Below are 57,294 nucleotides of genomic sequence, written 5' to 3' on the forward strand. Positions count from 1 at the left end.
GTCGCAGGCAAAATGGTCGGTTCGGTTGGAAGCGCTGGAGGCCGGCGCCACGGATTTTTTGGCCAAGCCCTTCGACCCGCTGGACGGAAACCGGCTATCCCAAAGGCCTGTCCAGCGACGCAATCCACATCGACGCACGATCGTCGCGGTTGCCGACGTCTTCGAAGCGCTCTGCTCCGATCGGCCATGTAACAGGCCTGGCCGGTCGAGCAGGCTTACGCAAAAATAATTGCCTGCAGCGGATCGCACTTCGATCCGCCTGCATTGCCACTTTCCGGCGCACGGCAGTCTCGAGCGCCTGAGCGCGCCATTCCGCGCGAACGGCGGACAGAAAAGGCGGGGTTTTGCCCCGCCTCATCAACGATCAATTTCGGATGCACCCGGTTAGTGGCTGTCCTTGCCAACCGCGTTTCCGCGACATCCCTTGAGGAAGTCGAGGTCGGCGCCGGTATCGGCCCCTTCGACATGCTGCTGATGCAGGAAGGCATAACCTGATGTCGGCAGGTCGTGGTTCGGCTGCCATTCGGCCAGCCGGCGCGCCAGTTCCTCGTCGGAAATGTCGAGATGCAGACGACGGTTCGGCACATCGAGCTCGATCATGTCGCCATTCTTCACGACCGCAAGCGGCCCGCCGACCGCCGCTTCCGGCGAGGTGTGCAGCACGACGGTGCCGTAGGCGGTTCCGGACATGCGGGCGTCGGAAATGCGCACCATGTCGAGGATGCCCTTCTTCAGCACCTTCGGCGGCAGTCCCATGTTGCCGACTTCGGCCATCCCTGGATAACCCTTCGGCCCACAGTTCTTCATGACCATGATGCAGTTTTCGTCGATGTCGAGATTGTCGTCGTTGATCTTGGCCTTGTAATCGTCGATGTCCTCGAACACGACTGCCCTGCCCTTGTGCACCAGGAGATGCGGCGAGGCCGCCGATGGCTTCAGCACCGCGCCCTTCGGCGCCAGATTGCCGCGCAGCACAACGATGCCGCCCGAAGAGGTCAGCGCCTTTTCAGCGGGCAGGATGACATCCTCGTTCCAGTTGACGACGTCCTTGACCTCGTCCCAGACAGTTTCGCCGGAGACCGTCAGCGCATCCTTGTGCAGCAGGCCCGCTTCGCCGAGGCGCTTCAGCACCACCGGTAGACCGCCGGCATAGAAGAACTCTTCCATCAGGTACTTGCCCGACGGCATCAGGTTGACGATTGTGGGAACGTCGCGGCCGCAGCGGTCCCAGTCGTCGAGCGACAGATCGATGCCGACGCGGCCGGCAATCGCAAGCAGGTGGATGACGGCATTCGTCGATCCGCCGATCGCCGCATTGGTGCGGATGGCGTTTTCGAAAGCCTGTTTCGTCATGATCTCGGAGGGCTTCAGATCGTCCTTGACCATCTGCACGATGCGGCGGCCGGTCAGTTGCGCCATCACCTTACGGCGGGAATCGACGCCAGGGATCGCGGCATTGCCTGAGAGCGCCATGCCGAGCGCTTCGGCCATCGAGGCCATAGTCGAGGCGGTGCCCATCGTGTTGCAGGTGCCCGACGAACGGCTCATCGAGGCTTCCGCCTCGAGGAACTCGGCCTGCGTCATCTCGCCGGCCTTCACCATTTCGGAGAACTTCCACAGATGCGTACCGGAGCCGACGCGTTCGCCGCGGAAATAGCCGTTCAGCATCGGCCCGCCGGTGACGACAATCGACGGCAGGTCGCAGGAGGCGGCCCCCATCAGAAGCGACGGCGTGGTCTTGTCGCAGCCGACCAGCAAGACACAGCCATCCATCGGCTGGCCGCGGATCGCCTCTTCCACCGCCAGTGCGGCAAGGTTGCGGTACATCATCGCGGTGGGGCGGAAGGTGTTTTCGGATGCGGAAAATACCGGCACCTCGAGCGGGAAGCCGCCGGCCTCCCAGACGCCCGCCTTCACCTTCTCGGCGAGCTCTCTCAGATGACCGTTGCACGGGGTCATATCCGACCAGGTGTTGAGGATGCCGATTACCGGCCTTCCATCGAACAGGTCGTGGGGATATCCCTGGTTCTTAAGCCAGCCGCGGTGATAGATCACGTCGCGGCTCGTGCCGCCGTACCATTCCTGCGACCTCAGCCTGCGCGGCCATTCTGCTTTTTTCTTCATAGTCTCTGTCCTTCAGGATACCCCCTGATCGCCTCGTACGATCAGGGTTATCGCACTTCGTCTCAAGCCAGCGTGTAGGCGGTCTTGACGGTTGTGTAGAATTCGGCGGCGTACTTGCCCTGCTCGCGCGGGCCGTAGGACGAGCCCTTGCGGCCGCCGAAGGGGACGTGGAAATCGACGCCGGCGGTCGGCAGGTTGACCATGACCATGCCGGCTTCCGAATTGCGCTTGAAGTGCGTCGCATGTTTCAGGCTGGTCGTCGCGATGCCGGCCGAAAGCCCGAACGGCGTGTCGTTGGCGATGGCGAGCGCCTCGTCATAATCCTTCGCCCGGATCACCGAGACCACAGGTCCGAAGATCTCTTCGCGCGAAATACGCATCTGGTTGGTCGCTTCGGTAAACAGCGTCGGCTGCAGGTAGAAGCCGGGCGTGTCGCGGGAAATCACCTCGCCGCCGAAGGCGAGCTTGGCGCCTTCCGACTTGCCGATCTCGATATAGTCGGTATCGGTCTTCAGCTGCCGCTCGTCGACGACGGGGCCGATATGCGTGCCGGCTTTCAGCGCATTGTCGACGACGAGCGTCTTCAGCTTGTCGGTCAGCGCCGCGACGAACTTGTCGTGAATGCCTTCGGTGACGATCAGGCGCGACGATGCGGTGCAGCGTTGGCCGGTGGAGAAGAAGCCGGAATTGGCGGCGGCCTCGACGGCGACCGACAGATCGGCGTCGTCGAGCACGACCATCGGGTTTTTGCCGCCCATCTCCAGCTGGAACTTGCGGTTATGCTCGATCGAGGCGGCGGCGACGCGCCGGCCGGTGCCGGTGGAGCCGGTAAAGGTGATGCCGTGAACGTCGGGGCTTTCGAGCATCGCCTGTCCGACGACCGAGCCCTTGCCCATGACGAGGTTCAACACGCCCTTCGGCAGGCCGGCGCGGTTGAGGATGTCGACGATCGCCCAGGAACAGGCGGGCACCAGTTCGGCCGGCTTGAAGACGACGGTGTTGCCGTAGCAAAGCGCCGGCGCGATCTTCCAGGCCGGGATGGCGATCGGGAAGTTCCACGGCGTGATGATACCGATGACGCCGAGGCCCTCGCGGGTGATTTCGACGCCGATGTTCGGGCGTACCGACGGGATGACTTCGCCGGCCAGCCGCAGGGCCTCGCCTGCGAAAAATTCGAAGATCTGCGAAGCGCGGATGACCTCGCCGGTGGCCTCAGGCAGGGTCTTGCCTTCTTCGCGGGCAAGCAGCGCGCCGAGCTCGTCCTTGCGCGCCATGATCTCGTCGCCGGCTTTCTTCAGGATGACGTGGCGTTCCCAGATGCCGGAGCGCGACCAGGCCGGGAAAGCGGCCCTGGCGGCGGCGATGGCGTTTTTGGTGTCTTCGGCGCTGCCGTCGGCATAGAGGCCGACGACTTCGTTGGTATCGGACGGATTGATGTTCTTCGTCGCGTTGGTGCCGACCCATTCGCCGGCGATCAGGTTTTGATAAATGGTCATGGGCTGAATGAGCCTCCTTTACCGTTTATGAGAAATTAGAGCTGCCTGACGGCAATCTCTTCTTCGGCGGCCACCTTCAGCGGATTGCGCAGCGGCAGGCCGAATTCGGCGACTTCGATTTCGAAGACATCACCCTCTTCCGCCTTGATGCCGTCGGCGAAGGAGAGCGTCGCCGTGCCGAACATATGGACATGGACATCGCCCGGAACACGGAAGATGCCGTATTTGAAATGGTGATATTCGAGATTGGCGAAGGTGTGCGACATGTTCGCCTCGCCCGACAGGAAGGGCTTTTCGAAGATCACCTTGTCGCCGCGCTTGATGCGCGAGGTGCCGCGGATGTCGTCCGGGGCGGCGCCGATGCGGATTTCCGGACCATAGGCGGCGGGGCGCAGTTTCGAGTGGGCCAGATAGAGGTAGTTGATCCGCTCGGTGACGTGGTCCGAAAACTCGTTCGACAAAGCGAAGCCGATGCGGAATGGCGAGCCGTCCTTGGCGATCACGTAAATGCCAGCCATTTCAGGCTCTTCGCCACCATCGAGCGCGAAAGAGGGCGAGACGAGCGGCGCGCCCGGGGCGGCAGCGCCGTAGCCGTTGCCCTTGTAGAACCATTCGGGCTGCACACCCTTTTCGCCAGCCTTCGGCTTGCCGTTCTCAAGGCCCATCTTGAACATCTTCATCGAGTCGGTCAGCGTTTCCTCGGCCGCCTCGCTGGTCTTCTTGTGCATGGAATCACGGGTGGCGGCGGAGCCGAGATGCGTGAGACCAGTGCCGGTCAGATGCAGGTGGGCAGCGTCCGGATGGGTGATCGGCGGCAGGAAGCGGCCTTCCGCATAGACCTTCTCAAGATCGACGGCATCACCGTAACCATGCGCCTCGATGACTGAAGCAAGCGACTTGCCGCCGTCGGCGGCTTCCATCGCCAGCGCATAGACGCTGCCGGCATTCTTCACCGATCTTGCAGCGCCGCCCTGCTCGCGCACGGCGACGACGATCTCTCCGTTGGCACCCTTGATCTGGGAAATAAGCACGACTTCGATCCTTCTCGTTCCGGCGAAGACCAGGAAAAGCTCCGCCTGTCCGGCTCCATCAAGAGCCGGAATTGATCACTCATATGACTGCGAATGCGGGGCTGCGCTTGAGCGCTCAGCCCTTGTTCTTGTTGTAGACGTCGAAGAACACGGCGGCGAGAAGCACCGCGCCCTTGACCATCTGCTGCGAGTCGGTGCCGAGGCCGTGGATCGACATGCCGTTGTTCATGATGCCCATGATCAAGGCGCCGATGACCGCACCGGTCACCTTGCCGACGCCGCCCTGGGCCGACGCGCCGCCGATGAAGCAGGCGGCAATGACGTCGAGTTCGAGGCCGAAGCCGCCCTTGGCCGTCGCCGAATTGAGGCGCAGCGCCACGATCAGGCCGGCGAGACCAGCCAGCAGGCCCATATTGGCGAAGGTCAGGAAGGTCAGCCGCTCGGTGTTGATACCGGAAAGCTTGGTCGCCTTCTCATTGCCGCCCATGGCGTAGATGCGGCGGCCGATCGTGGTGCGACGGGTAATAAAGGCGTAGGCCGCGACCAGGGCCAGCATGACGACCAGCACGTTCGGGAAGCCGCGATAGATCGACAGCTGGTAGCCGAGCGCCAGAATGGCGATGGTGACGAGGGCGTTCTGGGCGAGGAAGAAGCCCAAGGGCTCGACGTCATTGCCATGCTTCTCGTTCGACAGCCGCTTGCGCCATGCGAGATAGAAGAGCGCGACGGCGCCGATCACGGTCAGAATGATCGAGGTCGAGTTGATGCCGCCCATATCGAACAGGTTCGGCAGGAAGCCGATGCTGATCAGCTGGAACTCCGGCGGGAACGGACCGATGCTGGTGCCGGTCCCCGATGCGGTCATCACGAACAGCGTCAGCCCGCGGAAGACCAGCATGCCGGCGAGCGTGACGATGAAGGACGGGATCTTGTGATAGGCGACGAAATAACCCTGGACGCCGCCGACGAGCGCACCCATGGCAAGGCATACGACACCCGCCAGGACATAGTTGGTGTGCCATTGCACGGTCATCACCCCGGCGATGGCGCCGATGAAACCGACGACGGAACCGACCGAAAGATCGATATGGCCGGCGACGATGACCAGCAGCATGCCGAGCGCCATGATGACGATGAACGAGTTCTGCAGGATGATGTTGGTCAGGTTGAGCGGCCTGAAGAGAACGCCGCCGGTCGAAATCTGAAAGAACACCATGATCGCGATCAGCGCGATGAACATGCCGTATTCCCGGATGTTGCCGCGAACGTAGTCTCCGATCGAGACGACGCGCCCTTGCTCAGCGATGGGTTGGTTGATCGGCGTCATTGTTTCTTCTCTCCTGAGCGCATGATGGCGCGCATGATGGTTTCCTGGCTCGCTTCTCCCTTCGGCAGTTCCGCAACGATACGCCCTTCATTCATGACGTAGATGCGGTCGCAGGTGCCCAGAAGTTCCGGCATTTCCGACGAGATCATCAGAACGGCTTTGCCGTCAGCCGCGAGCTGATTGATGATAGTATAGATTTCGTATTTTGCACCCACATCGATACCGCGCGTCGGCTCGTCGAGGATCAAAACATCGGGATTGGAGAACAGCCACTTCGACAGCACCACCTTCTGCTGGTTGCCGCCGGAAAGATTGACCGTTTCCTGGAAGATGCTGGAAGAGCGGATGCGCAGCTTCGAGCGATAGTCGGTAGCGACCCGGGATTCCTTGACGCTGTCGATGACCGATGCATTCGACACCGCCTTCAGATTGACCAGCGTCGTATTGTGCAGGATCGTGTCGTTGAGCACCAGGCCGAGCTGCTTGCGGTCTTCGGTGACATAGGCGAGACCGGAATCGATCGCCCGGCGCACGGTGCTGACATCGACCGGCTTGCCGTGCATCAGCACTTCGCCGGATACTTTGTGCCCGTAGGATTTGCCGAACAGGCTCATGGCGAATTCGGTGCGCCCCGCCCCCATCAGACCGGCGATGCCGACGACTTCGCCCTTGCGGACGGTGACGTTGATATTGTGCAGGACCTGGCGGTCGCGGTGATGCTGGTGATAGGCGTTCCAGTTCTTCACTTCGAGAATGGTTTCGCCGATCGGCACCGAACGCGGGGGGTAGCGGTCTTCGAGATCGCGGCCGACCATGTTGCGGATGATGATGTCTTCGCTGATCTCGTCCGCATGACAGTCAAGCGTCTTGACCGTCATGCCGTCGCGCAGAACGGTGATCTGGTCGGCGACCTTGCGGATTTCGTTCAGCTTGTGGGAAATGATGATCGAGGTGATGCCCTGCTTGCGGAATTCCATCAGCAGCGTCAGCAGCGCGTCGGAATCGCTTTCGTTGAGCGAGGCGGTGGGCTCGTCGAGAATGAGCAGCTTGACACTCTTCGACAGCGCCTTGGCGATCTCGACGAGCTGCTGCTTGCCGACGCCGATGTCGGTCACCAGCGTGTTCGGAGATTCCGACAGGCCGACCTTCTTGAGCAGCTGCTTGGTGCGATTGAACGTCTCGTCCCAGCTGATGACGCCGCTCTTGGCATTCTCGTTGCCGAGGAAGATGTTCTCGCCGATCGACAGCAACGGCACCAGCGCCAGTTCCTGGTGAATGATGACGATGCCGATTTCTTCGGAATCCTTCAGGACCTTGAAGTTGCGCGTCTCGCCTTCATAGACGATGTCGCCGTCATAACTTCCGGTGGGGTAGACGCCCGATAGGACTTTCATCAGGGTCGATTTGCCGGCCCCGTTTTCGCCGACCAATGCGTGAATTTCACCCTTGCGAACCTTGAGGTTCACGTTCTCCAGCGCCTTGACGCCCGGGAACGTCTTGGTGATGCTCCGCATTTCGAGGATGGTATTGTCCATAGTCAAAGTTCCAGCGCCGTGAGCCGCCAAGCGGCTTGGCGATCATAAAATCGAAGACCGGAACCCGCAAGCGCGGGTTCCGGCCTCCTGCTTAACGTCTTACTTCAGCTTGTCTTCAGAGTAGTAACCGCTGTCGACGAGGATCTGCTTGTAGTTGGTCTTGTCGACGGCAACCGGCTTCAGCAGGTAGGACGGAACGACCTTGACGCCGTTGTCGTAGGTCTTGGTGTCGTTGACCTCAGGCTCCTTGCCGGACATGACGGCATCGACCATGGCAACAGTGACCTTGGCGAGTTCGCGGGTGTCCTTGAAGATCGTCGAGTGCTGTTCGCCAGCGATGATCGACTTGACCGACGGGATTTCAGCGTCCTGGCCGGTGACGATCGGCAGCGGCTGAGCAGCCGTACCGTAACCAACGCCCTTCAGCGAGGAGATGATACCGATCGACAGACCGTCGTAAGGCGACAGAACGGCGTCGACCTTGGCGTCGGTGTAGTTAGCCGAGAGCAGGTTGTCCATGCGGGCCTGGGCCGTTGCCGGATCCCAACGCAGGGTGCCGACCTTGTCCATGCCGGTCTGGCCGGACTTCACGACGAGCTTGCCGGAGTCGATGTAGGGCTGCAGGACGGACATGGCGCCATCATAGAAGAAGAAGGCGTTGTTGTCGTCCGGCGAACCGCCGAAGAGTTCGATGTTGAACGGGCCCTTGCCATCCTTGAGGCCGAGGCCGTCAACGATGGAGTTTGCCTGCAGAACGCCGACCTGGAAGTTGTCGAAGGTCGCGTAGTAATCGACATTGCCCGAATCGCGGATCAGACGGTCATAAGCGATGACCTTGATGCCGGCGTCATGAGCCTTCTGAAGAACGTCGGAAAGCGTCGTACCGTCGATCGAAGCGATAACCAGAACCTTGGCGCCCTTGGTGACCATGTTTTCGATCTGCGAAAGCTGGTTCGGAATATCGTCGTCGCCATACTGCAGGTCCGTGGCATAACCGGCAGCTTCGAGCTGCTTGACGATGTTGTTGCCGTCGTCGATCCAGCGGGCCGAAGCCTTGGTCGGCATGGCAATGCCGACGGTGCCCTTGTCGGCGGCCATTGCCGGTGCAACGAACGAAGCGACGCCGAAGGCAGCCGCAGCCATCAATGAGATAATGGACTTCATTTCTCTCTCCCTTGTTAATAGAGCAGCGGACGAAAAATCGCCCGCCCCGAAACTGTGGCAGGTTCCGTATTGGATAGTTACTTCAGATGGTGAGAAACGAAGTAGGTCTCCTCCACGATCTCACACGTGTTGAGTGCCAACCAGCACACGGCGGCAAACTGGTATGGATTCCTATAACTGTCAAATAGAATAACTGGTAAAGTGCATAACAATTTTGGTATATCGTTAAAAAGTATTACTTTTGATGGAGCGCAGCGAGGAGGCTGCAACCATGACGATTGTTTCAGAGCCCATTTCGATGGACCATGTCGATATCCACAGCGATAGTTTCGGCAATGACAGCCTTTTACGTGCAGGACTTAAGCTGAATCACCTGCGGATGATCGTCGCAATCGAAGATAGCGGACAGATTTCCGCAGCTGCGGAAGTCCTGAACATTTCACAGCCCGCGGCATCGCGCATGCTGTCCGAAATGGAATCAATTACCAAGACCCAGCTCTATGAACGCGTCGCTCGCGGCGTGGTACTGACGACCTTCGGCGCAGCACTTGCCAGACGGGCGCGGAAGATCCTCCTGGAGCTGCGCGAGGCGAGCCGCGAAATCGGCGAACTGAAGAGCGGCAAGGGCGGCTCGGTCTTCATCGGCGCGGTGACGGCGCCGGCCATGAGCCTCGTCGTGCCGGCGATCAACAGGGTGCGCAAGGCCTATCCCGGCATCGAGATCAACATCCAGGTGGAGACCAGCAACGTGCTCGCCCGCGAACTGCTCGCCGCCCACCACGACTTCATCATCAGCCGCATTCCCGACGATCTCAACCCGCGCCTGTTCGAGGTGACGGAGATCGGCATCGAGCGCGCCTGCCTGATCGTGCGCAGCCGCCATCCGCTGCTGAAAAAGAAAAAGACCAGCAGCCTTTCCGACATCAGGGATTACGACTGGGTGTTCCAGTCGCCGGGCACGCTGCTGCGCCGGACGATCGAGGATATTTTCCTGTCGCGCGGCGTGGCGCTGCCGGAAAATATCGTTAACACCTCGTCGCTGCTTTTAACCTGCGCCATCGTCTGCGAAACCGATGCGATCGCTCCTGTCGCCACCGACGTCGCCCAGTTCCTCTCCAGCCAAAGCGCCAGGGCTTCCGACGTGCGCACGCTGCCGATCGATTTCGACATCAACGTCAAGCCTTACAGCCTGATCACCGCCAGGGAACGGGCGCTGCCGCCGAGCGCCAGGCTACTCTATGACATCATTCTGGAGGAAAGCCTGAAGCAGGCAGGCTGACGCGGCCCGCAAGCCCGGCGCCATCTTGCCCATCTTAAATGCGCGCCGGAGCAATTCCAGCAAAAGGCGCCAGCGGTTTTTGCGTCCGGAAATTGCGTGAAAAAATTAGAGCACGTCGGGTGTTTCCAGCGGGATGCTCTTGAGGATGCGGGATGCTGTTCGGACAGTCGGTATTTCAATCAGTGCTCGAACGGCTGAAGGCCGAGGACGAGACGGCTGAAGAGGCCGAAGCGCCCGCCGCCCACCGTGTGGCAGGCCTCGGCACCGGCTTTGCTTTCGATGTCATGGAGGGCGTCTCGGTCGCCTCGCGGCGGATCGGCGAAGCCTATTTCGACAATCTGGATCTCGACGCCGCCGCCGGGTTTACCGAGAAACCGACGGCTTTGCCGGAACCAGAGCCCGCAATGCCCGACCATCTCACCCGCACGGCGCCGCAAGAGGTTGCCGCCGAACTGGCGATCTCGGCCGCCGACACGCCGCTGACGCTCAGCGAGAAGCGCCGCGCCTTCGCCCGCGCCAATCATCCCGACGGCGTCGCGCTGCCCTTCCGCGAGAATGCGACGAAACGGATGATGCTGGCCAATCTGCTGATCGACGAGGCGCTGCGGCGATTGGGCCGCTGACTGGTTTCAGTCTGCCTGCCCGTCCCTGGTGGGCTTTTCCGCGGATATCTCCGCAAGCTCTTCCTCTCCCTCGTCATTGACGTCAGGCTCGGCCATCGCCTGGGTGACTTCAGGCTGCGGATTGAAGGTCCAGAACAGCATATAGAAGGAATAGGCGCCCGCCGCGGCCGAAAGCACCGCCCAGAAGGGATCGCCGCCGACAATCTCGAACGCCGCCCAGCCGAAGCAGACGGCAACGATGGCGACACGCACCCAAAGGCGCCGGTATGCCGGATGGTTCGGATCAATCAGTTGCATCTGTGCCCCGCGGTCGCATATGTCACCGTGCCCATGGCATGTGTCACACCGGCCATGGCATTTGTCGCGCTTGTCTTTAGTTTGAATCTTGCAAATGTGAAAGAGCGGCGGGCTTGACGCGACGCAGAGAAGATGGAATGAAAATTCCAGATTTTTGGCAATTCGGTTTATTTGTTCCGAATTCAAGGGAGGTTGCTATGACAGTGAGATTTGGTCTTCTCGGCGCCGGCCGCATCGGCAAGGTTCATGCGAAAGCCGTCAGCGGCGACGCCAATGCGACGCTGGTCGCGGTGGCCGACGCCTTTCCGCAGGCGGCCGACGCCATCGCCTCCGCCTATGGCTGCGAAGTGCGCACCATCGAGGCGATCGAGGCGTCCAAGGATATCGACGCCGTCGTCATCTGCACGCCGACCGATACCCATGCCGACCTGATCGAGCGCTTCGCCCGCGCCGGTAAGGCGATCTTCTGCGAAAAGCCTGTTGATCTCGACGTCGCCCGCGTCAAGGCCTGCATCAAGGTGGTGGAAGAGACCGGCGCCAAGCTGATGGTCGGCTTCAACCGTCGCTTCGACCCGCATTTCATGGCGGTGCGCAAGGTGATCGACGACGGCAAGATCGGCGATGTCGAAATGGTGACGATCACCTCGCGCGATCCCGGCGCCCCGCCGGTTGATTACATCAAGCGCTCGGGCGGCATCTTCCGCGACATGACGATCCACGATTTCGACATGGCCCGCTTCCTGCTCGGCGAAGAGCCGGTCTCGGTGCTGGCAACCGCCGCCGTCCTCGTCGACAAGGCGATCGGCGAAGCCGGCGATTATGACAGCGTCTCGGTGATCCTGCAGACCAAATCCGGCAAGCAGGCCGTCATTTCCAACTCCCGCCGCGCCACCTATGGCTACGACCAGCGCATCGAAGTGCACGGCGCCAAGGGCATGGCCGCGGCCGAAAACCAGCGCCCGGTCTCGATCGAAGTGGCAAACGGCGATGGCTACACCCGCCCGCCGCTGCATGATTTCTTCATGACCCGCTACACCGAAGCCTACGCCAACGAAATCGCCGCCTTCATCGCCGCCATCGAAAAGGGCACGAAGATTTCGCCTTCCGGCGCCGATGGCCTGGCGGCTCTGGTGCTTGCCGATGCGGCGGTGCAGTCGGTCAAGGAAGGCAAACTCGTCAAGATTGGCTGACAGCTGGCTTTTGAACGGATAGGTTTGAGATGGCCGGGTGTTTTGCCCGGCCGTTTTGCGTTTGTGCATAGCGCTATTCCCCACTGTTTTGCTCCGGAAGTTCCTCATCCTCCGTCATGCGCAGCCGAGCACCCACGCCACATCCGCCGGCAGTCGTAGGTGCGTTTGCGCCAAACGCGCACTCAGCGAAGCGGATGAGGCGTCACCGGGCGGGCGCTATAACAGGCATGGGAAAGGAACCCGCGCCATCCGAAATGTCGAGGGCCTGTTTGGCGGCAGCGTATCTCCAGCCTCTGTCATTCCAGGCCTTGAGCCTGGAATCCATGGCCGCAGCCGATCGAGCCGGCCAAAGGTTCAGAGCGTTTGAAGGACCCCTCCTCACAAGGGGGAGGGACTAAGATGCCGCACCGCTTGCGATGACCTTCACCGAAACAATTTGTAGTGCCGCGACAGCAAGCAAGACTTCGAATTCGGGCGCCGTCGGGCGCGACGGGTTAAGCCCCTCCCCCTTGTGAGGAGGGATTGGGCGGGGTCTTGGGCAGCCACATAGCACCGCGGACGCGACCTCTCCCGCCGTCATTCCTGTGCTCGTCACAGGAATCCAGCCACCGCGCGTCGGCGCGGTGAATGACTCTCATTCGACGAGAAAGTGTCTCCCGCGCCCAAAGACTTGGCGCACTGGATTCCTGTGACGGGCACAGGAATGAGGATGCATGAGGAGATGCGACCTGCTCATTGTCAGTGGTGGATCCGGCTTAACTGACGGTGGGTGGCGCTATAACGGTGCCGAACCAGCTTGTGGCATGGGTGTTTGGGCGCTTTATCTTCCTGGAAATATCTTCGTGAAGCTGCGCACTTACCACTTTAATTGGGATTTTTTCGACAGGAGGGAATCGCGATATGGGAACGACGATTGAGGTCGGGACGATAAAAGATGTCGAGCCATGGGCGCAGCTTCGCGTCGCGCTATGGCCGCATCACTCGCTTGAAGATCATCGAGGTGAGTTGAGCCGGGCGTTTCTTTCAGAAAATGCAGAAGCAGTGGCGTTCATCGCTCGAAATGCTGCGAATGAAGCTGTCGGGTTTGCCGAGGCCACGTTGCGGCATGATTGTGTGAATGGATGCAGCAGCTCGCCCGTTCTGTTCCTCGAGGGGATTTATGTCCGGCCCGTTGACAGGCGAAAGGGTATCGCAGGACTGCTTTGCAATGCCGTTGCCGATTGGGGGAAGTCGCTTGGGTGTGTTGAGTTTGGCTCTGACGCACCGCTTGAGAATTCGGCCAGCCATGCGCTCCATGCCGCTTTGGGATTTGAGGAGACACAACGCGTCGTGTTCTTCCGAAAGCTGCTGTAGGCCGGGGCTGGGGGCTTCAATCCCCGCCCTGCCCTCCCGAGATCACGATATCCTGGTCGATCACCGATAGTGCCCGGTTAAGATGGCCTTCGAAGACGAGGATCGGTTCGTCTGGCACCACGCGGATTTCCGGCATGCCTTCCATGCGGACGATATGGGACTGGCCGAGGCCTTCTTCGATGCCTTGGCGGAGCAGGTCGTAATAACGGGTGCCCGGGCCAGTGATGGCGATGGGCATGCGTTCGGTGAGGCTGAGCATGCGGGAAAGGCCGTTGCCAAGCGCCAGGCCCGCCTGGCGGAAGGCGATGGTGGAGGTGCGGTGGCCCTGGCGGGCTTTGGCGGCGATTTTGTCGAGTTCCGTGACGGGGACGAATTTGGCCGGGATGGTATCGAGCGGCACTTCGAAGGCGCTGCGCAGGATGGCGTAGAAGCCGGCATAGGCTTCGATGCAGCCGCGGGTGCCGCAGCGGCAGAGACCGCCACCCGCCATGTGCAGCATGTGACCGAAATTCGGGGCCGAGATCTCCTGGCTGGTCTGGCCGCCGCGCCTGACAATGCCGAGGCCGATGCTGTGGCCGAGCGACAGGGCGGCGAGCGAGCGGAAATCGGCGCCCTTGACGACCTCCTCGCGGGCGCCGAGCGCGGCTGCGACCAGCAGCGTCTCGTTGTCGAGGATGACCTTGGCCTGCCAGTCCGGCCGCAGAACCGATTCGAAATCGATCTGATCGCTGCCGAAGATCGGCGACCATAGAAGCACCGGCTCTGTTGAGTTGACCAGGCCCTTGCTGCTGATCGAGATCAGCAGCACTTTCTCCTGGGAAATCCGGGAGCGCTCGAGAATGCGGGAGAGCCCGGCGCGTACTCCTTCAACGAAGCGGGCAGCCCCTGCGGGATCATGCGAGCGCTCCTCGCTGAAGCGGTCGATCAGCTTGCCGGCATAATCCACGAGCGAATATTGCACGGCATCGGACGAGATGATGACGACAATGAGATAGCCGCAATCGCGGCGCTGGCGCAGCAGCACGCGCGGCCGGCCGCGGCCGCTGGCGGCCTGCTGCTCCGATTTTTCGATGATATGGGCGCGTTCCAGATCGGCGGTGATCGCCGAGATGGTGGCCGAGGAAAGGCCGGTGAAATCGGATATTTCGGTATGGGCGAGCGCGCCGTGACGGCGCAGCACGGACAGCACGAGCACGCTGTTTCTCTGCCGGACCAGCTCCGTGCTCGACTTGGTCAGCATGAATGCCGCCCTCTCCCCTATGCCAAAATTCAATAGTTAGAGCATGATGCCGCCCGAAAACCGCTCACACTTTTCGGCATCATGCTTCTCTCCGCCCTCGCTTCCACTGCATCGCCAACCGCCGTTCCGCAGGGGAAAATAAGCTGACGGCCCAGTGTTGACAGCCGAAAAAATCTCTGACATCAAATTTCTCGACTGTCGAGAAAATAATCCGAATTTTCCTCGACAGCTTTTCGCGGTGGCCGGAGGAAGCATGGGCTGGGCCGGTCGCAACTCACTCGGGAGGATAGTATGAAGTCTATTTTGAAATTGATGGCAGGCGCGGCCATTCTCGTTTCCGTGCATACGGCTGCCATGGCTGCCGATCTCGTCGTCGGCGTTTCCTGGTCGAATTTCCAGGAAGAGCGCTGGAAGACCGATGAAGCCGCGATCAAGAAAGCTCTCGAAGCCAAGGGCGCCAAGTATATTTCCGCTGACGCGCAGTCTTCGGCCGCCAAGCAGCTGACCGACGTCGAATCGCTGATCTCGCAGGGCGCCAACGCGCTGATCATTCTCGCCCAGGATTCCGACGCCATCGGCCCGGCAATCGAAAAGGCCGCCGCCGAAGGCATCCCGGTCGTCGGCTACGACCGCCTGATCGAAAATCCGGCTGCCTTCTACATCACCTTCGACAACAAGGAAGTCGGCCGCCTGCAGGCCGAGGGCGTCTTCAAGGCCAAGCCGGAAGGCAATTACGTCTTCATCAAGGGCTCGTCCTCCGACCCGAATGCCGACTTCCTGTTCTCGGGCCAGCAGGAAGTGCTGAAGGCCGCGATCGACGCCGGCAAGATCAAGAATGTCGGCGAGGCCTATACGGACGGCTGGCTGCCGGAGAACGCCCAGCGCAACATGGAGCAGTTCCTGACCGCCAACAACAACAAGGTTGACGCCGTTGTTGCATCCAACGACGGCACGGCCGGCGGCGCGATCGCAGCGCTCGACGCCCAGGGCCTCGCCGGCTCCGTTCCGGTTTCCGGCCAGGACGGCGACAAGGCGGCGCTGAACCGCATCGCGCTCGGCACCCAGACGGTTTCCGTCTGGAAGGACAGCCGCGAACTCGGCAAGCGCGCTGCCGAAATCGCTCTCGACCTTGCCGGCGGCAAGGACATGGGCAAGGTCGACGGCGCCCAGGCTTTCAAGGGCGGCCCGAAGGGCGTGGAAATGCAGTCGGTTTTCCTGAAGCCGCTGGCAATCACCAAGGAAAACCTGAACGTCGTCATCGACGCCGGCTGGATCTCCAAGGCTGAAGCCTGCCAAGGCGTCAAGGCCGGCACGGTCGCCGCCTGCAAGTAAGCAAGCTTCGAACGTAATTGCCGGCGCCGCAGCGGAAAGACCGTTGCGGCGCCGGATGCGGATGAGACCTCCAAGGATGAGTTTCTCCGCCTCGCCGCACCATCGCGGACCTGCATTCCCTGCCGGAAGGGTGTCGCGACGCCACGCCACGGTTTCCGGAAGCATCGTGATGGTCAGTTGAAGAACAGACGAATGACGCCGCCCACAGTTTCGGGCACGCCGGCGCAGCCGTCCAAACATGATGGGGGAACGGCAAACCCATGGCCGAAATGGTAAAATCAACAGCATCAAGCGGGCCGCGAACGGCGGAAGCCAATCCGGTGACCCGCTTCTTCCGCGCGACCGAGATCGACACACGCCTGCTCGGCATGATCGGCGCGCTCATCATCATCTGGATCGGTTTCCACATCATCACCGGCGGCCTGTTTCTGACCCCGCGCAATCTCTGGAACCTCTCGGTTCAGACGACCGATATCGCGATCATGACGACGGGCATGGTGCTGATCATCGTCACCCGCAACATCGACCTTTCCGTCGGATCCGTGCTCGGCCTCTGCGGCATGATCATGGGCGTGACCCAGGCGAAAATCCTGCCTGAGTATATCGGCTTCGACAGCCCCTTCACCTGGGCGATCACGCTGCTGGTCGGCATTGCGGCGGGCTTCCTGATCGGCGCCTTCCAGGGCATGATCATTGCCTTCCTGAACGTTCCCTCCTTCATCGTCACCCTCGGCGGCCTGCTGGTCTGGCGCGGCGCGACCTGGCTCGTCACCAGCGGCCAGACGGTCGCCCCCATGGACCAGACCTTCCGCATCATGGGCGGCGGCGCTGAGGGCTCGATCGGCGCCACCTGGAGCTGGATCGTCGGCATCGCCGCCTGCCTCTTCGTCATCGCCAGCATTATCGGCTCGCGCCGGCAGCGCCGCCGCTTCGGCTTTCCGCGCCGGCCGATCTGGGCGGAATATTTCCTCGCCGTCCTCAGCTGCGTGCTGATCCTCGGCGCCGTCTCGATCGCCAACAGCTATTACTGGCCGATCAACATCGCCAAGAAATATGCCGAGACCAACAACATCCCCTGGCCCGAAACCGGCCTGGACATTCCCTACGGCATCGCCGTGCCGGTGCTGATCGCGATCGTCGTCGGCATCATCATGACCTTCATCGCCACCCGCCTGCGCTTCGGCCGCTACGTCTTCGCAATCGGCGGCAACCCCGAGGCAGCCGAACTCGCCGGCATCAAGACCCGCTGGGTGACGGTGCGCATCTTCGCGCTGATGGGCGTTCTTGCGGCCATTGCGGCGGCGATTTCCACCGCCCGCCTCAACGCCGCCACCAACTCGCAGGGCACGCTCGACGAGCTCTACACCATCGCCGCCGCCGTGATCGGCGGGACGTCGCTGGCGGGCGGCACCGGCACGATTGCCGGCGCCATGCTCGGCGCGCTCGTCATGCAATCGCTGCAATCGGGCATGGTTCTCGCCCATGTCGACACCCCGCTGCAGAGCGTCGTCGTCGGCACTGTCCTCGTCGTGGCGGTCTGGCTCGACACCGTCTATCGCGCCCGTGCCAAGTGAGAGGAGCCCTAGACATGGCTGATCAACGCACTCCCCTTGTGGAACTGAAAAACATCTCGATCTCCTTCGGCGGCATCCACGCCGTGGACAATGCCTCGGTCGATCTCTATCCCGGCGAGGTGGTCGCTCTTCTCGGCCACAACGGCGCCGGCAAATCGACGCTGATCAAGATCCTCTCCGGCGCCTATAAGCGCGACAGCGGCGACATCCTGATCAACGGCGAGCCGGCCGACATCCGCAACCCGCGCGATGCCAAGAAATACGGCATCGAGACGATCTACCAGACGCTTGCCGTTGCCGACAATGTCGACGCCGCCGCCAACCTCTATCTCGGCCGCGAGCTGAAAACCCGCTGGGGCACGCTCGACGACGTGGCGATGGAGGCTTCGGCGCGCGAGGTGATGGGGCGGCTCAACCCCAACTTCAAGCGCTTCAAGGAGCCGGTGAAGGCGCTTTCCGGCGGCCAGCGGCAATCGGTAGCAATCGCCCGCGCCATCCTCTTCAACGCCCGCATCCTGATCATGGACGAGCCGACGGCCGCCCTCGGCCCCCAGGAGACGGCGCAGGTGGGCGAGCTGATCAAGCAGCTGAAGAAGGAAGGCATCGGCATCTTCCTCATCAGCCACGACATCCACGACGTCTTCGACCTCGCCGACCGCGTCTCGGTGATGAAGAACGGCCAGCTCGTGGGCCACGCCCGCACCGAAGATGTGACCAAGGACGAAGTGCTGGGGATGATCATCCTCGGCAAGGTGCCGCCCAAGGCCATCCCCGGCCCCGGCGCCATGCAGATCTGAGCGCCGCTAAAGCGCCCTGCCCCAGACAACCCGCTCCGCCGCCCGCAAGGCCGGCGGAGTTTTTCGTTCGACCCCAAGGCTGACGAACAAAAACACCCCGTAAACCGCAAGCATCGGTATTTCTGAGAAATTCGCGATTGAAGCCGGCCGCAAGCTAGGCTAAGAACCACCCATCGGACAGGCGATTCAAACCGCCTCAGGCATGCACCCGTAGCTCAGCTGGATAGAGTGTTGGATTCCGATTCCAAAGGTCACAGGTTCGAATCCTGTCGGGTGCGCCAACTTTCTCGTTCTCGATCGCCACATAAGTGCGGACTAGATACCACTAAGCGCGGACTGTGAACACATAAACGCGGATTGACGCTCGAGTTCCGAGTCACTCGAGATTTGATGGTTCCAATTGGACTGAGCGTTGTTGGGAGGCCTGAGCGTCCAAGAAGGCTGGCCTGTCGGTCACCACCGACGTAGTTTATTGTCTACCTGCGCGCTGCTTGTTCCCTAACCTGGCGTATGGCGTCGTTGAATCCTTTCGGCGTCCCGCTCGAACCCGCCAGCTTTCCGACCCTGACTTGATCGATACGTCTACCTACAACGGCCTTCGGCACGGCGTCCGCGAATGCACGTTGGAGTTCTAGGGAGCGACGCACGTAGGCGTGCGGTGTTACAGCGACTGCCGTGATGACTCCGTCATTCAGCGTCACTCGGACGGTGATGTGAGAGGGCTGCCCGCCGTATTCGCCCGTCGCCGTATACTCGCCGTCGGCGTACTGCGGGGGACGCACGCCCTGAGCCTCGGCTTGTCCTGAAAGAACCACGGAGAGTGCCGCAGCCATAAGAATATTGCTTTTCTGGTTTCGCATGGTCGATCCCTTCTCATATGAACAGTTCGCCTTCGAAGTCTTCAGACACTTCTACACGCCCGTCCGCAAACATGCGGACGTACGAGAAGTCGAACGTGGTCTTCAGACGCGAGGCGGAACCGAAGAAAAGCGCTGTTGCAAGGCCGTCCGCAGTCGCCGTGTCGGCGGCGATGGCCCAGGTTGCGATGACATCCATGGTGGGACCCCCCGTTCGGCCGTCGAGGACATGATGGAGGTTGTCGCCCCATCGTCTCCGGTTGGCTGCCGAAGCGCAGAGAGATCTGTTCAGCAGGCTCGCGACGCCGATCACCATTGTCAGATCGAGAGGATGTTCCAGACCGACTTCAAGGGCGGTTCCACCAGCGTGGCGCATGTCTCCGCTGCCGTCGACAATGAAGTCTCGGAACCCTGCCTTCTCCAAGACATCAGCTACTAGATCAACGAGATATCCTTTTCCGACAGCGCCGAGGTCGATCGTGAGCGGCTTCCGCGTCGATAGCTCGCTTCCATTCCGGAGCACGTCGCGCCGCCAGCTTGCGCGCTGCAGTCCGCAGTCGATTGGGAGTGGCGACAGCGAATACTCGCGGTCATAGCCCAGCAGTTCGAGATCCCGGCCGATCAAAGGATCCACGGCCCCATCCGTAGCTACGTGAAGCCGGTCGTAGAGATCGAACATCCCCGCCGCTTCGGATGGGAAGACGAACGAGCCACCGTCGACGGCTTCAGAGACCCTCGCGATCATCGAGTCCTTGCGGAACCGGGAATAGGTGCGATCGAAGCTAACGACCAGCCCCAGAATTTCTTCCCGGATTCCGGCATCGAGTGGTGCAGGCGTGTCGACCTCCCAGGCCGTGCCTATGGCATCGAAACCGAAACGGGAGGTCGACATGCCGATACTCCGACCTCGGCTCAAAGCTTGCGGGTGCCGAGCCACTTAACTTTCTCCGGATCGCGATGATCGAAGAAGCTGCTGGTCTTCTGGTCGAGCGCGCTGATCGAGGCGACATCGTCCTGGTCGAGTTCGAAGTCGAAGACCGAGAAGTTCTCGGCCATGCGCTCCTTTCGGACGGACTTCGGGATCGCGACGATATTACGCTGGATCAACCACCGCAGCACGACCTGAGCGACACTCTTGCCATGTTTCTTACCGATCGACTGCAAGAGCTCGTTCGTGAACAGCCCGTTCTTCCCTTCCGCGAATGGACCCCAGGCTTCAGGCTGAACTCCGTATTCCTGTAGAAGTTGCTGAGCGTCATCCTGGTGATGGAACGGATGGATTTCGATCTGATTGACCGCGGGGACGACCTTGTTGTGGAGTGCGAAGTCCACCAGACGGTCGGGATAGAAGTTGCTGACGCCTATCGCGCGGATGCGGCCCGCCTCGTACAACTCCTCCATCGCGCGCCAAGCGCCGTAGACGTCGCCGTAGGGCTGGTGAATGAGCCAGAGGTCGAGATAGTCGAGTTGCAGCTTGTTCAGCGAACGCTCGAAAGCGGCCTTAGCCCCCTCGTACGTCGCATCCTCGATCCAGAGCTTGGTCGTAACGAACAGGTCCTTTCGATCGATGCCGTAATTACGGATCGCGCTGCCAACAGCTTCTTCATTGCCGTACGAGGTCGCCGTATCGAGCAGACGGTAGCCGACGTCGATCGCGTCGCGGACGCTGCGCTCGCATTCGGCGGGATCGGGAACCTGGAAGACGCCGAAGCCTAGGATCGGCATCTGGATCCCGTTGTTCAGCGTGACGGTGGGTACGGTGGTGGTCATTTTCGTATCCTTTGTATGGATGGGAGATCTGTGTGCGCTTGCCTTATTTCCCAACCCGCGCCTGAAGGTGCGCGGGGTATCTGTCTCCGACGATGTCGATCTTCGCGAGGGCGTCGGCGATTTCAGAAGCGTCGCTGGCGGTGAGTTCGACCGAGGCGGCGCCGAGGTTTTCCTCCAGGCGGTGCAGCTTGGTGGTGCCGGGGATTGGCACGATCCAATCCTTCTGCGCCAACAGCCAAGCGAGCGCGATCTGAGCGGGCGTGACACCCTTGGCTTCGGCGATCTGGGTCAGAGCTGCCACGAGCGCCTTATTCGCCTTGAGGTTCTCCGCCTGGAAGCGCGGAACCACGCTGCGGAAGTCGCCGGGGCCGAAGGTAGCCGTTTCGTCGATCTTGCCCGTAAGGAAGCCCTTGCCGAGCGGGCTGAACGGCACGAAGCCAATGCCGAGTTCCTCAAGCGTCGGGATGATCTCCTTCTCGGGCTCGCGCCAGAACAGCGAGTACTCGCTCTGGAGGGCGGTCACCGGCTGCACGGCATGGGCTTTGCGGATCGTCTGCGCACCAGCTTCAGATAGACCGAAGTGCCTGACCTTGCCTTCCGCAATGAGATCCTTGACCGTTCCGGCGACGTCCTCGATCGGCACGTTCGGATCGACGCGGTGTTGGTAGAGAAGATCGATCACATCCGTTCGAAGCCGCTTCAGAGATGCCTCGACTGACTGACGGATGTAGGCGGGCTGGCTGTTCATGTGCTGGCCACCGTCGGGGCTTGGAAGTTCGAAGCCGAACTTGGTGGCAATCACCACCTTGCCCCGAACCGGCTGGAGAGCTTCCCCGACGACGTCCTCGTTGGTAAACGGGCCGTAGACCTGTGCCGTGTCGAAGAAGGTCACGCCGCGGTCGTGGGCCGCCCGGATGAGCGAAACAGCATCCTTCGTGTTGGTCGCCACTCCGTAGCCGTGGCTAAGGCCCATGCATCCGAGGCCGAGCGTCGAAACCTCGAGCGTTCCGATAGTTCGTTTCTTCATGATCATTCTCCTTGATCAGGTCGCGCATTCGGTCGGCGCGACTTCTTCCTGGGATTTAGACTGCCGCCGTGCAGCAGGGATGATGGTCAGAAGCGAGATCACCAATGTCGCGATCAGCATGACGGTTCCTGCGTCGAACGCATGGGAAACTCGATACGCTGTCAGGTCGGCTCCGTTGAGGCCATTTGATCCGATGGCGGCAATGGCTATGAGAACGCCGAGGCCAACCGAGCTGCCGATTTGGTGGGCAACGTTCACCGCGCCGGACGCTGCTCCCGCGTCCGCATGATCAACCCGTGCGACACCTGATGATGTCAGTGGACTAAGCGTCAGGCCCTGGCTGATGCCGATCAAAACCATGGGTAGCGCCACCGCTGTCCAGTAGTTGGAACCTACTCCCGCCCGGCTGAGCCAGGCCATGGCGACGATGCCGATCAGCATTCCCACGATAAGGACGGGGTTCCGGCCGAAGCGCCTGATGAGGCGTGGCACGATGACCGCGACCGGGACATGCAGCATCGTGGCGGGGACGAAGGCAAGGCCCGCCAGTGCTGGGCGCAGACCCGCAACCTGCTGCAGATACAGCGTCGTGAAGAAGAAGAAGCCGACCATGGCGCTGATGTAGAGCACGCGGGCACCATATGCGCCCGAGCGCTCGCTGTCAGAGAACAGGCGAAGTGGCAGGATCGGCTGCTTCGCACCGCGCTCGATCAACACGAATGCGCCGAGCATGATGACGGCGGCGATCAGTGTTGCGAGCGTTACGACGTCCCATCCTGCCTGTGCGGAGCGGATGAATCCGTAGACGAAGGCGGCCATACCCAGCGTCGAGGTTACTGCACCGAACAGGTCAAATGTTCCCGGACGCTTCTTTGTCTCGTGGATGTAGATGCGGGCCGCGGCAACCGTGGCGATGCCGATCGGGAGATTGATCAGGAACCCGACCCGCCAGGAGAGCCAGTCCGCAAGCAATCCGCCAACGACGAGACCGACTGTCGCGGACACGCCTGCTGCGGCGCTGTAAAGCGAGACGGCGCGCACACGTTCCTCGCCTTCGTCAAAGGTGGTCTGCAGCAGAGCGAGGGTCGTCGGTGCGAGGATTGCCGATCCCAGTCCTTGGATCGCACGCCACGACAGCATCCATGCAGACGATTGCGAGGCTCCGATGGCGACGGAGGCGACGGTGAAGATTGTCATGCCTACCACGAACATCCGACGGCGGCCAAGTATGTCCCCGGCGCGCGCGCCAAGGAGGAGGAAGCCACCAAAGGTCAGCGTGTAGGCGCTCTGCACCCAGGCGAGCCCGGCGTCCGTGAAGCCGAGTTCGTTATGGATCTTCGGCAGGCCCGTCAGGACCACCGAGATGTCGAGGACGATCATCACGTAGCTGATAAGAATGATCGCAAGGATCGCTGTCTTGTTCGGTGGAGAGGTGGATGTGTTTACGTCAGACATTGCAGTCCCATTGACTTGCTTGCTCGACGGTCCTCCCCGGCAAGCTACGTTGCGATGACGGAAAGATAGCTCTTGCTGACCATATCGATTAGGGGCAGTAATCGGGATGAAGCTATAAGGAAGCCTAATGAATGCCGCAGGAGAACTTCAACGATCTGCTCGCCTTCGTGACGGTCGCCCGCGAGGAGAGTTTCACGCGGGCTGCGGTGAAGCTCGGGGTGTCGCAGTCGGCGCTTAGCCAGACCGTCCGGGGACTTGAAGAGCGGTTAGGCCTCCGCTTACTGACGCGGACGACGCGCCGCGTGTCGCCGACGGCGGCGGGCGAACGTCTTCTGAAAACCGCCGGGCCGCGCTTCGAGGAGATACAGGCGGAGCTTGCTGCCCTCACCGAGATGCGTGACAAGCCAGCAGGAACGGTCAGGATCACGGCCGGAGAGCATGCGGCGATCTCGGTCCTCGCGCCCTCACTCGACAAGTTCCTGCCCGACAATCCCGATGTGAATGTCGAGATCACCGTCGACTATGGCCTGACCGATATCGTCGCGGAGCGCTACGACGCGGGCGTCCGTCTCGGCGAGCAGCTTGCCAAGGACATGATCGCGATCAAGATCGGGCCAGAGATGCGCATGGCCGTCGTTGGCGCCCCTTCCTACTTCCGCCAGCACCCGTGGCCGGAAGTGCCTCAAGATCTCACCTCCCACAACTGCATCCAGATTCGCATGCCAACGCATGGCAACATCTTGCAATGGGAGTTCGAGAAGGACGGACGCGAACTAAACGTCCGTGTGGATGGGCAGATGGTCTTCAACAACATCGCTATGCGTTTGGACGCCGTCCGGCGCGGTCTCGGCCTCGCCTTTATGCCCGACGATCTGGTGGCCGAGGATCTCGCCAGGGGCACTTTAATCCGGGTCCTTGATGATTGGTGTGCGCCGTTTCCGGGATATCATCTCTACTATCCGAACCGCCGCCACGCGTCCCCGGCATTCCAGCTTGTTGTTAATGCCCTTCGCTACAGAGGGTGACAAGATGTATTGATAAGGAGGGCTAATACCCTCAATCGGAAATGCATCCCTAATCATCTGAATGGTGCTCGGTTACTCTCCTGACAGCTCAACGTTCAAAGGCAGGTACCGACCATGTTCAGACCTCTATCCGCTCTCGCGCTCTCCATGTTGCTCCTATCCTCGGGCGTGGCAGGGGCTCAGGTCGCTTCGAAGCAGGAGCCGCTGACAATTCAGGAGCAAGGAAGCTTCGCCGTCGGCGGCACGGTATCGAGCACGCCTGGAACCTTCGACAACAACGCTCCCACGGCGGCAGGGCAGACCCTGCATGGCGACCATGCCTACGTATTCTATCAGATTCCGCCGAATCCCAAGCCGCTGCCGATCGTGATGCTCCACGGAGCCTTCCAGTCCGCCCGAAGCTGGGAGACGACGCCGGACGGGCGCGAAGGCTTCCAGACCATCTTCCTTCGCCGCGGCTACCCGGTATATCTCGTCGATCAGCCGCGCCGCGGACGTGCGGGCAACAGCACCGTCGCCATGACGATCGAGCCGACGCCATACGACCAGCTTTTCTTCGACCAGTTCCGCATCGGCAAGTGGCCGGAGTATTTCTCGAACGTCCAGTTCTCCCGCGATCCCGCGGCACTCGACCAGTTCTTCCGCTCCGTCACGCCCAACACCGGGCCTTTCGACGCCAACGTGATCTCCGATGCCATGTCCGCGCTGTTCGACAAGACCGGTCCGGGGATCCTGTTCACCCATTCGCAGGCGGGCGGCCCCGGCTGGTTGACGCCGATCAAGAATCCGAAGGTCAAGGCCATCGTCGCGCTTGAGCCAGGAAGCGGCTTCATCTTTCCGGAGGGCGAGGTTCCGGCCGACATGCCGAGCGCCGCCGGAACCCTCAAGGGCGAAGCGGTGCCCGTCGCCGATTTCGAGAAGCTGACCAAGCTCCCAATCGTCATCTACTACGGTGACAATTTCCCGACCGAGCCTACGGCCGAACGCGGCCAGGACAACTGGCGTGTGCGGCTCGCGATGGCGAGGCTTTGGGTCGATTCGGTCAACAAGCACGGCGGCGATGCGACGCTCATTCACTTGCCTGACATCGGCATCAAGGGCGGCACCCACTTCCTGATGTCTGACCTCAACAATGTCTCGATCGCCGACCAGATCTCCAAGTTCCTGGCGGAAAAAAAGCTGGACTGATCGATCGAGAAGTCCCCGTGGCTGTCGCGACGAAAGACGCTCGTCGCGACAGCCCCAGCGTCACATTGGAAGGCGCACAAGATTTCGAACGATCCCCCGGGGAGCACGTTATGAAGGCTGGAAGACCATCGCCGGACCTCCGGTGCCTATCTCGCGGTATCAACATGTCCGGTCAGCACCTCGAATCGATCACCATAAGACCCGCAGCACGAGCGGATGCCACAGTCCTCGGATCCTATGGCGCCGCGCTCATGTCGCTTCACAACAATTGGGATCCAGCCAGGTTCATTCCTGCCGGGCCAACCACACCCGACAAATACGCTTCGTGGCTCGCGAGCCAGGTTGTCCGCGAGGATGTTGTCGTCCTCGTAGCGGAGGATCGGAATTCTATCATCGGGTACGTCTACGGCGCGCTTGAGGGGGCCGACTACATGGCTCTCCGAGGTCCCGCGGGGGTTCTTCACGACATCTTCGTCGATCCTCAGAGGCGGAGGGAAGGTGTCGGCAGACGCTTGCTGGAACAAGCCATCACGAGGCTTGCGGAAAAAGGGGCTCCGCGGATCGTCCTCTCGACCGCCTACAAGAACAAGGGCGCTCAAGCTCTATTCGACCGAATGGGTTTCCGAGCGACAATGGTTGAAATGACGAAGGATTTCCGGTGACCGAACCTTACGCCATTGGCATCCGACCAAGCATGGCCTCCCTCTAGCTAGATCACACGCAGCCGAGCCTGCGGTTACTCGCGGCCGCAGCGTCTCGATGATCCGTCGAGAGGTCGCCCGGTTTTTATTCCATCACAGCTTATCAAGTGATCGTGATTAATAAGGAGCTCTAATAGGCTCTAGCGGAACAAGCCGTCTAATCCCCCGTGCCGTGGCAGGCTATCTTCATCTCCGACAATTTCGAACACCGAACCTCAGGAGCCGGACATGACGGAGGTCATCGACAGCAGACGACGCGAGTTTCTGGGCGCGGCCGCGCTGATCATTTCAGGTGCCATCATAGGAGTTCCAGCAATGACCACCATCCAAGCTGTGGCAGCCGACTTCCGGCAGAACCCGTTCACGCTGGTCTACGACGGGGCGATCACCAAGAACGAGCCTGGCAAGGTGAACATCCACCCTGTGACCTACAAGCTCAACAACCTCGACATCGTGGCGAACGTCTACACGCCTGCGGGGTACGATCCCAGCAGGAAATATCCGACGATCGTGCTCGCCCATCCCAACGGCGGCGTGAAGGAGCAGACGACTGGTCTCTATGCGCAACGACTTGCGGAGCGCGGCTTCATCACGATCACCGCCGACGCAGCCTACCAGGGGGGAAGCGGCGGCGCGCCGCGCAGCATCGACAAGCCCCAGTACCGCATCGAGGACATTCACGGGATGGCGGACTTCATTAGCGGCTTCCCCGGCGTGGACATTGCACGCCTCGGGCTCTTCGGGATCTGTGGCGGGGGCGGCTACTCTCTCGCTGCTGCCAAGACCGACAAGCGCTTCAAGGCAGTTGCGACGCTCAGCATGTTCAACTCCGGGCGCGTTCGTCGGAACGGCTTCCAGGATTCCCAAATGGACACGATCCAGAAACGGCTGCAGCAGGCCTCGGCGGCCCGCGCGCAGGAAGCTGCGGGTGGCGAAGTGCTCTATGCAGGCGACGCCAATCTGACTGAAGCACAGATCGATGCGCTTCCGTTCGACCTCTATAGGGACGGTTACCGTTATTACTGGCACACCAATGCTCATCCCGGCTCCACCTTCAAGTACACGATGAGCAGCCTGATGGACTTGATGCGCTGGGACGCCACCGACGAGATCGGCCTCATCGACGTGCCCCTTCTGATGATCGCGGGCACGGCCGCCGACACCCTCTACATGACCGAAGACGCGTTCCCCAAGGCCACGGGCACGAAGGACAAGGAACTCTTCAAGATCGAGGGTGCCAGGCACATCGAGACCTACTGGGTTCCCGAGTACGTGGATGCGGCGCTGGGCAAGCTCGCACCGTTCTTCAACCGGACGCTGGTCTGAGGAGGAAGCAATGACGCGCCACCTGTTCCTGAACGCGTTTCTGACCATCGGCATAGTACTGGCGGCGCTCCCGGGCGTCGTCTGCGCCCAGCCTGTCAATGAACCCAAGGAAAGTCCAATGACCTCTCGTGCCCAGCAACTGATGGGGGACACGGCCCCGAAATTGGCCGAACTGACCGATGACGTACTCTACAAGGACATCTGGGAGCGACCCGGTCTGTCCAAGCGGGACCGGAGCCTGGTGACAATATCGGCCCTGATCGCGCTCAATCGTCCTGATCAGCTCAAATCACACATTCGCCTCGGCCTGCAGAATGGCCTCACTAAGGATGAGATCGTCGAGACGATCACGCACATGGCCTTCTACTCCGGATGGCCGAGCGCCGTTTCGTCGGTGGCTATTGCCAAGGAGGCCTTCGCCGAATGACCGAGAAGAAGTTGATCGTGGCTTCCGCAATGGCGGCTGTGGCGTTCGTGTCCACGTCTTCTGCGTTTGCAAACGAAGCGATCACAATTACTCACGCTGGATCGCAACCAGCGATCGCCGGAGCTCCGGATAAGTTCACCGGGTCCGTTAGAGTTGAGGACAACTTCAAGGCAACGGCACCCGCGACGGTGGGCGGCGCGACCGTCACTTTCGAACCCGGCGCGCGCACCGCCTGGCACAGCCACCCTCTCGGCCAGACGCTCATCGTGACCAGCGGAGTGGGCGTCGTCCAGATGTGGGAAGGGCGGCAGCAGGAGATTCGGTCCGGCGACACCGTTTGGATCCCGCCTGGCGTTAAGCACTGGCACGGCGCATCTCCGAGCAATGGAATGACGCACATCGCCTTCTCGGAATCCTTGGACGGGAAGTCTGTCGACTGGCTTGAGCTGGTTACCGACGCCCAATATTCCTCTCAAGCAGCGGAGGGTCAGCAATGACGCGTATTCCCTCACGTCTTACCGTCCTCGCAGCCGTGGCATGCGGCATCGTCATGATCGGCTGGCAGGTGGATGCAGAACCAACCAATGCCACGATGCCTGATATCAGCAAGCTCGTTCACTACACCACGGTGACGCGCGGCGAGGTCACCGAGCACATCATGACGACGCGCGAAGCTATCGAAGCCGTGAAGGCGGGCAAGCCCATCCCGAACGGCACCCATTTCGCGCTCGTCGACTACCGTGAAGGTGAAGTCTTTCGCTACTTCATCATGGAAAAGGGCACCGGATGGGGCGCTGACTATGACGAGAGCCGCCGCACAGGCGACTGGCAATTCCAATGGTTCAAACCGGACGGAACCATCAACGCCGCCGAGAACACCGCCCGCTGCCAGAGCTGCCACAGTTCTCGCGCCGACAGCGAGTTCCTCTACACCTTCAACGACATCCGGCGTTTCGAGTTCGAATGACATGACGCTGCGGATTCGCCTCATCCTTGACTTTGCGAGCCTTGCTCTTGTCGTCCTGTGCCTTGCCTACTGGTGGCTCGGCAACCTGTCGCACGAACTGTTCGGCACCGCGCTCTTCGCGCTTGTGATCGTCCATAACGTCATCAACAGGCGATGGTACTCGAATGCCGCGCGGAACCTGGGCGACGGCTCAAGGCTGCTGAACGCAGCCACCATAGCGTGCCTCGCCACGGTAATGACGGTCATGCTGGTCAGTAGCGTGCTGATCTCGCTGGATCTCTTTCCATTTTTGTCATTGGATGGAGCGTTCGCCGTCCGCGAGATCCATATGTTCGCGGCCTACTGGTTGCTTATGATCCTGGCCTTTCACCTCGGCACCCGATGGGCGGTGGTGATGAACGTGTTTCGCGGGGCCTTCGGCATTGAAGGGGCAAACTTCTTTCGGTCGGTTGCGCTTCGCCTCCTGACTTTCGCCGCCGCCGCATGGGGCGTCCACAGCACCATTGAGATGGGCTTCGGATCCAAGCTGATGCTGACCTACACGCTCGACATGTGGGACTTCAACGAGTCTGCCCTCAGGTTCTTCCTCAACTACGGCTCGATCGTCTGCCTGTACGCTGCGGTGACGTACTACGTCCTGTCGATGAGGAGATGGCGCAAGGGTGTCTGTGGCTCAGGGTCTGGCTTCGCATCACGTCCGCCAGCGCAGACGGCGTCTGACAATCAACGAAAGGGAATGAGATGAGAGAGAAATCGGGAATGCAAATCAATCGCCGCAATCTCCTGCTGGCAGCCGGCGGCCTCGCTGCAACGGCACAGTCAGGTGTCGCTCTGGCTCAAACCTCGGCACCACCAGCCTCTCCCGGAACGACCTCGTCAGCTATAGGACGGCGCAAGCTCGGTTCACTCGAGGTTTCGAGTGTTGGACTCGGGGTCCAGAACATGAGCCGCACCTACCAGCAGACGATTCCGACGCGGGCAGAGATGCACAACATCATCCGTTCAGCGTTCGATCATGGCTTGACGTTCTACGACGCGGCTGAAGCCTATGGTCCGCTGGAGGTCGAGCGAATCCTTGGGGAAGGCGTCGAACCATTCCGAAACCAGATCGTCATCGCAACCAAGTTCGGTTGGAACATCGATCCCGAAACCGGCGAGCGCAAACCCGGATTAAACAGTCGACCTGATCACATCAGAATCGTGGTCGATGCAATGTTGAAGCGGCTTCGCACCGACCGCATTGACCTTCTATACCAGCACCGTGTCGATCCGCAGGTGCCGATCGAGGATGTCGCTGGAGCGATCAAGGACTTGATGGATCAAGGCAAGGTGCTGCACTGGGGTCTTTGCGAGATGGGCCTGAAAACGCTGCGGCGGGCGCATGAGGCGCTGCCGGTCACGGCCGTCCAGAGCGAATACTCGATGCTCTGGCGGGGGCCGGAAAAGACCGCGATCCCTGTCTGTGAAGAACTGGGCATCGGCTTCGTGCCATGGAGTCCTCTTGGCGTCGGCTTTCTGAACGGCGCGATTGACGCCAAGACGACCTTCGCGAAGGGTGATATCCGCGGCATCGAGGGACGCTTCGTGCCGGAAAACTTGCCGCACAACCTGGCGCTCGTCGAACTCCTCGAAACGTGGGCAGAACGAAAGCAAGCACGACTTGGGCAGATCGCCTTGGCATGGCTCCTTGCTCAGAAACCTTGGATCGTGCCTATACCGGGAACGACACAGATGGCCCACATGATCGAAAACGTTGGAGCCCCCGGTGTCTCTTTTACTGCAGCAGAACTAGCCGACCTGAACGCATCCCTCGCCGCTGTCGAAATCAAAGGTGCCAGACTTCCCGACGCTGTGCAGGCGTTTTCAGATGTTGAGGCCCCTGCGAAGTCATGACCTGAGGGGTTTCGGCTTTGCTGCTCCCTCGGCATCTGTTCCTGCCGAGGGGGCAGATAAACCTTCAATGTCAAGACGTCGGCGCCGCGCTTGGTTGTGAACGACTCTGGATGCCTCAGGAGACAGATGCGGGACAACGTTACGGGCTGATGAGGACCGCGTTTTACTGTTGATGGCGCTGACGAATGATCCTCGCGGTCGCGACTGTGTATTAGATCCTTCAATCAAACTCTCGAGCGAAACGGAACAAAATTGATGCCGCTTTGCGACGATAAAGTGCGTGGCCAGATGGCCCCGATGCAAGCTGGGGAAAGGAACTTCGATTTCTACGATACATCCGGGCATGCGCCCTTTGCAGGGTACCGGGAGCTTATGAATTCTTGGATACTCGAGTTTCCAGAGAATGAGCGTGTGGAACTGGTTAGCAGGATGAAGACCGGGACGAACGTCCAGTACGAGCAGGCTCTGGCCGAAATCATAATCTACATCGCGCTCAATCGCTTGGGATATAAGGATCCGACGAGAAGGCCGGACTTCCTCGCTCGCAACCAGGCGGGCGCCACCGTCGCCTATGTCGAAGTCACGTCATTTATTCAAGAATTCGTCTCGCAGCCGCCCATTGAAGCTTTCGATGACGGCATTCTGGATCGGCTTACCCGGTGCGATGTAGTGCCATTCCACCTTGGTCCGATCCGTCCATTGCAGGATCGCGTTACTGGTGAACTCGCTGCCATCGTCGCTGACAATCATCTTCGGCTTGCCTCGTCCCTCGATGATCCGGTCCAGCTCACGGACCTTGGTGTCACCTCGGCGCTGACATCGACGAATTATCGCGAGTGAGTCGGACTTCGGTCCGATGGTAGACAGCAATCTCTCTGCTAATTTCCGTTCCGCTGAGACAGCAAACTCAGCACGAAAACTCGTTTTCGGGAATCCCCCTTAACCTGGCACCGACGGTTTGCGGGCGGCTAACCTCCCAATTGATCATAGGGTATAGATAATCTGTCGGAGCATCTTGCGTGGGATGGTGTTGCCAGTTCCATCGCATCTTAAGCGGGCGGTCGTCAAAGTCGAAGTCTGTGATTTCCTTCCACGGCGATAGCTCATCGATACGGCTCTGCTTGTGACTATTGACGATGGCAGTGCGCTTGGCGGTCAGATAGCTTTGCGGATCGACGGCATTTGGTTTGCAGGTCTCGATGAGCGAAGCGATGGTCGCACTGTTCTCCTGCGAACGTAGAACGGTTGCGCGCGTAAGCAATACGTCTTTGAGCAAGATCAACCCTGGTTTGGTAACGGCTTACCCTCGTAGCGCACGCGAAAATTCCTCCTGTGAAAATCCTGCTCGAAGCAGACGAAGACGAGTTCCAGGTCATTGGCGCTGTCGCGCTTCCCAAGGAGACTGAGCGTGACAACGATAACGCCACTGTATCCGCGCGTCAGGCGGAAAGCCGCGTTGCGGATGTCAGTCCCTTCTGGATCCTTCCGATCTTCGCGTCGCTCATAGATGACCCAGAATCGGGCAGCATCCCAAGTCTGCCGTAGGATTTGGCTGACCTCTGCCTTAAACTCTTCGGCATGCATTGCCGGCCCCCAAGACAATGCCGTCTCGCCCGCATCGCTAACGACATTGAGGTAACCGTCATATCGGTAAGCGCCTGACAGTGACCGTTCGATCATCTCGAATGCCGTGTTTTCGCTGATTGTTGTTTTGAAGAGAATTGCCATGGAATCGCTGCGTGCCACTGCCGATATGTCGGTGAGACGGCAAGACTACTGGGTGTCGCCTGGGCGAGCAACGGTGACATAATTGTCGGGCATCCGAGTCCGCCGCATCGTTCCGGAAATCTGCCTTTCCATACCGGAGACATAGGTAATAGAACGTCCCCAAGACATGGGTGACAACCTTGTGCCGAACGGGCTCTCGATGGTTTGCAATGTCCTCCGCTCCAGATCGATATATCCGAGATCATCGCGCGTGAAGCTGACGAGCCAAACGCCGTCATCGACCTCCGCGACGTCGAGCCTCTGGCCGGCCATGACTGTGAAGATATTGATCTTCTTGCGGTACATGCAGATGCGGCCGCAATTGGTCACCAGTACGTCACGGTCGTGGAAGCGTATTGTGCTTAGCTTCGATGAATGGGCGCATTGGCGCGATTTCGCCTCTGGTGGGGGCCCGCATCCTAAATTCGCCAAGCTCACGCGTCCGCTCGTTAGCAATTTGTTGACCATAAGCTGGCTTTATTGGGCCTGATGGATGCGGAGTTCCCGCCCGTCGTCGAGTGTTTGGTGTGGACGGGATTGTTCGTGTTGAAGTATCCAGTGCAAGGATTATCGGGCGGAGCCTTGGGCGGAATTGCCACACTCCTGTCGCGTGCGGAACGCTTCGCAGCGCGCACCATTCTGCCGGCGCTGTTTGCGCTGCCGGCGCTTGTCGGTTCTGCATCCTTTGCCTCCGCTGAGGATCGCGCCCTGAAGCTGTTCTTTACCCATACGGGCGAGAAGGCGACGATTACCTATAAGCGCGACGGAAAGTTCGATGCCAAGGGCCTTGCCCAGATCAATCGGTTTCTGCGCGACTGGCGAAGGAACGAGCCGACCCGGATGGATCCCCGGCTGCTCGACCTGGTCTGGGAGGTGTATAAGCGCAGCGGCGGCAAGGACTACATCCATATCGTCTCCGCCTATCGCTCGCCCGCGACCAACAACATGCTCCGCAACCGCTCGCGCAGTACCGGCGTCGCCAAGAAGAGCCAGCACATGCTGGGCAAGGCGATGGATTTTTATGTTCCCGGCGTGAAGCTTTCGACGCTGCGGGCGTTTGCCATGCAGATGCAGGTCGGCGGTGTCGGATATTATCCGACCTCGGGATCGCCCTTCGTGCATCTCGACGTCGGCAATGTCAGGGCGTGGCCCCGCATGTCGCGGCAGGAACTCGCACGCATATTCCCGAATGGGCAGACGATGCATCTGCCGGCGGATGGCCGGCCGCTGCCGGGATATAATCAGGCGGTTGCGAACCACAGAAAACGCGGCGGCCCCGCCTCGATCCAGATTGCCGGCACCGCGGGAGAAGACGAAGAGGTGGCGGTGTCGACCAGGTCGAGCGGCGACTCCCCAGACGGAAAGCTCGTGACGGCGCTTCTGCCAACGCCGGAAAGCCGAGCCTTGAATGCGCTCGCGCTGCAGACCGGCGCGGCCGAGCCGGATGGCAAACGGTCCGTTCCGGATCTTTCCTCCTTGCCGATTCCGATACCGGCGATGCGGCCGGCCGCCTTTGAGCACGGCGCCGATGTGGACAAACTGGAGACTGCGTCGATCGGCCCGATTGCCGCACTTCCGGAGAGACCGGCGTCGGCATTGCCTGTTCACGCCCGTTTCCATCCCCGCATTGTTGCCCCGGAGGCCTCCAGGCACAGCGCTGATATGATCGCCTCGCTGCCGATGACCGCTTCCTGGGAAGAAGCAAATTTCCTCGGATCGACATCCCAAGCGGCGCTGATGCAATGGGCGCTGCATTCTCCCGGCGCGGCGATGGGATTGAGCGCGCCTCGTGTCTCCCCGCGCGCGGTTCATCATGAGGTGAATGTGGCGACGTCGGGCGAGGATGTCATCCCGGTCGCTGCCAGCGGCCCGGTTGCCGTCAGCGGCCCGTTCGATGCCGGCCGGTTTACATCGGCACCGGAGGGCTGACCGCGATCATCATGGGGAGCATGGGAGCGACCGTGCCGTCAGTCGCAGACGATGCCGTAGATTTCGCGATATTGCTCCAACTGTTCTTTCGGGCCGGATAACAGCAGCGGGCAAGCGGTGTAGTTTCCCTTCACTTTCCCATTCTCGGTATACATCCAGTCGAAGATATCCGACTTCTCGAACTCGACGCGATCATCAGGCTTGATGTTGTTGATGTATTCCGGCGTATCGCTGAGAAGAGCGGTGAAATGGTCACCTGATACCTTGATCTGATAGACCCACATGAATTCCACATTCGGTGCCATCTGGTCAGTGGTCAGCGCCACGCCCTTGGCCTTGTCCGTGAAACCGAGCTTGATGCTGTAATTTTCGGTTCCGGCCGGTGGATTGCGCAGTTTCTCGAGGAAGCCACCCAACTCGCTATTGGACTTCTCATGGGCTCTGGCCATGGCCGGATCGCCGGGCGCGATCAACTGAACGTTGTCGGTGGCCAGAGCGGGCTCGGTGGGAACGATCAGAACGGATAGGCCAAGCATTGAGATGACTGAAATGACGTTGCGCAAGATTCGATGGCCTTAAATTGTTGTGACTATACCGCGCAGCATATCTATCTCTGGTTGATCTTCAAGGCCGGGTTGATGCACCAGCGCCGCTGCTGCTGTGCCACCGCGTTAGCACTGTGTTAGCGCGCGTGATTTACTTTCGTGACGCCAGGGGAAACCCGCTATCGGTTGCAACCGGGCAAGCAGAGCGGCGACGAGCCCCGAAACGTCGACGACTGACGGAGATTACATGAAACTGGTCCCAGGCAGCTTGATATTATCGTGTGCCATACTTCTGTCCAGCGTGCCGGGATTCGCCGCCTCTGGCGGATGGCAGTCGGATGGGCAAGGCACGAGATACTGGCACGTCACTCCACCGCCCGGGCAATGCAATATAAGCCACGCAAAAAACCGGGCGCTTCGGGCCGGCATCTATCGCAGCGAGATCATACAGCAGGATGACAATGTCATCGTGCTCAGAGGCCTGGATCAATCGGGCGACCGGCGGGAGATCGGCTTCGCCAACATCAGGGGATGCCCCGAGTTGGATGGCTATGAGGATGGGCGCCCCTGAGGGCATGGCCGGAGTTTGCTCAACGAACGCTGCGACCGGATATGCTGCAGGCCGCCCAGCCCAACCCTACTCGCTCTGCCGCAAATTGCGGATCCGGTCGAACAACACCGCCAGCACGATCGCCCCGCCGATAAACGTCCCCTGCCAGAACGCATTGATGCCGAGCAGGCCGAGGCTGTTGCGGATCACTTCGATCAGCGCTGCGCCGACCAGGGCGCCGAAGGCGGTGCCGACGCCGCCGGCGAGGTTGGCGCCGCCGATGACGGCGGCGGCGATGACCTGGAGTTCCATGCCGGCGCCGATATTGGTGGTGACGGCGCCGAGCCAGCCGGTCTGGACGATGCCGGCAATGCCGGCCGAGAGCGCCGAGATCATGTAGACGGCAACCTTGATGGTGCGCACGGGAACGCCGGTCAGCGTGGCGGCATGTTCATTTCCGCCGATTGCGAAGACATAGCGGCCGAAGCGCGTCCAGCGCAGCACAAAGCCGGTGATGAGCGCCAGGATGACCATGTAGAGAACAGGATTGGCGATGCCGAAAAACCAGGCGCCGCCGCCGAGCGCAAGCAGTTTGTCGTGGTCGGGGCCGAACTGGAAGACGACAGTGTTGTTGGAGGCGACCATCGCGAGGCTGCGCGCAATCGACAGCATGCCGAGCGTCACCACGAAGGGTGGGAAATTGAGATAGGCGATCAGCACGCCGTTGAAACCGCCGATCACCAGCGCCGTGACGATCGCGGCGGTGATGCCTACCTCGATGGAATAGCCGGCGTTCATGGTGACCGCCAGCACCATGCTGCAGAGGCAGAGCACCGATCCCACCGACAGGTCGATGCCGCCGGTGATGATGACGAGCGTCATTCCGAGCGCGATTATGGCGACGAAGGTGACGTTGCGGGTGATGTTGTAGAGGTTCTTCGACGTCGCGAAGGAATCGGTGGCGAAGGACAGGAAGAGGCAGGCGAGAAGCACGGCTATCAGCACCCAGAATGTCTGACCGCCGACAAACTCCGCAAGCCGGCTGCGCTGCTTCTGTGCAATCGTCTGGTCCAGTGTCACTGCCATTTCGACCTCTCACTCCAGATAGGGCATTTCCGTCAGCGGTGTTTCTTCCGCAGGACTAAGCACTGCCGCTCAGACCTGTTCGATGGCCCCTGTTATCAGTCCCGTGACTTCCTCGGGCGAACTCGCCGCGATCGCCTTGTCGGCGACCTTCCGGCCGCGGCGCATGACGATCACCCGGTCGGCGACGGTGAAAACATCGGGCATGCGATGACTGATCAGCACGACCGCGATGCCGCGGTCGCGCAGCTCGCGGATCAGGTTGAGGACTTCGGCCACCTGGCGGACCGAAATGGCCGCCGTCGGCTCGTCCATCAGCACGATCTTTGCCTCCGACAGCATGGTGCGCCCGATCGCCACCGCCTGCCGCTGGCCGCCCGACATCTGTTTGACGAGATCGCGCGGGCGGGTTTCCGATTTCAGTTCCTTGAAAATCTCGCCGGCGCGCCGGTACATCGTCTTGTAATCGAGGATGCGAAACGGGCCGATGCCGCGGCGCAGTTCCCGCCCGAGGAAGACGTTCGCCGCCGCCGTCAGATTGTTGCAGAGCGCCAGATCCTGGTGGACGATCTCGATGCCGTGCTGGCGCGCCTCGACCGGGCGGTGCATGACGATCTCCTTGCCCTCCAACCGCATCGTGCCTTCGCTCGGCCGGAAGTTGCCGGCGATCATCTTGACCAGCGTGCTTTTGCCGGCGCCGTTATCGCCCATCAGGCCGACGACCTGGCCGGCTTCGAGCGTAAACGACACGTCGTTGACCGCCTGGATGGCGCCGAAATGTTTTGAGATATTGGTGAGTTCGAGAACCGCGACCAGCCGACTACCCTCCCCGGAACCTGCAGGCCTGCTTTCGCCGCCGGTTACCCGGTTGCCAGTCAGTCGCCTGCGATCTCGCTCGGCCGATCTCCTCCCGGAAAAGCGATTATGAGCATTAATGCAAAAGCGCCAGGAATCGTCAATCAAATGTCCGCTAAATCAGCCTCTCATCACAAAAATCTATTTTGTACGACAAATACAGATTGACGCCGGAAACGCGGGCATATTAGCTGTTACTGGGGAGAGAGGTATGCTGATCCTTGTCACCGGGGCTACGGGCAAGGTCGGGCGGCGCTTCATTACTGGGCTGCTTGACGAGCCGCGATTTTCCAAAGCACGCATTCGCGCGCTTTGTCATAATCGTGTGCTCGAGGAGACCGACCGCATCAGTGTGGTGAAGGGCTCGATCGCCGACAGCAATGTCGTGGCAGCGGCAATGGACGGCGTCACCCATGTCGTGCATCTCGCCACCTGCAAGGAAATCCCGGCCGACGTGATGGATATCACCGTCAAGGGCCTGTTCTGGCTGCTCGAGGCATTCCGCGCCAGCCCCACGGCCAAGCAGTTCATCCTGATCGGCGGCGATGCCGGCATCGGACATTTCTTTTATCGCCATGACGGGCCGGTGACCGAAAAGACGCCGCATCGCGCCTATCCCGGCTGCTACGCGCTCTCCAAGGTGCTGGAAGAAGTGATGCTCGAGCAGTTCGCCATCCAGTATGGCATCAACACCTGCTGCCTCAGGGCGCCCTGGATCATGGAGAAGGACGATTTCAAATACACCCTGTCCTTCGGCGACGATGTCTTCGGCGGGCCGGACTGGAAGACGCTGGTGCCGGCTGATGATGCCGAGCGTTACGCGCATGATGGCACGGTGCCGCTGTTGCGCGATGCCGACGGGCGGCCGCTGAAGCGCAATTTCGTGCATGTCGACGATCTCGTCGCGGCAATCCTTGCGGCAATCGACAATCCGCGCGCCAAGGGCGAGCTTTTCAACATCTCGATGGATCGGCCCGTCGATTATGGCGAGGTCGCCGCACACCTTGCCCGCACGCGCGGGCTCGGCTCGGTCGATATTGCAAGCCAGTTTCACTCGAACTGGATGGACAACAGCAAGGCCAGATATCTCTTGGACTGGAAGCCGGTCTACGATCTGGAAAAGCTGATCAATTCGGCTTGGGACCACCAGCGTTCGAAGGAGGAGCCTCGGGTCGTCTGGTATCCAGGTTGATGACGCGGCGGGTGCAGAAGCGCTCGTCTTTTTCAATGGGAGGAAGCTATGAGGAAGGCATTATTGCTTACAGCTGCAGTTATGGCGCTGACGGCCGGACAGGCCTTGGCCGCCAAGAAGCAGCTGGTCATCGTCGTCAAAGGCCTCGACAACCCGTTCTTCGAGGCGATCAACCAGGGTTGCCAGAAGTGGAACAAGGAAAACGCATCGGCCGAATATGAATGCTTCTACACCGGCCCGGCATCGACCTCCGATGAGGCCGGTGAGGCGCAGATCGTCCAGGATATGCTGGGGAAGGCCGATACCGCGGCAATCGCCATCTCGCCGTCGAACGCCAAGCTGATCGCCCAGACGCTGAAGACCGCCAATCCGAGCGTTCCAGTGATGACGCTCGATGCCGATCTTGCTGCCGACGACGCGGCGCTGCGCAAGACCTATCTCGGCACCGACAACTATCTGATGGGCGCCAAGATCGGCGAATACATCAAGAAGGCCAAGCCGAAGGGCGGCAAGATCTGCACCATCGAAGGCAATCCCGGCGCCGACAACATTCTGCGCCGCGCCCAGGGCATGCGCGATACGCTGAGCGGCCAGAAGGGGCTGGCGGCACTGAAAGGTGAAGGCGGCTGGACGGAGGTTGCCGGCTGCCCGGTCTTTACCAATGACGACGGCGCCAAAGGCGTGCAGGCGATGACCGACATCCTTGCCGCCAACACCGACCTTGATGCCTTCGGCATCATGGGCGGCTGGCCGCTGTTCGGCGCCCCGCAGCCCTACCGCGACCTGTTCAAGCCGATGGCCGACAAGATCGCCAAGAACGAGTTCGTCATCGGCGCCGCCGACACGATCGGCGACGAAGTGGCGATCGCCAAGGAAGGCCTGGTCACCGCGCTGGTCGGCCAGCGGCCGTTCGAAATGGGCTACAAGGCGCCAACCGTGATGATGGACCTGGTCGCCGGCAAGAAGGTCGACGATCCGGTGTTCACCGGGCTGGACGAATGCACCAAGGATACCGTCGACACCTGCATTCAGAAGTGACCTCGGCATTCCATCAATGATGCGGCTCGGAGCGCCCACGCACGTGGGCGCTCCGATGATCATACAGCGCTCACCTGCGCACCGATCCAGTCCGAAAATGCCCGCATCGCCGTCGTGACCGGCCGCGACTGCAGGCGCGTCAGCCAGTAGCTGCCGAGCGATATGGCGGTAGCGAAAGGCTGGACGATCGCGCCTGAGGAAAGATGCCTTGTGAACATCGATGGCGGCGCGAGCGCGACGCCGAGCCCCTGAAGGGCCGCCTCCATCATGCCGACAGAGGAATCGAAGACGATGCCGGCATTGACCTGCGCCGCCGGGGGAACGCCTGCCGCCTGAAACCAGCTGCTCCACTCATCCGTCCGGTAACTGCGCAGCAGCACCGCCCCGGCAAGATCTTCAGGCGATTGCAGATGTTCCGCCAGCTTGGGGATGCAGAGCGGCGAGAGCGGCGCTTCGAACAGGCGCTGCGCCTCCGTTCCATGCCATGAACCGCTGCCGAAGCGGATGGCGAAATCCAGCCCTTCGGCGGCCGGATCGACCCGGTTGTTGTTGGTGGACATGCGGAGATCGATAAAGGGATGCCGGCGCCGGAAATCCGCAAGCCGCGGCAACAGCCAACCGACAGCAAATGTCCCGACTACGCCGAGGAACAGCAATTCGCGCACCTGCCCGGCTTCGATCCTGTCCAGCGTCGTCGCCATCTGGTCGAACGAAGCCGTCACTGTCGGCAGCAGCGCTTCGCCCTCGGCGGTGATTTTCAAGCCGCGGGGAAGACGCTGGAACAGCGCCACCCCCAATCGCGTCTCCAAGCCTTTGACCTGCTGGCTGACCGCCGCCTGAGTGACGCAGAGCTCGATCGCCGCACGGGTGAAGCTCAGATGCCGTGCGGAGGCTTCAAAGGCGCGCAGGCCGTTCAAGGGGAGGAATTGCCGAACCATGTGAGCCCTAGATTTTCTTGTGGCTGCTGCGAGATATCATCATTTGTGATTGCAAAATAGCGCCGTTAAACGTCGTCCCCATGCGCTTTTGCGCTTGTTTTTGCTGCCATGTCGATTGGAGGATGACGGTTATGAAAAGCATCGGGATGAGAATTTTATCGGCCTTTTTGCTCTCGGCCGGCGCCGCCACAAGTGTTTTTGCCGCCGACGAGACCAAATTGAAGGCGATCACGGATGCGGCGATCAAGCCGATCATGGACAAATACGCCATCCCCGGCGTTGCCGTCGCCATCACCGCCGACGGTCAGGACCACATCTTCAACTATGGCGTCGAATCCAAGGACACCGGCAGGCCGGTGGCGTCGACCACGCTCTTCGAACTCGGATCGATCAGCAAGACCTTCACGGTGACGCTAGCATCCTACGCGCAAGCGAGCGGACAACTCTCGCTGTCGGACAAGGCCGGCAAATTTCTGCCTGGAATGAAGGGCAAGCCGTTCGGCGATATCGCCTTGATGCATCTCGCCACCCACACGGCGGGCGGATTTCCGCTACAGCTTCCCGATGAGATCAAAACCGAAAAACAGCTGCTCGGCTATTTCAAAGCCTGGCAGCCCTCCTATGCGGCTGGAACGCAGAGAAGTTATGCCAACCCCAGCATCGGCATGCTCGGCTATATCGCCGAAAGCGTGGCAGGCCGATTATGCTCAAGGCTATAAGCGCAGCGGCGAGCCCGCTCGGATGACACCGGCCGTTCTCTCATCCGAGGCCTATGGCGTCAAATCCACTGCGGGCGACATGATCCGCTTCGTCGGCGCCAATATGGGCCTAGTCAAGCTCGACGAAAAACTGCAGCAGGCGATCACCAACACCCATATCGGATATTTCACAGCAGGGGCGATGACCCAGGATCTCATCTGGGAGCAATATGCCTATCCCGTCGCGGTGAACGACTTGCTGGAGGGCAATTCGCCCGCGATGCTGAAGACCATGCCGGTTTCGGAACTGCGACCGCCGATGCAACCGCGCGACGATGTGTGGATCAACAAGACCGGCTCGACGAACGGCTTCGGTGCTTATGTCGCCTTCATCCCCAGGGAGCGGCTCGGCATCGTCATCCTGGCCAACAAGAACTATCCCAACGAGGATCGCATCGCCGCAGCCTATCAAATATTAACAGCGCTCTCGGCAGACTGATCGGAAAACAGGCCGAGCGCCCCGCCTCAGACGCAACTGCAACAGTTGAAATCGTGCACCCGGCTACCGACGATGGAGCCAGACCTTAGCCTGATGCGCCAGCCAGGGCCCTCGTGATATAAAATGGGTTGCCATCGACGGGGCCCACCCTTCCGCAAGTTTCCGATGTCGAATCCGGCGACACTACTTTAAGTAACACGTGTAAATAATTAAGATTAATAAGCGAGTATTTTCTAGAACATTTCTAATCAATTGCCACGCCTTAAAGGTGATGCTAATAAACACTCACCTTCTTAACGTCACAAGGCGCGATGCAATGAAAAGCGTATTGATTTCTGGCGGGGCTGGATTTATTGGCTCGCATTTGTGCGACCGGCTTTTACTTAGAACAGATGTCGAAAAACTGGTTGTTGTTGACAATCTCTGGACCGGACTTTTCGACAATATCGCCCACATCAGGGATCCCCGCTTCCACTTCGTGAAGTCGGACGTCGAGACGTTGCGCAGCTCAGAAAAATTCGATGAAATCTACCATCTTGCCTCCCCGGCATCGCCGCCATGGTATATGAAGGAGCCGAAGCGGACGATTTCCGCCAATCTTCTCGGGGCATTCCGGCTGCTGGAGCTTTTGAAGAAAGGTGGACGTTTCGGCTTCACCTCGACCTCCGAAGTTTATGGTGACCCGCTGGTGTCGCCGCAGCCGGAATCCTATAAGGGCCAGGTGGACTGCACCGGACCGCGCTCGTCCTACGACGAGAGCAAGCGCTGCACGGAATCGCTGCTTTTCGAAATGCAGCGCACCGAGGGGCTCGACCTCAAGGTCGTCCGTCCTTTCAACATTTATGGTCCGCGCACACGGTCCGATGACGGCCGCGCCGTCTCCAACTTCATCACCCAGGCGCTGGCGGGCCGGCCGATCACGGTATTCGGCGACGGCAAGCAGTCGCGCAGCTGGGGTTATGTCGATGACGTCGTCGACGGTTTCGCCCGCTATTTCTGGATCAATGAAACCGACTACAAGGGACCTCTGAACGTCGGCAATGATCGCGAGATTTCGGTGCTCGAAGTCGCGCAATATGTGTCCAAACTGGTCGGCGGCGTGCCGATTGTCTTCGAGCCGTCACCGCCGCAGGACCCGACCAACAGGCGGCCGGACCTGACCAACGCCAATTACGTCATGCCCGAGTGGTCGTGCAAGATCAGCTACGAGCAGGGCGTGGCCATGACGCTTGACTGGTTCAGGGACCAAATGAAAGCGCACGCTGCAGAATAACGAGCATATGCTGGTGGATTTTGGCTCGACCTATGATCTCAATAGGTCGAGCTACGCTACTTTAACGCTCCTGGCGCGGCCCCATCCGGCGAGATTGGCGAGGCACATTCGCCAAAAACCCACCCTCTCGTTCCAACTGCACCGGCCGATCCGGCAAAGCCGTTCACAATATTCGGCACCGACCATGACACTCCGATGGCTCACGCATTCAGTGATCTCGCTGATGCGCATGTGCGGGCGCTTGAGCGGTTTGTTGATGGACTTGACTCGGCGGCCATAAACCTTGGGACCGGACGTGACGTATCCCTGCCCCGCGGCGGGCGCATCGGCAGGCCCGGTAGGGCGTCTGAACCTGGCGGTCGGCTGTAGCAGCGTCGGTCGCTACGATTTACTCGTATTGTCATAGAGTGCTGAACGCAGTTTCGCCTGCATCCACTGGAGGTGCTGTTCGATCATATGCACGTGGAAACTCGGGTTATTGAGAGTATTCAACGTAAAGTCGGACAAATGCGGGGTAACGTTGAACGGCTGACCCCGCCATTCGGCAAGCGCCACAGGAAGATATTTATGTATTGCCTGGCGGTTCAGCCACGGACGGAAATGCCGTGCGTCCCACGGTTCGGCGCCGATCCGATGACCCATGTCACAAACGTGTACCGTCCCAATCACGATGCGAGCAGCGAGGGGTCGGCGTTCCGCCAGCACAGCTTCGGCTGCCTCAATGCCTTGGTCCAGATTGATCTCGAGCACGTCGATTTCATCAGTGAAACCTGTCGGATCCGGCGGAAGCCGCCAATCCTCACCCAACACTTCAGCGGCGCCGCGAAGGTAATGATATCCATTGCACTGTCGCTCTACCTTTTCATAGAGCCTGCGGAGGCCCGCCTTTTCCAACATTTGGAGGACGCGGGGGCCAGCCTTGACGAGGGGGTCGAGGACAGAACCGGCGCGGGTAGCGATGGTCCTTTGCAGACGCCTCTTCCACCCTTTTCTTCCGGTAAACCGATGGATCGCGAGCAGCCGCTGTATGTCGGGGTGCTTACGAGCCATCAAGGCATCGGAGCGTCCCTCTTGATACCTGCGCACCATCTTTCCGGTGAGTGTCGTCGTTTGATGTTCGAGATGATAACCCAATGCCTCGGGAGCAAAACGAATTGGAACTCCTTTTTTGATCAGGCGCAGACCAAATTCGAAGTCCTCTCGTGCACGGGCGAATTGAGGATCGAGCCCGCCCATTGCGTGAAATAGTTCTGCATTCAGCGAAAGGTTTCCTGTCAGCACATCGGTAAAGGCGAACTGATGTCCAGGGCGGGACACGCGTTCGAAGTGCCTCGTCCACCACGCGCGCGCGCTGAGGCGGAAGCGATCCTTTGCAATGTGCGGAAGTGGCGGGTACGGCCCCATCACGACGCCCCCAGGGTGGCGCTGATGTTCAACGGCATGCGCCCGAACGAAGTTTTCCCCGGGCTCGATGTCGTCATCAAGGAAGATCAATAAACGGCCGCTCGCGACCTGCGCCCCCGCATTGCGGGCGAGTGCCGGACCGACGCCCGGCAACGACAGGGTCCGAAGCGGAACGCGGGTGCGAAGCGACGAGAGCATTGTCGACGTGTCGTCCTCACACCCGTCCGCCACAACCAGGACTTCGAACGCTGGGGTCCCATCTCGCTGAGCGTCGAGCCTGCTTAAAATCGATCTCAGCATAGCAGCACGATTATGCGTTGGTATGATAACGCTGATGTCAACCACGCTTATGCCCTGCCTCCCCTGCTCGCGCCCTCGCCCGCGCCCTCAGATATCGAACCGGGCCGCTCACAGCACCTCTGACCTGCGTTAAGGCGTCGTTGTAAGGCAGGCTGAATTGGTGTGTCCGTCGAGGTTGAAACAATCGCCGAAGAAGCCTGCTGTACGAACGAAACATACGAGGGATCGCACGCGGGTTTCCCTCGAACAGGAGGGCCTTCGTCAAGATGGCGAACGATGCAACCTCGTAGCCATACATCTGCTGCTGCAGTTCCTTGCTTGAGCGACGATGGCGGTGCCAGTTCAGAGCCTCGGGATCGTAGATGATCCGATATCCGGCTTCGAGCACACGCCGGAACATATCTGTGTCGCCACCAGCCAGACTGAGCGTTCCAGCGTCGAGAGCCTCGTCGAACCACCCCACCGCGTCAACGATCGTTCGGCGCAATGCCATGTTGACACCGGCACCCGCATGCCATCCGGTGAATGGGTCCAGGTTATAGGCATCATAAACCTGACGCCTGAAACCACGGCAAAAACCGCCAAAATGCTGAAAGGCGATCTGCGAGTCCGTTTCCAGCTCTGCCGCCATGGTAAGACCGGTTACGGCCAGCACGAGGGGGTCCTCGAAATTGCGAAGCAAGGTTCTAAGCCATAGCGGGTCCGGAACCGCGTCGTCGTCGATGAAGGCGACGACGTCTGCTTCTGTGTTGCGTAGGGCAGTATTGCGCGCGACGTCAAGACCAGGACGCGGTTCGCGCAGATATCTCACAGTGTCGAAGCGCCCGACTAAATCTCGCGTGGCCTCGTTCGATGGGGCATTGTCGACGACCAGAATATCGGCCTTATCGGGCATAGCCAAAAGCCCGGTGAGGCACCGCTCCAGATCCTCGGTACGATCGCGCGTGCAGATCACCACGGACGCTTTCGGCAGCTGACTTGGAGTCGGCGACGGATCAGGGAGGGCCAGCCGATGCCTCAGCCAAGCTTCGAAGACCGACGAACTGGCCGCAGACAGAATCCGGTCCTTAATTGGCATCTTGCCGCCATCGCTGTCGAAAGCGATCACAGCCTGGCCGCACGGACGACCGGCCACCCGGATCAGCACAAGTGCACCCTGATAGTCATCGGTCGGTTCAAAATCTGGCGGAAGGTCAAGAATGTCGATGTCTCGAACCGCAAGGCGCATCAGGAGTTCCGATCCAAGCTGTGCTGACCCAATAAGCCGTGGTCCGGCGAGGTCGCGGTGGGGCGCGACTGCACCTGCTGCCACTGTGTCGGAGGATTCAGCATACCCTTTCTTGGGCCGGGGCCGGTCACGGCGAGAGGATAGACTTCGGCGTGATAATCGTAAACTTGCTGCCAGTCCGCCGAAAAAAGGCCCACCGTAACGCGATAGTCGCCCGGCGCCAGGTCGACACGATTGAGCGTTGTTTCGATGCGCACCGTGTCCGTGTCTACGACAGGGGCGAATTCGGCCAACTTGCTGTCGGTCTCGAAGCAGCACGTATCGTCCGCCGCGTAGATGCCGATGACGATAACCGCGTTGCGATCTCTGGTAGCGCCAACATAGGTCAGTGAAATCGACAGCCGGTCGCCCACAACGATGGTACTTGTCGGCGTGCTTTGCTCGTTCAGCAACACGACGGCTGTGATCTGGAGTTCGCCATTGCCGAACCGGCTGACCTGCGGCACAAGTTCGACGGGCAGTTTCGTCACGGCGAACGGTTCGTGCTGGACGCTCGCGACCTTCGCCTCGACAGCCGAGGTATAAAGCGGGAGCATTTCGTCGATTGGTCCGTAGCCCACGACGCGTCCGCCTCTCAGGAACAGCACGTGATCACAGATTTCCCTTACCTGCGAGACGTCGTGAGACACGAAGAAGATAGTGGCGCCGCCGTTCAGTATCTCCTTCACTCTTGCAATGCACTTCTGCTGGAAGGCTTGGTCGCCGACGGCGAGGGCCTCATCGATAAGCAAGATATCCGGGCGCACATGGACTGCCACGGCGAATGCCAGGCGCATGCGCATCCCGGTGCTATAACTGCGAACCGGGTTCTCAACGGCCGCCTCCAGTTCGGCGAAGGCTACGATCTCGTCAAACCGCTCAGCAACCTCGGTCCGCCGCATTCCCGCGATAACACCCAGCAGGAAGATGTTCTCGCGCCCCGTCAAATCGTCGGTCAGGCCCGCCCCGATGTCGAGCAAGGCACCAATTCGACCCCTCACCTTGATCTGCCCTTCGTCGGGACGACCAACGCCGCCGATCAGACGCAGCAAAGTCGACTTCCCGGCACCGTTTAGTCCGACCACGCCGACAGCTTGCCCAGGCGCGACCGCAAAGCTGATGTGGCGCAGGCCCCAAAAACTTTTCGACTGTACCACGGACCGTCCGGACAAAAGGTAACCCTTCAAGGTGGTGGAACGTGCACCCCCTTGCGGACGGTAGCGCTTGCCGACGTCGTGGACGGTGATGGCGCCTTGTCTCATAGTTCATCCACAAGGCGTGCGCTGCCACGCTCGACCAGACAAATGCCGGCAATGAGCATCGGCAAAGAAACCAGCGCAGTCTTCCAATAGATATCAACGGGAGGCCAAGCGTGTTCGACGAAAATGGCGCGGTAACCCTCGAGAATCCAGGCCATCGGGTTCCAGGTGTGAATTAACGCCATCGGTTCACTGGCCTTAAGTGGGCTGTAGAACACGGGTGTCAGGTAAAAACCCAGCATCAAAATTACGCCTACCAAATGTTGAGTATCCCGGAAGTGGACATGCGCAACCGCAACAAGATAGGACAGGCCCATCATAAACAGCGCTTGCGCAAGGAAGACGAGTGGAAGTGCGACGACGCTCAAAGTCGGGGCCCCGGTCTCCATAAACGAGATGATGAAGAGGAGTGGCAGAGCGAGTAGAAGGTGCACTGCCTGTGTGATGACTGCGACAACAGGAAGTATCCCGATCGGAAAGCCCGGCCGGCGCACCAGTTCGCTGCTGCCGGTTATGGAGGTCGTCGCTGCGGGCACCGCAGTGCTGAGCCAACCCCAGGCCAACACGCCGGAAAAGACGAAAGTGGTGTAATGGGGAATATCTAGCGGCAGGACCTTGCGAAAGAGCAGCGAAAAAACCAGCAACTGGCTCAATGGCCGCATCAAGGACCAGCCGAGGCCAATTGCGGACCGTTGATATCTCATCTTCAGATCGCGTGTCAGAAGTTCCAACAGCAAATCGTTCCATTGCAGACAGATGTGGATCAAGGGCTTCCACTGATCACGACGCCAGTATTGGTCCCGTCGCTTCGCGCGATCAAGCGCATCATCCTTGAGATGTTCAGGCATTTAGGCTCACTCTTGCCACCGGTTAAATACACCTTGCCTCAAAGTAGTAAAGATCATCATACTCGCGAACTGACAGGGTACACTAGCGTGATCGTTATCGTAGGAAGCAACAATTATGCCGATGGTTTCCATCATTACACCGGCGCATGAAGCGGAAACAACGATTTCTTCGACTTTGGAAAGCCTGATAGCGCAAAGTCATGCCAACTGGGAATGCTTCATCATTGACGATGGCTCAACCGATCAGACCGCTGAGATCGCGGACCGTTTCGCGGCTGGGGATACGCGCTTCCATGTGCTGCGGCAGGAGCAGAGCGGCGTTTCAGCTGCTCGCAATGCGGGACTGGCACAAGCGAAAGGCGACTGGGTCGTCTTTCTCGACTCCGACGACGCGCTGGCACCCTTCCATCTCGAAACCATGCTGAACCACACACGAACTTTGCCGCAGGCCGACATTCTGCATTGCGGTTGGCGCCGTCTGAAAAATGGCGCTCCCTGGTGGCAGTCTCACCCCGCAGTAAAAATGGACAATCCGTTTGCCGAAGCAGCGCGCTATTGCCCTTTCGCGATCCACGCCGCCTTGCTTCGCCGGTCCCGGCTTGCAGAAATCGGCGGCTTCGATCCAGAGATGACGATGTGCGAGGACTGGGACCTGTGGCAGCGCCTCGCTCGAGCTGGCGCCGAATTTGCGCCGGTCGAAGGCCTGATGGCTGACGTTGGCGTAGAGGCCGGTTCGCTGTCGTCAAACAGGCTTAAGCATCTCGATTTTGGTCTTAAAGTGATCCGGCGCGGCCACCATTCCGATCCGCGCATAGCCTATCCGGTGCCGGCGCTCGCCCAGGGAATCACAAAAGCTGGGCTGGGAATGGCGTGCTGGTATCTTGCGATCTGGCTTGTCGGCGCCTCAATAGGTCAGGGCGACAATCCTGGCGAACTGCTTGAGCGGGTGGCAGAGCCTATCCCGCCTGACGCCGACGTTTACACGCTCTGCGCAATAATGATAGACGGGATTGTGGTCGGCGCCTTCCCCGACGAGCCGATTTGGCCCGGACTTTGGTCGAAGATCCAGGGCAAGCTTCCGGACCTAGAGGCTTGGCTCAATCGGCATGCTCCCCAAGAAGCTTTTGGCTCCCTGTTAATCCGTGCACTGGAGCGAAAGATCGCTGACCAGCTGCCAGCCAACCTGCCCGCCACGATCGGAACAACAAGAATACAGCCAATTGATTTGGATCGACCTATCGTCGACCTTATCTTGCCCGGCATTGAGCGGTTGCGCTGTTGCATCTGGCGAGGTTCGACGCTGCTCGGGCAACTGGAGTTTGTTGTCTTCGGAGCAATCGAAGCGGATGCTATACGAAGCCGACTTCGGACGGTGTTCGGCCCGGAGGTCGACGATCTGACGCACCCGTTGTCAGAAGATGGCTTCGTCAATCTTGCTGATGAGGAGGACCGGCGCGCCCCCTCCGCCAGCATGGCAGCGCGAAGCAACAGCGGAGCAGCTCAAAAGACGCTGAAGCTCATGGCGAAAATATCATATTGGACCGGAGCTAAGGCCGTAACGGGTTGGTGGAACAGGAAGGAGCCGACGCCAACACCTGTCGACGCGATATCAGGCATGGCGCATGCCGGGCGCGCCGAATTCGATCGAATCGTTGAAGAGGAAATCCAGCGGGCGGTTGCAGCCTCAACGCAGATCTCCAGGGAGACGCCGTCGAAAAAAACCGGCCCAGTCGGCGATGAGGTGCCGAGATACGATACGGAGGCGTACTGGGAGGAGCTGTTTTCCCAGGTCGACCCTTGGGATTACCAAAACAACTATGAGACTGTGAAATATCTTCAAACACTCTCGGTGTTGGACGATCGACGCTTTTCAAACGGCCTCGAGCTGGCCTGCGCGGAAGGAACCTTTACACGGATGTTGGCCTCCCGCGTCGACAACCTGCTGGCGACCGACATTTCGGCGTCGGCAGTCGCTCGAGCGGCCTCGCTTCAGGACCATGATTCCGCGGTAGCCTATCGGCAGTTGGATCTTTTGAATGACGAGCTGGAAGGGCCTTACGATCTCATCGTCTGCAGTGAAGTTCTGTACTATTTCGAGAACAGAGAAAAACTCCGGCAGATAGTCGATAAGATTGCGGGCAGTCTTCGCACCGGTGGTTGGTTCGTTACTGCCCACGCCAACCTTCTGATTGATATGCCGCATGAGACAGGATTCGGGTGGCCGCATGAATTCGGTGCGGTCGGCATAGGCGAGATGTTTGACCAGCATCCGGATTTAACTCTCTCGGTCGAAGCCAAAAGTCCGCTCTATAGAATCCAAAGGTTCGAGAAGGTGGAACACGGGGGTTTCCTTGAGCCGACACGCGTGGAAGTAAACACAGCGCAGCCTTTGCCTCTTCAGGTCGCCAGCCAGGTACGCTGGAGAGCGGGACAAGTTGTGGAAGCCGCCGCCGACTGGAACGATGTCCCGATCCTGATGTATCATCAGGTTTCGGACGACGGTGCTGAACAGCTGGCACGATACCGCCAGTCTCCGGAGGCTTTCGAAACTCAACTGGCATTCCTGCGCGATGCCGGATGGCGCGGGATGACTTTGGACCGGCTGCTTGCTTGTTTCGACGAAGGTGCCAAACCGCCAGAAAAGACATTAGTCCTGACCTTCGACGACGCTACGCGCGATTTCATGACGCATGCCCTCCCACTGCTACATCGATACGGCTTCCCATCCTCACTCTTTGTCCCAACCGGGAGGGTCGGCGGCTCTGCAATATGGGATTCGGCCTATGGATCGCCGGCTCCACTGCTAACGTGGGAGGAACTTGCGGCAGTCGCAAACAGCGACGTGACGCTGGGTGCCCACGGTGTCCGGCACGTGCGCCTCTCTGCCCTGGCACCGGAGAGCCTGTTGCGAGAGCTTGCTGGCTCCAAAGCTATGCTTGAAAAACGCCTGGGTCGAGAAGTGCTGGCGGTCGCATATCCGTACGGCGACTTCGACCCCGCTATCCGGGACATAGCCGAACAATGCGGTTACCGGATTGGGTTAAGCTGCGTCGGTGGCACGGTGCGGGCGGATGCCGATAAACTCGCATTGAAAAGACAGGAGGTTTTTCGCGGGATCACCCAGTCAGAGTTCGCAAATCTGTTAGTTGGCTGAGACAAGAATGGGGTAGTCCACCGTCCAACCCGCATCGTACTTTGTTCCCAGAGCAAAGCGATGATTGGGATTTGGAGAGAAATTAGGTTCCTGCTTCAGCCATGATCGAGCCTTTTTTTTGAGGTTCGCCATTGCCTTTGCTCTCGCGTCGACCACAAGCATCTCGGCAGCAATGGGCTTGTCATATCGCGACATGGTAGCCACAAGTCCGATGAGCGCGCGGTATTGGCCTTGTTCAACCGCCCTCTGGGCGAGCCACCGGCCACAGCGGCTTAAGCCTGCCCGGATCGCAAGAACCTTTTCCGGGTGCCTCTTTAGCATTTCATCCGCGACCAAAATCCAGGACCGAAGCATTCGCGTCAAATTTGCTGACATGTTGTCGGGGGTTTGGCGATAACCGACAAGATAATCTGGAACCACTGCAAAATGCGAGAGTTCAGCGGCCAGGCAGTAGAAGAGATAATCTTCACATCCCTGCGCCTTGCGCTGTTGGAGCGAGGAGTCAAATCCTCCTGTCGCGTCGAGGACAGTCCGCCGTACGAGTGGCGAGCTTCCATTTCCAATGAAGTTTTGAGCAAGTACGCCGTCGAGCGCATCTCCCTCGACGGAAACTTCATTGCTCCGGTAAATAACGTAATTGTTGTGATCTATCATAGCGTACCAAGTGTAGACCAGTCCGACTTGTGGGCCTCCTGACTCCAATGCCGCCAACTGTCGCTCAATTTTATCGGGTGACCAGAGGTCATCAGCATCTAGGAATGCCACCAGGTCGGCGGAGGTAGAGCGCCAACCCGCATTTCTAGCAGCAGCGACCCCTGAATTTCTTTGCTTCAATACTCGCACGCGCGGATCGATTTTAGCGATTTCATGCGCAATAGCCAGGGTATCGTCCTTCGAACCGTCGTCCACCACGACGATATCGAGCGCGCGATGCGTTTGATTGCGAACGCTGCTGATTGTTTCAGCCAGAGTTCCTTCCGCGTTGTAGGCCGGGATTACAACAGCAACAGTTACTTCACTTCCTGCCGATTTCTTCAAGCTCTCAACTCCGAAGTCCACGCGATCGCAAAGAGGTTACACCAGGATGGACGTTTGAGTTTCCATAAATGGACTAATGGTTATACGACAACGATATTTCTAGCCAGCACCTGTTGGTAGTCGATAGATTGCCGCTACAAAAGCGACGCGGCCGCCAAAAAGACGGTTACCATCTACCTGTGAGGAAGCTGATCTGTATCCATCCCGCCTCGCCGAGACGCCGGCCGGGGCAACGGTACTCCGTTCCGCATCGCTCAGGCCTCGCATCTGCGGTGGATCAAACGGTATACTCAGTCGCGCGATCGGCGTTCTCGCCGGCTGAGGCCGCCCGAAATGCGATCCACAGACCTCTCGACATCATCAAGTTGATACAGGAGGTCGGTTGCGGATCCGGTGCTGCTGGCTTACCGCGTGCACAAAGGCAAAGTCGCCGGCTGCTCTTAGAAATGATGGATGGTTGAGAATGCTCGTCGGGGTGAGCTTTCCATTTGGCGACCCTTGAAGGATACTATGCTCGGAGAACACAATTAAAGTAATTGTATAATTACCCCAATAAAAATCTTAGACAAGATCGAATTTAGCTGCAATCATACCTACGCACTGTGCAAGCATTTCTACCGGAGGACCCGCCACCCACCCCGGCGGGTTCTCTGCTTTGCTTCCCGGACGCTTGCCGCAAATGCGATTGCTGTTGCCTTTGTATCGGCATAGAAAATATTGCTTTGAATAATGGTATCGCCCGGCAGAGATCTGCCTGATGAGATAAACTCACATTCTTCTAACTGTAGACTGGAGGCCCGCCGCCAGCGCGGGCGATATCGGCAGCTATATTTCAAAGGCGATCCCGACGCCTACCTATGCATCGATGTAATTTTACCAACAACCGATGTCACACAGTCGATATCGACACATGTTAGCCACTAATAAACCGCGAGAACCGCAGTACAATACATAGCGCAATTATATACGCATAAAATTTAAGCCATCTTTTAATTGATATTTAAATACAACCTCCATCTGAAACTTATTATTTAACCTTTTGATAAAAATTTTCTTGATCACTCCGATTAGCGGCCGCAGGTTATTCTGTCTCTAATTACTGCCGTCCTCGGGTTCCAGTGTTTATCAGGGGGCAAAAAGTCAGCTGAAGCCGCTTCCCACCTCGGGTTTCAGCCGCCCCGCAAACTTCGCGGCTACACCGGATGAGGATCATACTTGATGGCTCGGCAGTCACGGAGATGACCGCACGCCGGAGCGTTGCCGGTGCCACCAATGACGGTCCCGTGACGGCAGTGGAGATATATGATGGCGCAACATGTCGCCAGATCAGATGGTTAGACCGCAAACACAGCGCAATTCCGCCGGCAGCAGTGGGTCTGTCCGTCTCAACCGCAGCGCATAGGTTCCGGCATGTCCGGCCGAGATACCGACGCCAAGCCGCGGCGTCAGCCTCGTTCGCGATCTTCCGACACGAAGCGACCGGCCTTCTTCGAGCCCGTCCCGTTGAACACGCCGAAGGCGTCTTATGGTGCGCCACACCTGTGTCGAAATGGTCGCACCTCGACAGGGAATTAACCCTTCATAAAGCATTTGCTTGCTCAACTTATAATTTGTGTCATGGTCACTGTAAGTAGTGAGGGAGCCGACCTGATGAGTGATATAGCATCGCATATTCCGGAATTTGGTTACGATGAACGCGTGATGATTTGCCGGAAGCAGATCGAGAAGGCGGTTTATCAGTTCATTGCAAATACGAAGGTCGAAGGGTGCGATCCGGCGGAAGTCGCAATGGCCATCGCAGACATTGCCGACGATTACATTTTACTCCTGGCCCAGAAGCGCAATTTGACCCACTGAGATCAGGGATCGGCCGTCGATCGGCCGATCGCGCAGAAGCCATGTGAACGCGAAGTCGCGCCGCTTCCCTTCCCGGAAGCAACGTCGAGGATACCGTAACTCTTCGCTTGTAGCCGAACAGCGGATCGTTTCAGACAGATCCTGAGCAACGCTTCGACCATCCGTAGCCCCAACAACCCGAACCTCTCCAAACAGCAGTTGAGATGGATTTGCCCAGGCGTGAGCTTGAGCTCTTTATCTCCCGCGAAGGGATCGAATGGTTCCCCGCGCGCCGCCTCCATAATCGTACAAACATAACCGCGAAAATCGATGTTGATTTTCGCGGTTATGCGCAAGTTTGAAGGCGTGACGCATCGCGCCGAGCGACGCGCGATATGTCCTTTGTCTAATGCATATCACCCGGAACGCTGGACACTTCCGGGCGACAGGCATTAGAGCGGTTCAACTGTTATGGAAGCGCAGAACCGCTCCAGTCGTTTGGCTAGTGACAGCTCACACTCACTTGCGGAACCGGCGAGCTCAATTCGGCCAGTTCCCTGGTGAAGCCTTCCCCCACCTCCTGCTTCACCGCCTCGAGCGCCAGATCGAGGCAATTCGTCGCGAATTGCAGCTTGACATCGTCAGCGACCTGTCGCGCGTAGGCTATCATCCGTGCCAGCGCGATGAGTTCGTTCAGACCATCTTCCGCCCCTTGGTCTGCATTTGCCTTGGCAATTGATGTCACGCCCATGAGCATTTCTCCAACGAATTGAAGTAATGATACGCGCGCAGAGGTGATTGAGCCCGTGAAAAAAGCGTGACACAACCATTGGTGAGAATTGCTGCTTTCGATTTACAATGCAGAACGCGTACTGAACGCGGTTGCATGCAGCTTCCAGGGCAGATCGGCGTTCGAGCGGATGTCACGAGCGTCCTGCACGGCTTTCAGCAATTCCAGGGCATCGATGCGTTTTTGATCGACAGAATTCGAAAGAAGCGTCGCCAGCAGCTGCGGACGGTCCGGCTCGGCTATACCGGCGCATTGCTCGACGATCGCCCGCCACGTCCTCTTCTTGAAAAAGATCGCGTTTGCCGCATCTTCGAGCCACTCGCGCAGGCCAGCTGCGAGCAGTCCGCTATCTGCCATCGCATCGAGCGTGGCGGTGACATTGACGAGCGGTATAGTCAGCGGCTTGCTGCCGAGCGCGCTCGGCGCGTGCATGAGTGCGACGGCGGCATCGTCCAGCAGCCGACCGGTGCGATAGTCTTCGAAAATGCGGCCGATCCCAATCATCCCGAACGGATGACATTCCGCAGCCCGCAAGGCGCCCATGCTTGCTGCCCCGAGAACGGCCACGCCAAGCGAGAGAGCATGGAGAATTTCCTTGTGCCAGACCGGTGCGGCATATTCGAAGCCGCCGTCGATCAGGCCGATGACGTTGGCGCCCTGTTCCACCTGAGCCAGGACATCGCCTTGCATGGCGGGCGGCAGGACGCGGACCGCCTCGCCGGCGAGCGATGCCGCATCGTGAAGACTGGGACCTGCGAAAATGATCTTCAAAACCCGATCGCCTTGGCCAGAGCCCTTGTTCCAAATCGCCGGGCGCGCTCCCCCTCCGGATTTTCGAGCTCGGGGATAACAATCTTGACGACGCTGAAGGGAAGCGTGTCGTCGCTGAGGCGGACTAGGATGACCGAAGCGATCCCTCGGTTGCGCAGAGCGTCAAGCACTTGTTGCAGCAGCTCCGGCAGATTCCGTGCCCGATAGCCTGCCGCGCCGTCATGGCGGAGGCCGGCAGGCGGTGCGGCAACCGCATCGAAGGCCCGTCGCATCAGCGACGGAAGGGATCTTAAGAAAGTGGCAGGAGAAATATCGTCCCTGGCGCCGCTGATATAGGTCAGCCGGGATTGCACGGCTTCCGTCACCGCCCGAATGGCCGCCCGCACGGGAGACGGGTGCGCCCCGGTGCCGCCGGTCACCTCGACGAGCCGAATGTCCCTGTCAGCGTGACCATGCCTGGAGCCTGGAATTAGCTCCCTAGGACCGAGCATCGCGGTGAAACAGGGGATCGCGATGTCGCTGGTGATATCGAACAGCCGGAGCGCCAATCCCGATGCTTCGATCTTGTCGACCAGCCCGTTAAGGGCACCATCCTCAAAGCCGCGGGGATCGACGCAGCCGGCATAGAGATTGGCTTCCCCACCCACCTGCCACAGCACCTGAGCGTCACGCTCGATGCGCTCCAGGACGCCATGAAAAATTGCCTCCTCGACACTGTTTCCCGAAGCCAGGCCATCCGACGACATCCAGTATCGCGCGTCCCGCGTCCGGTCGAGCAACACCGCTTCGAAGGGAATGTGGATTTCGTCGCCGCTGAGGATATTGATACCAGCAACCCATTCGGTTTCGTCATCCGGCCCGAGATCGGGTTTATGGACGGCGGTCAGGCAGCTCAACCTGTCGACTTGGTAGCCCATCGCCTGCAGGCGGGAACAGGAACCGTGGACGCGCTTGACGAAGGGTTCGCCGGCAACAGCCCGTTCGAGGGCCTCCATGACAGTGGATACCTTGGCGTCCAGATCGGTCAGGCCCTTTCCTTGAGCAATCACGATCGACCGCGAATTCGGGGCATAGGCGCACCAGACGGGAATTCCGATGTCATCCAAGCCGGTATGTCGCGCAACCCTGGTAATGCCGAACCTAGCCAAAAAGGGTTCGACGCGGGAAAGAGTCTCTCCCGGCGATATGATCCTGTCGGAATAGTGGGCCGGATGTAGGGCTGAATTCATAGCGCCCCGGCATAGATATGGGCCGTCATCAAC

The 57,294-nt window shown here is 59.8% G+C and carries 49 protein-coding genes, 1 tRNA gene and 5 pseudogenes; 26 read left to right on the top strand and 29 right to left on the bottom strand.

What is annotated here, in order from left to right; translation table 11 throughout:
• Nucleotides 1–77: 77 nt before the first annotated feature.
• Nucleotides 78–302 (top strand): annotated as a pseudogene (locus OS035_RS21645) (HD-GYP domain-containing protein); the annotation flags it as partial.
• Between the two features lie 82 nt (nt 303–384).
• Here the strand turns inward: OS035_RS21645 and araD are convergent.
• From araD to chvE, 6 genes are all read right to left on the bottom strand, one after another.
• Nucleotides 385–2,124, bottom strand: coding sequence for an L-arabinonate dehydratase (gene araD / locus OS035_RS21650; protein ID WP_097626486.1), 1,740 nt, complete (start codon nt 2,122–2,124; stop codon nt 385–387).
• A 62-nt stretch (nt 2,125–2,186) separates the two neighbouring features.
• Nucleotides 2,187–3,620 (bottom strand): aldehyde dehydrogenase family protein, encoded by a 1,434-nt coding sequence (locus OS035_RS21655; protein ID WP_097626484.1) that lies wholly within the window; start codon nt 3,618–3,620, stop codon nt 2,187–2,189.
• A gap of 35 nt (nt 3,621–3,655) precedes the next feature.
• Complete coding sequence (gene araD1 / locus OS035_RS21660; RefSeq protein WP_183777559.1) at nt 3,656–4,651, bottom strand: AraD1 family protein; 996 nt, start codon at nt 4,649–4,651, stop codon at nt 3,656–3,658.
• Nucleotides 4,652–4,766: 115 nt separating this feature from the next.
• Nucleotides 4,767–5,978 (bottom strand): multiple monosaccharide ABC transporter permease, encoded by a 1,212-nt coding sequence (gene mmsB / locus OS035_RS21665; RefSeq protein WP_097626481.1) that lies wholly within the window; start codon nt 5,976–5,978, stop codon nt 4,767–4,769.
• Nucleotides 5,975–7,513: a multiple monosaccharide ABC transporter ATP-binding protein gene (gene mmsA / locus OS035_RS21670; RefSeq protein WP_064840274.1), complete on the bottom strand. Its 1,539-nt coding sequence runs from the start codon at nt 7,511–7,513 to the stop codon at nt 5,975–5,977. Before mmsA ends, mmsB begins: the two co-directional genes overlap by 4 nt.
• Before the next feature lie 99 nt (nt 7,514–7,612).
• Entirely contained in the window at nt 7,613–8,677 is a 1,065-nt protein-coding gene (gene chvE / locus OS035_RS21675; RefSeq protein ID WP_003565744.1) for a multiple monosaccharide ABC transporter substrate-binding protein, read from the bottom strand.
• A 271-nt stretch (nt 8,678–8,948) separates the two neighbouring features.
• Between chvE and OS035_RS21680 the strand changes: the two genes are divergently transcribed.
• Both OS035_RS21680 and OS035_RS21685 read left to right on the top strand, forming a co-directional pair.
• Nucleotides 8,949–9,956, top strand: a complete 1,008-nt coding sequence (locus tag OS035_RS21680; RefSeq protein WP_331814067.1) for a LysR family transcriptional regulator — start codon at nt 8,949–8,951, stop codon at nt 9,954–9,956.
• 152 nt (nt 9,957–10,108) lie between these two features.
• Nucleotides 10,109–10,579 (top strand): hypothetical protein, encoded by a 471-nt coding sequence (locus tag OS035_RS21685; RefSeq protein ID WP_183777557.1) that lies wholly within the window; start codon nt 10,109–10,111, stop codon nt 10,577–10,579.
• Between the two features lie 6 nt (nt 10,580–10,585).
• On the opposite strand, the gene OS035_RS21690 is transcribed toward OS035_RS21685, so the two are convergent.
• Together OS035_RS21690 and OS035_RS33595 are read right to left on the bottom strand one after the other, a co-directional pair.
• On the bottom strand, nt 10,586–10,876 hold the full coding sequence (locus OS035_RS21690; protein WP_183777556.1) for a hypothetical protein: 291 nt from the start codon (nt 10,874–10,876) through the stop codon (nt 10,586–10,588).
• The gene (locus OS035_RS33595) at nt 10,867–10,932 is read right to left on the bottom strand and encodes a hypothetical protein (protein WP_375166088.1); all 66 of its coding nucleotides are present in this window, start codon (nt 10,930–10,932) and stop codon (nt 10,867–10,869) included. Before OS035_RS33595 ends, OS035_RS21690 begins: the two co-directional genes overlap by 10 nt.
• A gap of 141 nt (nt 10,933–11,073) precedes the next feature.
• Here OS035_RS33595 and iolG point away from each other — a divergent pair, with 141 nt between their 5' ends.
• Together iolG and aac(6') are read left to right on the top strand one after the other, a co-directional pair.
• Entirely contained in the window at nt 11,074–12,066 is a 993-nt protein-coding gene (gene iolG, locus OS035_RS21695) for an inositol 2-dehydrogenase (RefSeq protein ID WP_097626475.1), read from the top strand.
• 900 nt (nt 12,067–12,966) lie between these two features.
• A complete protein-coding gene (aac(6'), locus tag OS035_RS21700) occupies nt 12,967–13,419 on the top strand; it encodes an aminoglycoside 6'-N-acetyltransferase (protein WP_331814068.1) in 453 nt (150 codons plus the stop codon).
• A 16-nt stretch (nt 13,420–13,435) separates the two neighbouring features.
• On the opposite strand, the gene OS035_RS21705 is transcribed toward aac(6'), so the two are convergent.
• A complete protein-coding gene (locus tag OS035_RS21705; protein ID WP_183777555.1) occupies nt 13,436–14,659 on the bottom strand; it encodes an ROK family transcriptional regulator in 1,224 nt (407 codons plus the stop codon).
• Between the two features lie 291 nt (nt 14,660–14,950).
• Between OS035_RS21705 and xylF the strand changes: the two genes are divergently transcribed.
• The 4 genes from xylF to OS035_RS21725 all read left to right on the top strand — a co-directional run bounded on the left by xylF (nt 14,951) and on the right by OS035_RS21725 (nt 18,643).
• The gene (xylF, locus tag OS035_RS21710) at nt 14,951–15,991 is read left to right on the top strand and encodes a D-xylose ABC transporter substrate-binding protein (protein ID WP_183777554.1); all 1,041 of its coding nucleotides are present in this window, start codon (nt 14,951–14,953) and stop codon (nt 15,989–15,991) included.
• A 260-nt stretch (nt 15,992–16,251) separates the two neighbouring features.
• On the top strand, nt 16,252–17,565 hold the full coding sequence (locus tag OS035_RS21715; protein WP_097626466.1) for a sugar ABC transporter permease: 1,314 nt from the start codon (nt 16,252–16,254) through the stop codon (nt 17,563–17,565).
• A 14-nt stretch (nt 17,566–17,579) separates the two neighbouring features.
• On the top strand, nt 17,580–18,362 hold the full coding sequence (locus OS035_RS21720) for an ATP-binding cassette domain-containing protein (RefSeq protein WP_007630865.1): 783 nt from the start codon (nt 17,580–17,582) through the stop codon (nt 18,360–18,362).
• A 204-nt stretch (nt 18,363–18,566) separates the two neighbouring features.
• A tRNA-Arg gene (locus OS035_RS21725) sits at nt 18,567–18,643 on the top strand.
• Nucleotides 18,644–19,235: 592 nt separating this feature from the next.
• Here the strand turns inward: OS035_RS21725 and OS035_RS21730 are convergent.
• From OS035_RS21730 to OS035_RS21745, 4 genes are read right to left on the bottom strand one after another with little or no spacing between them, the layout of a single operon-like run.
• The gene (locus OS035_RS21730) at nt 19,236–20,111 is read right to left on the bottom strand and encodes an FAD:protein FMN transferase (RefSeq protein WP_331814069.1); all 876 of its coding nucleotides are present in this window, start codon (nt 20,109–20,111) and stop codon (nt 19,236–19,238) included.
• A 20-nt stretch (nt 20,112–20,131) separates the two neighbouring features.
• Nucleotides 20,132–20,989 (bottom strand): aldo/keto reductase, encoded by an 858-nt coding sequence (locus tag OS035_RS21735; RefSeq protein WP_331814070.1) that lies wholly within the window; start codon nt 20,987–20,989, stop codon nt 20,132–20,134.
• 43 nt (nt 20,990–21,032) lie between these two features.
• Nucleotides 21,033–22,016 carry an aldo/keto reductase gene (locus OS035_RS21740; protein WP_310807164.1) on the bottom strand — a complete coding sequence of 328 codons (984 nt, stop codon included), beginning with the start codon at nt 22,014–22,016 and terminating at the stop codon, nt 21,033–21,035.
• A 15-nt stretch (nt 22,017–22,031) separates the two neighbouring features.
• Entirely contained in the window at nt 22,032–23,471 is a 1,440-nt protein-coding gene (locus tag OS035_RS21745; protein ID WP_331814071.1) for an MFS transporter, read from the bottom strand.
• A 131-nt stretch (nt 23,472–23,602) separates the two neighbouring features.
• On the opposite strand from OS035_RS21745, the gene OS035_RS21750 reads away from it, so the two are divergent.
• The 9 genes from OS035_RS21750 (at nt 23,603) to OS035_RS21790 (ending at nt 30,998) form a co-directional block, all read left to right on the top strand.
• Entirely contained in the window at nt 23,603–24,496 is an 894-nt protein-coding gene (locus OS035_RS21750; RefSeq protein ID WP_183853129.1) for a LysR family transcriptional regulator, read from the top strand.
• A gap of 147 nt (nt 24,497–24,643) precedes the next feature.
• On the top strand, nt 24,644–25,684 hold the full coding sequence (locus OS035_RS21755; RefSeq protein WP_442967709.1) for an alpha/beta hydrolase: 1,041 nt from the start codon (nt 24,644–24,646) through the stop codon (nt 25,682–25,684).
• Nucleotides 25,685–25,794: 110 nt separating this feature from the next.
• A complete protein-coding gene (locus OS035_RS21760) occupies nt 25,795–26,346 on the top strand; it encodes a GNAT family N-acetyltransferase (protein WP_331814073.1) in 552 nt (183 codons plus the stop codon).
• 354 nt (nt 26,347–26,700) lie between these two features.
• Nucleotides 26,701–27,711: an alpha/beta hydrolase gene (locus OS035_RS21765; protein WP_331814095.1), complete on the top strand. Its 1,011-nt coding sequence runs from the start codon at nt 26,701–26,703 to the stop codon at nt 27,709–27,711.
• 10 nt (nt 27,712–27,721) lie between these two features.
• Nucleotides 27,722–28,138, top strand: coding sequence for a carboxymuconolactone decarboxylase family protein (locus OS035_RS21770; protein WP_331814074.1), 417 nt, complete (start codon nt 27,722–27,724; stop codon nt 28,136–28,138).
• Entirely contained in the window at nt 28,135–28,635 is a 501-nt protein-coding gene (locus tag OS035_RS21775; RefSeq protein WP_331814075.1) for a (R)-mandelonitrile lyase, read from the top strand. The genes OS035_RS21770 and OS035_RS21775 overlap by 4 nt, the downstream gene beginning before the upstream one ends.
• The gene (locus tag OS035_RS21780; RefSeq protein WP_310806583.1) at nt 28,632–29,105 is read left to right on the top strand and encodes a cytochrome P460 family protein; all 474 of its coding nucleotides are present in this window, start codon (nt 28,632–28,634) and stop codon (nt 29,103–29,105) included. Before OS035_RS21775 ends, OS035_RS21780 begins: the two co-directional genes overlap by 4 nt.
• Nucleotide 29,106: 1 nt before the next feature.
• A complete protein-coding gene (locus OS035_RS21785; RefSeq protein ID WP_331814076.1) occupies nt 29,107–29,850 on the top strand; it encodes a DUF4405 domain-containing protein in 744 nt (247 codons plus the stop codon).
• Nucleotides 29,847–30,998 (top strand): aldo/keto reductase, encoded by a 1,152-nt coding sequence (locus tag OS035_RS21790; RefSeq protein ID WP_183853115.1) that lies wholly within the window; start codon nt 29,847–29,849, stop codon nt 30,996–30,998. Before OS035_RS21785 ends, OS035_RS21790 begins: the two co-directional genes overlap by 4 nt.
• A 588-nt stretch (nt 30,999–31,586) precedes the next feature.
• Here the strand turns inward: OS035_RS21790 and OS035_RS21795 are convergent.
• From OS035_RS21795 to OS035_RS33600, 4 genes and pseudogenes are all read right to left on the bottom strand, one after another.
• Nucleotides 31,587–31,796, bottom strand: a pseudogene (locus tag OS035_RS21795) (integrase core domain-containing protein); the annotation flags it as partial.
• Nucleotides 31,797–32,088: 292 nt separating this feature from the next.
• A pseudogene (locus OS035_RS21800) lies at nt 32,089–32,223 on the bottom strand (transposase domain-containing protein); the annotation flags it as partial.
• 53 nt (nt 32,224–32,276) lie between these two features.
• Nucleotides 32,277–32,726, bottom strand: coding sequence for a hypothetical protein (locus OS035_RS21805; RefSeq protein ID WP_183853113.1), 450 nt, complete (start codon nt 32,724–32,726; stop codon nt 32,277–32,279).
• A gap of 162 nt (nt 32,727–32,888) precedes the next feature.
• Nucleotides 32,889–33,116 (bottom strand): annotated as a pseudogene (locus tag OS035_RS33600) (IS481 family transposase); the annotation flags it as partial.
• A 186-nt stretch (nt 33,117–33,302) separates the two neighbouring features.
• Between OS035_RS33600 and OS035_RS21815 the strand changes: the two are divergent.
• Nucleotides 33,303–34,694: a DUF882 domain-containing protein gene (locus tag OS035_RS21815; protein WP_331814077.1), complete on the top strand. Its 1,392-nt coding sequence runs from the start codon at nt 33,303–33,305 to the stop codon at nt 34,692–34,694.
• Between the two features lie 38 nt (nt 34,695–34,732).
• On the opposite strand, the gene OS035_RS21820 is transcribed toward OS035_RS21815, so the two are convergent.
• Nucleotides 34,733–35,257, bottom strand: coding sequence for a YegJ family protein (locus OS035_RS21820; RefSeq protein WP_331814078.1), 525 nt, complete (start codon nt 35,255–35,257; stop codon nt 34,733–34,735).
• Between the two features lie 229 nt (nt 35,258–35,486).
• Between OS035_RS21820 and OS035_RS21825 the strand changes: the two genes are divergently transcribed.
• Nucleotides 35,487–35,810, top strand: a complete 324-nt coding sequence (locus OS035_RS21825; protein ID WP_331814079.1) for a hypothetical protein — start codon at nt 35,487–35,489, stop codon at nt 35,808–35,810.
• Nucleotides 35,811–35,876: 66 nt separating this feature from the next.
• Here OS035_RS21825 and OS035_RS21830 read toward each other — a convergent pair whose 3' ends face one another.
• Together OS035_RS21830 and OS035_RS21835 are read right to left on the bottom strand one after the other, a co-directional pair.
• Nucleotides 35,877–36,875, bottom strand: a complete 999-nt coding sequence (locus OS035_RS21830; protein WP_097626447.1) for an ABC transporter permease — start codon at nt 36,873–36,875, stop codon at nt 35,877–35,879.
• Between the two features lie 69 nt (nt 36,876–36,944).
• Nucleotides 36,945–37,835, bottom strand: a complete 891-nt coding sequence (locus tag OS035_RS21835) for an ATP-binding cassette domain-containing protein (RefSeq protein WP_097626445.1) — start codon at nt 37,833–37,835, stop codon at nt 36,945–36,947.
• A gap of 103 nt (nt 37,836–37,938) precedes the next feature.
• On the opposite strand from OS035_RS21835, the gene OS035_RS21840 reads away from it, so the two are divergent.
• Entirely contained in the window at nt 37,939–38,919 is a 981-nt protein-coding gene (locus OS035_RS21840; protein WP_183777544.1) for an NAD-dependent epimerase/dehydratase family protein, read from the top strand.
• 48 nt (nt 38,920–38,967) lie between these two features.
• Entirely contained in the window at nt 38,968–39,957 is a 990-nt protein-coding gene (locus OS035_RS21845; RefSeq protein WP_097626441.1) for a substrate-binding domain-containing protein, read from the top strand.
• A 59-nt stretch (nt 39,958–40,016) separates the two neighbouring features.
• Here the strand turns inward: OS035_RS21845 and OS035_RS21850 are convergent, their stop codons facing one another.
• Entirely contained in the window at nt 40,017–40,895 is an 879-nt protein-coding gene (locus tag OS035_RS21850; RefSeq protein ID WP_097626439.1) for a LysR family transcriptional regulator, read from the bottom strand.
• A 131-nt stretch (nt 40,896–41,026) separates the two neighbouring features.
• On the opposite strand from OS035_RS21850, the pseudogene OS035_RS21855 reads away from it, so the two are divergent.
• Together OS035_RS21855 and OS035_RS21860 are read left to right on the top strand one after the other, a co-directional pair.
• Nucleotides 41,027–42,092: pseudogene (locus OS035_RS21855) on the top strand (serine hydrolase).
• 316 nt (nt 42,093–42,408) lie between these two features.
• Entirely contained in the window at nt 42,409–43,365 is a 957-nt protein-coding gene (locus OS035_RS21860) for an NAD-dependent epimerase/dehydratase family protein (RefSeq protein ID WP_097626434.1), read from the top strand.
• A gap of 381 nt (nt 43,366–43,746) precedes the next feature.
• Here the strand turns inward: OS035_RS21860 and OS035_RS21865 are convergent, their stop codons facing one another.
• The 4 genes from OS035_RS21865 to OS035_RS21880 are packed head-to-tail and all read right to left on the bottom strand — an operon-like array spanning nt 43,747 to nt 48,443.
• Complete coding sequence (locus OS035_RS21865; RefSeq protein ID WP_097626432.1) at nt 43,747–45,114, bottom strand: glycosyltransferase family 2 protein; 1,368 nt, start codon at nt 45,112–45,114, stop codon at nt 43,747–43,749.
• Nucleotides 45,107–46,297 (bottom strand): glycosyltransferase family 2 protein, encoded by a 1,191-nt coding sequence (locus tag OS035_RS21870; RefSeq protein ID WP_097626430.1) that lies wholly within the window; start codon nt 46,295–46,297, stop codon nt 45,107–45,109. The genes OS035_RS21865 and OS035_RS21870 overlap by 8 nt, the downstream gene beginning before the upstream one ends.
• Entirely contained in the window at nt 46,297–47,598 is a 1,302-nt protein-coding gene (locus OS035_RS21875) for an ABC transporter ATP-binding protein (RefSeq protein ID WP_097626428.1), read from the bottom strand. The genes OS035_RS21870 and OS035_RS21875 overlap by 1 nt, the downstream gene beginning before the upstream one ends.
• On the bottom strand, nt 47,595–48,443 hold the full coding sequence (locus OS035_RS21880) for an ABC transporter permease (RefSeq protein WP_097626426.1): 849 nt from the start codon (nt 48,441–48,443) through the stop codon (nt 47,595–47,597). Before OS035_RS21880 ends, OS035_RS21875 begins: the two co-directional genes overlap by 4 nt.
• A 115-nt stretch (nt 48,444–48,558) precedes the next feature.
• Here OS035_RS21880 and OS035_RS21885 point away from each other — a divergent pair, with 115 nt between their 5' ends.
• Nucleotides 48,559–51,597: a trifunctional glycosyltransferase/class I SAM-dependent methyltransferase/polysaccharide deacetylase gene (locus tag OS035_RS21885; RefSeq protein ID WP_097626424.1), complete on the top strand. Its 3,039-nt coding sequence runs from the start codon at nt 48,559–48,561 to the stop codon at nt 51,595–51,597.
• On the opposite strand, the gene OS035_RS21890 is transcribed toward OS035_RS21885, so the two are convergent.
• A complete protein-coding gene (locus tag OS035_RS21890) occupies nt 51,586–52,635 on the bottom strand; it encodes a glycosyltransferase family 2 protein (RefSeq protein ID WP_097626805.1) in 1,050 nt (349 codons plus the stop codon). The two genes, OS035_RS21885 and OS035_RS21890, sit on opposite strands and share 12 nt — an antisense overlap.
• A gap of 1,650 nt (nt 52,636–54,285) precedes the next feature.
• Between OS035_RS21890 and OS035_RS21895 the strand changes: the two genes are divergently transcribed.
• Nucleotides 54,286–54,492, top strand: coding sequence for a hypothetical protein (locus OS035_RS21895; protein ID WP_012558648.1), 207 nt, complete (start codon nt 54,286–54,288; stop codon nt 54,490–54,492).
• A 481-nt stretch (nt 54,493–54,973) separates the two neighbouring features.
• Here OS035_RS21895 and OS035_RS21900 read toward each other — a convergent pair whose 3' ends face one another.
• From OS035_RS21900 to OS035_RS21910, 3 genes are all read right to left on the bottom strand, one after another.
• Nucleotides 54,974–55,222, bottom strand: a complete 249-nt coding sequence (locus OS035_RS21900; RefSeq protein ID WP_003590747.1) for a hypothetical protein — start codon at nt 55,220–55,222, stop codon at nt 54,974–54,976.
• A 102-nt stretch (nt 55,223–55,324) separates the two neighbouring features.
• Nucleotides 55,325–56,032, bottom strand: a complete 708-nt coding sequence (locus tag OS035_RS21905) for a TfuA-like protein (protein ID WP_097626420.1) — start codon at nt 56,030–56,032, stop codon at nt 55,325–55,327.
• Nucleotides 56,029–57,219 carry a YcaO-like family protein gene (locus tag OS035_RS21910; RefSeq protein ID WP_179867134.1) on the bottom strand — a complete coding sequence of 397 codons (1,191 nt, stop codon included), beginning with the start codon at nt 57,217–57,219 and terminating at the stop codon, nt 56,029–56,031. The genes OS035_RS21905 and OS035_RS21910 overlap by 4 nt, the downstream gene beginning before the upstream one ends.
• Nucleotides 57,220–57,294 lie beyond the last annotated feature (75 nt).

This window comes from Rhizobium sp. 268 (assembly GCF_036571585.1).
Taxonomy (GTDB): Bacteria; Pseudomonadota; Alphaproteobacteria; order Rhizobiales; family Rhizobiaceae; genus Rhizobium; species Rhizobium redzepovicii.

What these genes read in the sequence shown, in the direction of transcription:
- OS035_RS21900 (WP_003590747.1), bottom strand. Translation starts at nt 55,222, where the DNA reads ATGGGCGTGACATCAATTGCCAAGGCAAATGCAGACCAAGGGGCGGAA.
- OS035_RS21745 (WP_331814071.1), bottom strand. Translation starts at nt 23,471, where the DNA reads ATGTCTGACGTAAACACATCCACCTCTCCACCGAACAAGACAGCGATC.
- OS035_RS21790 (WP_183853115.1), top strand. Translation starts at nt 29,847, where the DNA reads ATGAGAGAGAAATCGGGAATGCAAATCAATCGCCGCAATCTCCTGCTG.
- OS035_RS21715 (WP_097626466.1), top strand. Translation starts at nt 16,252, where the DNA reads ATGGCCGAAATGGTAAAATCAACAGCATCAAGCGGGCCGCGAACGGCG.
- OS035_RS21825 (WP_331814079.1), top strand. Translation starts at nt 35,487, where the DNA reads ATGAAACTGGTCCCAGGCAGCTTGATATTATCGTGTGCCATACTTCTG.
- OS035_RS21770 (WP_331814074.1), top strand. Translation starts at nt 27,722, where the DNA reads ATGACGCGCCACCTGTTCCTGAACGCGTTTCTGACCATCGGCATAGTA.
- OS035_RS21780 (WP_310806583.1), top strand. Translation starts at nt 28,632, where the DNA reads ATGACGCGTATTCCCTCACGTCTTACCGTCCTCGCAGCCGTGGCATGC.
- OS035_RS21870 (WP_097626430.1), bottom strand. Translation starts at nt 46,297, where the DNA reads ATGCGCCTTGCGGTTCGAGACATCGACATTCTTGACCTTCCGCCAGAT.
- OS035_RS21735 (WP_331814070.1), bottom strand. Translation starts at nt 20,989, where the DNA reads ATGACCACCACCGTACCCACCGTCACGCTGAACAACGGGATCCAGATG.
- OS035_RS21655 (WP_097626484.1), bottom strand. Translation starts at nt 3,620, where the DNA reads ATGACCATTTATCAAAACCTGATCGCCGGCGAATGGGTCGGCACCAAC.
- OS035_RS21860 (WP_097626434.1), top strand. Translation starts at nt 42,409, where the DNA reads ATGAAAAGCGTATTGATTTCTGGCGGGGCTGGATTTATTGGCTCGCAT.
- OS035_RS21720 (WP_007630865.1), top strand. Translation starts at nt 17,580, where the DNA reads ATGGCTGATCAACGCACTCCCCTTGTGGAACTGAAAAACATCTCGATC.
- OS035_RS21845 (WP_097626441.1), top strand. Translation starts at nt 38,968, where the DNA reads ATGAGGAAGGCATTATTGCTTACAGCTGCAGTTATGGCGCTGACGGCC.
- OS035_RS21895 (WP_012558648.1), top strand. Translation starts at nt 54,286, where the DNA reads ATGAGTGATATAGCATCGCATATTCCGGAATTTGGTTACGATGAACGC.
- OS035_RS21775 (WP_331814075.1), top strand. Translation starts at nt 28,135, where the DNA reads ATGACCGAGAAGAAGTTGATCGTGGCTTCCGCAATGGCGGCTGTGGCG.
- OS035_RS21830 (WP_097626447.1), bottom strand. Translation starts at nt 36,875, where the DNA reads ATGGCAGTGACACTGGACCAGACGATTGCACAGAAGCAGCGCAGCCGG.
- OS035_RS21875 (WP_097626428.1), bottom strand. Translation starts at nt 47,598, where the DNA reads ATGAGACAAGGCGCCATCACCGTCCACGACGTCGGCAAGCGCTACCGT.
- xylF (WP_183777554.1), top strand. Translation starts at nt 14,951, where the DNA reads ATGAAGTCTATTTTGAAATTGATGGCAGGCGCGGCCATTCTCGTTTCC.
- chvE (WP_003565744.1), bottom strand. Translation starts at nt 8,677, where the DNA reads ATGAAGTCCATTATCTCATTGATGGCTGCGGCTGCCTTCGGCGTCGCT.
- OS035_RS21880 (WP_097626426.1), bottom strand. Translation starts at nt 48,443, where the DNA reads ATGCCTGAACATCTCAAGGATGATGCGCTTGATCGCGCGAAGCGACGG.
- OS035_RS21755 (WP_442967709.1), top strand. Translation starts at nt 24,644, where the DNA reads ATGTTGCTCCTATCCTCGGGCGTGGCAGGGGCTCAGGTCGCTTCGAAG.
- OS035_RS21840 (WP_183777544.1), top strand. Translation starts at nt 37,939, where the DNA reads ATGCTGATCCTTGTCACCGGGGCTACGGGCAAGGTCGGGCGGCGCTTC.
- araD (WP_097626486.1), bottom strand. Translation starts at nt 2,124, where the DNA reads ATGAAGAAAAAAGCAGAATGGCCGCGCAGGCTGAGGTCGCAGGAATGG.
- iolG (WP_097626475.1), top strand. Translation starts at nt 11,074, where the DNA reads ATGACAGTGAGATTTGGTCTTCTCGGCGCCGGCCGCATCGGCAAGGTT.
- OS035_RS21765 (WP_331814095.1), top strand. Translation starts at nt 26,701, where the DNA reads ATGACCACCATCCAAGCTGTGGCAGCCGACTTCCGGCAGAACCCGTTC.
- OS035_RS21730 (WP_331814069.1), bottom strand. Translation starts at nt 20,111, where the DNA reads ATGTCGACCTCCCGTTTCGGTTTCGATGCCATAGGCACGGCCTGGGAG.
- OS035_RS21785 (WP_331814076.1), top strand. Translation starts at nt 29,107, where the DNA reads ATGACGCTGCGGATTCGCCTCATCCTTGACTTTGCGAGCCTTGCTCTT.
- OS035_RS21680 (WP_331814067.1), top strand. Translation starts at nt 8,949, where the DNA reads ATGACGATTGTTTCAGAGCCCATTTCGATGGACCATGTCGATATCCAC.
- OS035_RS21690 (WP_183777556.1), bottom strand. Translation starts at nt 10,876, where the DNA reads ATGCAACTGATTGATCCGAACCATCCGGCATACCGGCGCCTTTGGGTG.
- OS035_RS21705 (WP_183777555.1), bottom strand. Translation starts at nt 14,659, where the DNA reads ATGCTGACCAAGTCGAGCACGGAGCTGGTCCGGCAGAGAAACAGCGTG.
- mmsB (WP_097626481.1), bottom strand. Translation starts at nt 5,978, where the DNA reads ATGACGCCGATCAACCAACCCATCGCTGAGCAAGGGCGCGTCGTCTCG.
- OS035_RS21850 (WP_097626439.1), bottom strand. Translation starts at nt 40,895, where the DNA reads ATGGTTCGGCAATTCCTCCCCTTGAACGGCCTGCGCGCCTTTGAAGCC.
- OS035_RS21760 (WP_331814073.1), top strand. Translation starts at nt 25,795, where the DNA reads ATGAAGGCTGGAAGACCATCGCCGGACCTCCGGTGCCTATCTCGCGGT.
- OS035_RS21885 (WP_097626424.1), top strand. Translation starts at nt 48,559, where the DNA reads ATGCCGATGGTTTCCATCATTACACCGGCGCATGAAGCGGAAACAACG.
- mmsA (WP_064840274.1), bottom strand. Translation starts at nt 7,513, where the DNA reads ATGGACAATACCATCCTCGAAATGCGGAGCATCACCAAGACGTTCCCG.
- OS035_RS21805 (WP_183853113.1), bottom strand. Translation starts at nt 32,726, where the DNA reads ATGGCAATTCTCTTCAAAACAACAATCAGCGAAAACACGGCATTCGAG.
- OS035_RS21740 (WP_310807164.1), bottom strand. Translation starts at nt 22,016, where the DNA reads ATGAAGAAACGAACTATCGGAACGCTCGAGGTTTCGACGCTCGGCCTC.
- OS035_RS21685 (WP_183777557.1), top strand. Translation starts at nt 10,109, where the DNA reads ATGCTGTTCGGACAGTCGGTATTTCAATCAGTGCTCGAACGGCTGAAG.
- OS035_RS21750 (WP_183853129.1), top strand. Translation starts at nt 23,603, where the DNA reads ATGCCGCAGGAGAACTTCAACGATCTGCTCGCCTTCGTGACGGTCGCC.